The sequence below is a fragment of the Janthinobacterium sp. GW460-12-1-14-LB5 genome (genome assembly GCF_059423585.1).
This window is the reverse complement of record NZ_JBWKYD010000017.1, coordinates 57672-114373: the sequence shown is the minus strand read 5'-3', so window position 1 is coordinate 114373 and position 56702 is coordinate 57672. Positions and strand designations below refer to the sequence as shown.

The following is a 56702-nucleotide window of genomic DNA, read 5'->3' as shown; positions in this document are numbered from 1 at the left end:
GGATTTGATGGTCGATGGCGGCGAGCACTCGCTGAACTACAACGTGCGCGTGCTGGGCCGCGAAGGCGTGCTGAACCTGAACGCGATCGCCAGCATGCAGCAGATCGAAGCGATCAAGAAGGAAATGCAGCAAGTGACGGCGTTCACGGAATTTACCGATGGTAACCGCTACACGGATTTCGACAGCAAGACGGACAAGGTGGCTGAATATGGCTTGGCGGCACTGGTGGCCGGCGGCGTGGCCAGCAAGCTGGGCCTGTTCGGCAAGCTGCTGGCGCTGCTGCTGGCCTTCAAGAAAGTGCTGATCCTGGCCGTGGTCGGCGCTGGCGCGGCCATCGTGAAGTTCTTCAGCGGCAAGCGCAAGGACAAGCCGCAGCCGCAGACAGCACCGCAGCCGGAAACGGCTGAACAGCCCGGCCATGCACCCGATGGCAAGGTGAATCTGGACAAGTAAGCCTGTGTGCGTACCCGCAGGCGGCGCCTCGGGTACACTGGCTCATCGTTCACTATTAGGAGTCCGCCATGTCCGTGTCCATGTATCAGGCAACCATCCCCGTCTTCATCCGCGGCTTGCGGGTCGTATCGGCCCTGCTGGAAAAAGCGCAAGCGCATGTGGAGGAAGATGGCATCGTGCCCGAGATTTTACTGGGCGCGCAGCTGGCGCCCGACATGCTGGACTTGACGGCGCAGGTGCAGCGCGCCAGCGATACGTCGAAGATGTCAGTCGAGCGCCTGAGCGGCGTGCCGGCGCCGAAGTTCGAGGATAACGAAGCGTCGTTCGAGCAGTTACAGGAACGCATCGCCAACACCATCGCCTATATCGACAGCGTCAACGCGGGTCAGATGGCCGGTAGCGCGCAGAAGGAAGTCGTGCTGAACTGGACTGACGAAGGCAAGAAATTTTCGGGCGACGATTACCTGCTCAGCTTTGCCTTGCCGAATTTCTATTTCCACGTCTCCATGGTCCACGCCATCTTGCGCAACAATGGCGTGGCCGTGGGCAAGCTCGACTATCTTGGCCCGTACGACTGAGACTGATTATTGCTGCGGTTGCTGCTGAACCTGGTTCTGCACCGCATTGCCCAGCATGCCGCCGCCGATCACGCCGGCCACCGTCGCCAGCGCCTTGCCGCGGCCGCCACCGACCTGATTGCCGATCAGACCGCCGATGACGGCGCCCGTGCCGATGCCCACGTAGTTCGGTTGTGACGGTGCCGGCGCAGGCGCTGGCGGCTGCTGGCGCACCGGTTCGCGGTAGGCCGTCTCGCGGTAGCCATCGTCACGGTAGGCAGGACGGGCCTGCGCCGTATTATTTACGACACGCTTGTGCACGACGGGTGCAGGCGCCGGAGCGGGAGCGGGAGCAGCTTGCGCGACGACAGGCGCTGCCACTGGCGCTGCCAGGGCTGCCGCGCCGGCCGGCGTCATGGCGGCCACATCGGCAGGCACGGCCGGCACATTCGCCCGCGAATTGGGCAGGATGCCGGCGATGGACGCCGCGCCGACCAGGCACAGAACCGTCACGGAAATGGCGGCGCCGGCCATCAAGGGGTGGATGCGGCTGGCGGTAGTCGTCGTGTTCATGCGTTCTCCTGGGGGTGGTATTGCGGGTGTTGTTGATGTGTCCAGATTAGCGGCCCTGCCTGCCCAAGGCTAGCCCTTGCGCTGTATCAAACGTAAGCAGGTGTAAGCCGCACTTTCCAAAGCACAGTAGAATCGGTGCTTCCCCTATTCCGGAGTTCGCCATGAGCCAGTTATTTACGCCGTATGCACTGGGGCCGCTGCCGGTGGCTAACCGCATCGCCATCGCGCCCATGTGCCAGTATTCGGCCGACAACGGCAACGCTACCGACTGGCACATGATCCACCTGGGCCATTTGGCTCTGTCCGGCGCGGGATTGCTGATGACGGAAGCGACGGCCGTCTCGCCCGAGGGGCGCATCTCGGCCGACGACCTGGGCCTGTGGTCGGATGCGAATCAAGCTGCGCTGGCCAAGGTGGTGCAGGCGATCCGCCGCCATGCGCCGATTCCGCTGGTGGTGCAACTGGGCCATGCGGGACGCAAGGCGTCGAGCCGCGCGCCCTGGCAGGGCGGCGCCTGCGTGCATCTGGCCGAGGGCGGCTGGCAAACGGTGGCTCCGTCCGCCATCGCCCACGCGCCTGGCGAAACCGTGCCGCTCGCCCTCGACGAGATGGGTTTGCTGCAAATCAAGGGCGCGTTTGTCGCCGCCGCCCAGCGCGTGCATGCGCTCGGTATCGAAGGCATCGAATTGCACGCGGCGCATGGCTATCTGCTGCACCAGTTCCTGTCGCCCCTGTCCAACCAGCGCAGCGATGCGTATGGCGGCAGCCTGGACAACCGCATGCGCTTTCCGCTGGAAGTCTATGCAGCCGTGCGCGCCGCGGTGCCCGCCAGCATGGCCGTGGGCGTGCGTATTTCCGCCACCGACTGGGTCGAGGGCGGCTGGGACATCGAACAAAGCGTGCGTTTCGCGCAGGAACTCAAGCAGCTGGGCGCCGACTTCATCCATGTCTCCAGCGGTGGCATTTCGCCTCAGCAGCAGATTCCCGTCGGTCCCGGTTACCAGGTGGAGTTTGCCGAACGCATCAAGCGCGACAGCGGCTTGCCCACCATCAGCGTGGGCCTGATCACGGAAGCGCAGCAGGCCGAAGACATCATCGTCAACGGCCAGTCCGACATGGTGGCGCTGGCGCGCGCCATCCTGTTCGACCCTCGCTGGCCCTGGCATGCGGCGGCCCAGCTGGGCGCGCACGTGTCGGCGCCACCGCAGTACTGGCGCTCGCAGCCGCGCGAATACAAGAACCTGTTCGGCGACACGACCCTGGGCCAGCGCTAACAGGTCTGCTCTGCTACACTGACGCTTCTTTCCCATTTCTCCAGGACGCTTCGACATGCGCCATTGATACTGCCGTGCTGTGCACGGCCTCGCCCATCCCGCCACAGCGCCTTGCGCCGCGCGGGTTCGCCAGCCTTGCTCAAGGAGTATCCATGCCCGCATTACTGCAACTCGACCGTCTTTCCTTTGCGCTGCCCGATGGCCGCGCCCTGTTTTCCAATTTGCAATTTTCCTTTGCTCCGCAACGTATCGGCCTCGTCGGCGATAACGGCGTGGGCAAGAGTGTGCTCGCGCGCCTGCTGGCAGGCCGGGCGCAGCCGTCTTCTGGCGCCGTGCGCTGCGACGGCAGCGTGCATTACGTGGCGCAGGAGCTCGATCCGCAGCGCTATCCCACCGTGGCGGCGCTTGCCGGCATGGACGACTTGCTGGCCGCGCTGGCGCGCATCGCTGAAGGCAGCGTCGACGAGGCCGACTACGCCCTGGTGGGCGAACGCTGGGATGCCCACGCCCGCCTGCGCCAGGCGCTCGATGCGCTCGATTTGCGTCATGTCGATGCCGGCACGCCAACGGCCAGCCTGAGCGGCGGCGAACGCCAGCGCATCGCCCTGCAGGGCGCCTGGCTGTCGCAGGCGGACTGGCTGGTGCTCGATGAACCGAGCAACCACCTTGATGCGCATCAACGCGCCCGCCTGGTGGCGCAGATGGCGCGCTGGCCTGGCGGCTTGTTGCTGATCAGCCATGACCGCGGCTTGCTGCAGCACGTCGATGCAATCGTCGAGCTGTCGCCGCAGGGCTTGTGCAGCTATGGCGGCAATTACGCGCTGTATGCGCAGCAGCGCGCGCTGGAGCAGGCCGGTTTTGCTGCCGCCCTGCAGGCGGAAAAGGCCGGTGCCCGACGCGAGCAGCGCGAAGCGCAGCAGCAGGCCGAGCGCCAGCAGCGCCGTGTCGGACGCGGCGAGAGGGAAGGGCGCGAAGGCAACCAGAGCAAGCTGCTGCTGGACGCGAAAAAGGAGAAAAGCCAGGATAGCCAGGGCAAGCTGCGCGTGCGCGCGCAAGAGGCGCAGCAGGCGCGCCAGCAGCGCGTGATGGATGCCAGCGCCCGCTGTGCGCCCGAGACGGAGCGGCTGCTGCTGGCGCCCGACAGCGCCGTGCCGAACGGCAAGCTGATCCTGGAGCTGCGCGAGCTGGTCATGCCGCATGGCCAGGCGCTGCCTGTGAACCTGGTCTTGAGCGGGCCGCGCCGCCTGGCCGTGACGGGCGACAATGGCAGCGGCAAGTCGACCCTGCTGCGCGTGATCGCCGGGCAGCTGGCGCCCGCCAGCGGCGAGTTGCGCTGCCATGCGCGGGTGGCCTGGCTGGACCAGCATGCGGGACTGCAAGACGGCGAGCGCAGCGCCGTGCAGCGCTTGCAGACACGCAACAGCATCGTGCCGGAAGGCGAGCTGCGCACGCGGCTGGCGCTGCTGGGCATCGCCGGCGCGCGCGCCACCATGCCCAGCCGTTTGCTCAGCGGCGGCGAGCGCATGAAGGTGGCGCTGGCGGCCGAACTGTATGCGCAGGCGCCGCCGCAACTGCTGCTGCTCGACGAACCGGACAATCATCTGGACCTGGCCAGCCTGCAGGCGCTGGAGCAGATGCTGCTGCAATACCAGGGGGCGTTACTTGTGGTTTCGCACGACCAGTCATTTTTGCAGGCGATAAATCTTGACCCCGAGGGCTTGACATTGCACAAGTGACAATTTAATGAAAAAAGTCACGCTCGATGCCTGTAGAGCATGCTTCATGAACTGATGCTGAATTTTGTTTGATTGTCGGTATAATCCACTGAATAACCGGGCCTATTTGTGAACTAAAACTGCTGGTTCACCAATATGATGACGTTTAATCTGGCACTGTTGTCGGTCACTACCGCGCTGCCAGGGCGTCCTCCTGCGTGCCCTGCCGTGCATGAATTTCGGTTTCGCTTATATTGTTTTCTTGGAGAAATAGCATGTCGTTTTACGAAAAACTCAAAGCCCTCAACATTGAACTGCCAGTCGTTGCCGCGCCAGCTGCCGCCTACGTGATGCATGCCCGCACGGGCAACACCGTCTTCCTGTCCGGCCACCTGGCCAAGAAGGATGGCAAGGTCTGGGTTGGCCAGCTGGGCAAGGACGTCACCACGGAAGAAGGCAAGATCGCCGCGCGCGGCATCGCCATCGAACTGATCGCCACTTTGCAAGACGCCTGCGGCGGCGACTTGAGCAAAGTCAAGCGCATCGTCAAGGTCATGAGCCTGGTCAATTCCACTTCCGACTTCACGGAACAGCATCTGGTGACCAATGGCGCCTCGGAACTGTTCGTCGAAGTCTTCGGCGACAGCGGCAAGCACGCCCGCTCCGCCTTTGGCGTGGCGCAAATCCCGCTGGGCGCTTGCGTCGAAATCGAGCTGATCGCTGAACTGGCCTGACGCAGTAGCCTGACCACATGAGCATGCCGGCGATAACCGCCGGCTCGCCTTTTCCTCCTTTCCAGCAAGAGCGGAACCGCCATTGGGGTGGAGGGATCGGTGTATTCAAGAAAAAAACGGAGACACGTAATGAAAACGAGTGAACAAGGCTTGCACCGCGGCCTGGGCGAGCGGCAGATTCGCCTGATGGCGCTGGGTGCGGCAATTGGCGTGGGCCTGTTTCTGGGTTCCGGCAACGCCATCAAGATGGCCGGTCCCGGCATCATGCTGTCGTACATCATCGGTGGCGCGGTCATCTTCATGATCATGCGCGCACTGGGCGAAATGGCCGTGCACAACCCGGTTGCCGGCTCCTTCAGCCGCTATGCCCAGGACTACCTGGGCCCCCTGCAAGGCTATCTGACGGGCTGGAACTACTGGTTCCTGTGGCTGGTCACGTGCGTGGCAGAAATTACCGCCGTCGCCATCTACATGGGCATCTGGTTCCCCGACGTGCCGCGCTGGATCTGGGCCCTGGCAGCCTTGGGTTCCATGGGCGCCATCAACCTGCTGGCCGTGAAAGCGTATGGCGAGTTCGAGTTCTGGTTTGCCCTGATCAAGGTGGTCACCATCATCCTGATGATCGTCGGCGGCACGGGCATGATCATCTTCGGTTTGGGTAACGGCGGCGTGGCCGTCGGCATCTCGAATCTGTGGACGCATGGCGGTTTCTTCCCGAACGGCGCGCAGGGCGTGCTGATGTCGCTGCAGATGGTGATGTTTGCCTACCTGGGCGTGGAAATGATCGGCTTGACGGCCGGCGAAGCGGCGAACCCGAAGAAATCGATCCCGGACGCCATCAATTCCGTGTTCTGGCGCATCCTGATTTTCTATGTCGGCGCGCTGTTCGTCATCCTGTCGATCTACCCATGGAATGAAATCGGCACCACCGGCAGCCCGTTCGTCATGACGTTCGAACGCCTGGGCATCAAGACGGCCGCCGGCATCATCAACTTCGTCGTGCTGACGGCAGCCTTGTCGTCGTGCAATGGCGGCATCTTCAGCACGGGCCGCATGCTGTACAACCTGGCGCTGCAAGGCCAGGCGCCGAAGGCGTTTGCGGAAACGACGGCCAGCGGCGTGCCGCGCCGCGCCATCCTGGTGTCCGTGTTTGCCCTGCTGCTGGGCGTGCTGCTGAATTACCTGGTGCCGGAAAAAGTGTTTATCTGGGTCACCTCGATCTCCACCTTCGGCGCCGTCTGGACCTGGGGCGTGATCCTGGTCACGCACATCCAGTTCCGCAAGACCTTGACGCCGCTGGAAATCAAGAACCTGGCCTTCCGCATGCCGTTCGCGCCGTATGGTTCCTGGATTTCGCTGGCCTTCTTGGCGCTGGTGATCGGCCTGATGGCGTATTTCCCCGATACGCGCATCGCCCTGATGGTGGGACCAGCCTGGCTGATCCTGCTGACGGTGCTGTACTACGTGCTGGGTCTGGCGCCGAAAGACCGCCGCGACGACGTGCCGCAAGGCTACGAGGCAGGCTGGCCGCCGGCCGATGCGCCACACGTCAAGAAGTAAGCCAGCGTAGTTGAGCTGAGTCAAAAGCGCGCCCCTGCCCCTGCAGCGGCGCGCTTCTTCTTTCATGGAAGCAATTTCTTCTGCGCCAGCACTGTTGCGGGTTTGCTGGCGCACGACTGGCGTTGTTTCCTTGCATCAAAGTTCTGTTTAGCTGAGCCGGTGAAAGCCCTATAATCGCTTAGTTTTGAAAAATGGACGCGATCTTTCCGGTTTTTTGCCAGGTAGGGCCGGAGCGCTATTTGTTTTTACCCGTCGTACGAAAATACGTATGCCTCATAAAGGAATGCTAGTGAGCCAAACCCTGGTCCAGAAACTTTGCCGCACCAAGCCGATCGATACCACGGTCGAATATGGTGAAGGCCTCAGCAGCAGCGGCTTGAGCCGCTCCATCGGCCTGTTTTCCCTCACCATGATCGGCGTCGGCGCCACCATCGGCACGGGCATTTTCTTTACCATGGTCGAGGCCGTCCCCAAGGCGGGCCCCTCGGTCGTCCTGTCTTTCCTGATCGCCGCCATCACGGCCGGCCTGACGGCCTTGTGTTATGCGGAATTGTCGTTCCGCATCCCCGCCTCCGGCTCCTCGTATTCGTTTGCCTACGCCACCGTGGGAGAGTTTCTTGCCTTCATCATGGCCGCCTGTCTGCTGCTCGAATACGGGTTGGCGGGCAGTGCCGTGGCCATCGGCTGGTCGTCCTACCTGAATAATTTCCTGGAAAATGCCTTCGGCTGGCATATCCCCGAGATGCTGCGCACGCCGATGATCGTTTCCGGCCCGCATGGCATGGAGTTTCATGCCGGCCACATCAACTTGCCGCCCATCTTTTTGATCTGCATGTGCGGCTTCCTGCTGCTGCGCGGCGCCAAGGAATCGGCGCTGATGAACGCCATCATGGTCATCATCAAGCTGGCGATCCTCGTGTTTTTCATCGTCATCGCGTTTTCCGGTTTTAACGCAGACAATTTCTTCCCCTTCTTTAATACCGACAATAGCAAGGGCTTTGCCGGCATGACGGGCGTCACGGCGGCGGCCGGCACAGTCTTCTTCTCCTTCATCGGCCTCGATACGGTGGCGACGGCAGGCGATGAAGTGAAAAATCCCACGCGCAATGTGCCGCGCGGCATCCTCGGCGCCTTGCTCATCGTCACCGTGTTTTACCTGCTGGTGGCCGTGGCCGCCCTCGGCGCGCAACAGGCGAAGCTGTTCGAAGGCCAGGAAGCGGGCCTGGCGGTGATCCTGCAAAACGTCACGGGCAAGACCTGGCCCGCATTGGTGCTGTCGGCCGGCGCCGTCATTTCCGTCTTCAGCGTGACCCTGGTGACGATCTACGGCCAGACGCGCATCCTGTTTGCCGTCAGCCGCGACGGCCTGATCCCGAAATCGTTCCAGAAGATCCACCCGCGCACCCTGGTGCCGGTCAGCAATACCATCATCGTCTGCCTGGTGGTGGCCGTGGTGGCCGGTTCCGTCGATGCGACCTATTTGTGGGATATGGTCAGCATCGGCACCCTGACGGCCTTCATGGTGGTCTCGATCGCCGTGCCCGTGCTGCGCCACAAGCAGGGCGCCAACCGCATCGAAGGCTTCAGCGTGCCGTTCGGGCCGTACGTGATTCCTGGCCTGAGCGTACTGGCTTGCCTGTACATCATGCGCGATTTGCCGCATACGACGTTTGTCGTGTTCAGCGTGTGGATGGCGGTCACGGTGGCCATCTATTTCCTGTACAGCATGCGGCATTCGCACCTGGGCAAAAAGACCCGCTAATGCAGCCTGTTCCATCCAAAACCGCCGCGCTTGCCGGCGGTTTTTTTTATTTCTAACCGGAATTTACATGATGAAAATAACTGATCTGGCCGCTTGCGGCTTGCTGGCAAGCAGTCTTCTGGGCATCGCGGCGCAGGCCGCTCCTGCAGCCGAGCCGGCATTGCGCGATTACCGCGCCGTCGCCCTGTCGGCCAATGGGCAGCGCATCGCCGCCATCGAGTCGAGCAGGGCGGAACAGCCACAGCCGCAGCGTCCGCATGCGGCCATCGTCGTGCGCGACGCCGCCAACGGCACCATCGTGCAGCAATTCGACCCGTGCGCCGTGTGTTCCTACGACAAGCCCAGCTGGTCGCCCGATGGCCGGCAACTGGCCTTTGTCGGCTACGACGCCAAGGCGGGCACGGCGCATCTGTACCTGGCCACAATGACACAGGCGCAGGCGCGCGTGTTGACCAGTATCAAAGGCGTGGCCAGCACGGCACGCTGGTCGCCTGACGGCCAGCAGCTGGCGCTGCTGGCCACGGTGGGCGCGCGCAAGCTGGCGGGTGCCGTCGAAGCGGGTGCGCGCCAGGTGGGCGAAGTGGGCAGCGAAGACGATGCCCAGCGCATCGCCGTCGTGCCGGTCAGCGGCGGCGAGCTGCGCTTGCTGTCACCCGCCGACACCTATGTGTATGAATATAATTGGACGCCCGATGGCCGCGGTTTTGTCGCCACCAGCGCGCAAGGCAATGGCGACAGCAACTGGTGGGTTGCCAAGCTCAGCCATATTGACGGCGACACGGGCGCCCTGCGCGTGATCGCGGCGCCGGCCATGCAGCTGAACTTGCCGTCGGTCTCGCCGGACGGCAAGACGGTAGCCTTCATCGGCGGCCTGATGAGCGATTTCGGCTCCATCGGCGGCGATATTTATACCGTCCCGCTGGGCGGCGGCACGCCGCGCAATCTCACGCCCGATTACCGCGGCACCTTCAATGGCGTCGTCTGGCGCGGCGCCGGCTTGCTGGCAACGGCCCTGATCGACTCGCAGCTGGCGCTGGTGCCCGTCGATGCGCAAAGCGGCCCGGCCCGGCCGGTGCTGCTCGGTGAGCTCAGCAGCGGCGGCAGCGATGGCCGTCTGTCGTTCAGCGCCGATGGCTTGCAAGCGGCGGCGGCACAGGAAGACTTTACGCACGCCAGTTATCTGGTGGCGGGATCGGTGGGCCAGCTGAAAAAGATTACGCGCGACAATGACGGCTTTGCGCCGCAACTGACGGTGCAGAATGTGGGCTGGAGCAATGAGCAATACAAGGTGCAGGGCTGGCTGCTGGGGCCGTTGAAGGCGGACGCAGGCAAGCGCTACCCGATGATCGTCAACGTGCATGGCGGGCCCGGCGCGGCCGCCTCGCCCCGTTACGTCGCGGCGAGCACGCTGATCCACGAATTGACGCAAAAGGGCTATTTTGTCTTCCTGCCCAATCCGCGCGGCAGTTTTGGCCAGGGCCAGGCATTTACGCGCGCCAATATGGCGGACTTTGGCGGCGGCGACTGGCGCGACATCCTGGCCGGTATTGATGCCGCGCAAAAAGTGGCGCCCATCGATGGCCAGCGCCTGGGCTTGATCGGCCATTCGTATGGCGGCTTCATGACCATGTGGGGCGTCACGCACAGCGACCGCTTCAAGGCGGCCGTGGCCGGCGCGGGCGTGTCGAACTGGATCAGTTATTACGGCCAGAACGGCATCAATCAGTGGATGATCCCGTTCTTTGGCGCCTCCGCGTATGACACGCCGGACGTCTACCGCCGTGCCTCGCCCATCGAATCGATCAAGGCGGCCAGGACGCCGACCCTGATTTATGTGGGCGAGCGCGACGTGGAAACGCCGGCCGCCCAGTCGCTGGAATTCTGGCATGGCTTGCGCGCCATGGGCGTGCCGTCCAGCCTGTTCATCTATGACGGCGAAGGCCATTCCTTCCGCAAGCCCGAGCACCAGCGCGACTTGCAGAAACGTACCATCGGCTGGTTTGAACAATATTTGAAGTAAGTTGCGCAGGCTTAGCGTGGTGCCACAATATGCACGATCGCCGCACTATGTACCACGATCTTGTCCGCATCCGCCTGCAACAATCGGATGCGCCTTTTGACCAGCGGCCAGCCAGACCAGGCCACGTCGCTGACGGGCGGTGCGGCAGCGGTAGCCTGCGGTGCGCTGATGGCGGCCTTGTCGTCGAGTTGCTCCAGCGCGCGCGACAGGGTCAGGCACACTTGCGTGTGGCTGTGGCCGAGCAAGGCGTTGACGGGCGCGACGGGCAGCTGGCTGGCATGGCGCCCCAGGATCGAGCGCAGCGCCGCCACGTGGGCCACCAGCAAGTAATTTTGCACGATGAACAGGTTGATGTCTTCCACGGCCCGCTGCTTGCTGGCCGGTTCGTCGAGCATGCGCACCAGCGCCGAGCTGAGCGCGGCCAGGCTGTCCATCAGGCGCTTGCGCTCGATGCGGTAGGCGAAATCGTCGAAACATTTTCCCTGCAGTAACTCGAAGCTGGCTTGCATATACGACAGGTTGACGTTGAGCACCTGGCGCACGAGGCGCGGCAGGCTCTGGTATTCCCAATTGGCCAGCACGAAGCTGAACACGGTGGCCACCGCCGCGCCGATCAGGGTATCGATCAAACGCTCGCTGACGAGGTTCGGGTTGCTGGGCGCCACCAGATGCATTTGCAACAGAATCATCAGGCTCACGGCGATGGCCGTGTAGCGGTAGCGCAGATAGATGAAGGTAGGCGTGGCGACGATGGAAAGGAACAAGATGGCCATCAGCACGATATTGCTGTGCACGAAGCGGATCACGATAGCCGTGACCACGCAGCCGATGATGGTGCCAATGATGCGGTCGGCGCGGCGCTGGCGCGTCATGCTGAACGTGGGGCGCAGGATGATGACGATGGTCAAGACGATCCAGTAGCTGTGGGCCGCATACGGCAGCCAGTGGCCGATCAGCAACCCCACCGAGATGGCCATCGACACGCGCAGGGCGAAGCGGAACACGGGCGAATCCAGGCGCAGATTCGCCAGCAGAGTCTTCAGTTCGTATTTCTGCTGCGACAAGAACGGCGCCATGTCCGCGCCGCTCCAGAATGGCACGTCGGCATAGACTTTTTGCGTCGCCAGGTGCAGCTCGGCGATCATTTTCAGAATGGCGCGGATCTTGTTGCGCTGCGCGCGCAGGGTGGCCAGCGCTTCCTGCGCATTGTCTCCTTGTGCGTGCAGGCGGGCGATTTCCGCCTCGATGGCGGCCCATTCCTTGTCATAGCTGATCTGCGCATACGAGGCGCGCTTGCGCGTGACGGCATACGCCACGGATTCGATGTCGCGCGCCGCCTTGTAGGCCAGGTCATGCAGGGATTTGAGCACGTCCGAGTCGGCCAGGTGCTGGCGCAGCAGCGCGTAATCCGTGTGCGTGGACAGGATCAGTTCATATAAATCCAGCATGCACACATGCACCTGCACCACGATGGCATCCTTGCTGTTCTTGTGGCTGCGCAAAATCAGGTCGCGCGACGCTTGCTGGCGGTCGGCCAGGATGCTTTGATGGCGCACCAGCTTGTTGAACTGCTCCGTCAAATTGAACCGCGTGTCGTAGAAATCGGCCTTGATGTCGATGTAGGCGGCCAGTTCGAACAGGGCTTCGGCCAGCACTTGCTGTTTGATGCGGTGGCGCAAGACCCAGGCGATGGCCATGGCATAGGCCAGATAGATCAAACCACCCAGCATGAACAGGCCTGCATGGTGGAACGATTGCTGCCACGTCATCTGGTGTTCCATCGACATGGTCATGATGAACAGGGCGGCCAGCTGCAAGGGCATGGATTTCTTGCCGTACACCACCATCATGCTGGCGAGAAAACTGACGAGGACGAGCACCGTCATCAGCAGCCATTGCACGGGCCCGCACAGGCTGATCAACAAGGTGACGGCGCTGCACAGCAGGACGGAAGCCAGCATCTCGTTGAACTTGTGGCGCAGGGGGCTGGGCATGTCCATCAGGGTCGTGCACAGGGCGCCGATGCACACCGTCATGGCGGTGGCGCTGTCGCTGATTTCCTGGACCAGCAAGGCCAGGCCGACCAGGCCGATGGCCACGCGCAAGCCCAGGTAAAAATAATGGCTGTAAATAAAGGTGCGCAGGTTCAGTGCGTAGTGCATGGGATTACCTTGTGGGTAGGGCACAGAAAGAGGCGCCGCACCGGGGTCTCCGATGCGGCGCCAGGATGTTGCAGTCGCTACAGCCTTGATTTACATCAGGGCAATGACAGGATATCTCCGCCACTCGGGCTCGGCAAAGCGCTGGCAGTGCTCAAAAATGAAGTCGAGCACGGCTTCCTGGTTGCTCAGCAGGGCCGGGTTGGCTGCTTTCCAATCGGCAAATTTGGCCGCCAGCGCCGGCTCGTCGCGCAGCAGTTCCGACGCCATGTCTTCGAAGACGTAATTGGAAAACGCTTCTTTCTTCTCCAGCACGCTGTTGAAGAAGCCCCAGCGGAAGAAGCTGTCGTGCGCCTGCGGTTCCAGCGTTTCCACGGCGTAGCGCGCGTTATCCTGGTCCAGGCTGATCACATAATCGCCCGCCTGCACGGTGAACTGGCCCGTGCGCGCTTCCACTTCCACCGTATCGTGGAACATGTGGCCTTCGTAGGCCGTGGCCCGCGTGCCGACGTTGGCAATGTGGTAGTAACGCGCCGTTAGCGTCTGTTCGGCGGTGATGCGGTGCATTTCGACGCCGTTCCAGCGCAGGCGCTCGATCACTTCGCGCCAGGCTTGCGGCACGACATAGGCTTTCGGTGCGGCCACGGTGACGTCCGCATCGAAGCGGTTGTAGTAAGCGATGTCGCGTTCCCACGGCTGCGAGCGGTCGTAGGACAGGCGCTGGTAGTCGCCCAGCACGCTAGCCGTGTATTTGGCCGCGTAGCCCTTGAAGGGGAAGGTCGACGGTTGTTCCTCGTTCATGCTCCAGTGGATCGGCCACTCGGCTTGCGTGCGTCCCGCTGCCTTGGCTTGCGCGCGCAGTTGCTTGATCTGTTCGCCGTGTTTGACCGTGAACGCCATCGTGATGTCGAGCAGGGCGCGCATGGACGCGTAGCGGTCGGCAAACGGTTTCAGCATGTGCGTTTCCGGCATGAAACCGATGACGTGATGCAAGGCCGCAAAACCGGTCGAGAAACGGGGCACTTCGAGGAATTCGGCGATGCCGTGGTCCGGGCTGTCCTTGACGGGGTTCACGTACGGGCACGTGGGCCAGCCGGCCTGTTCCATGTGTGCAAAGATGTGCGGCAGCATGGTGTCTTGCAGGAAGGGACCGAGGCCATTGCCCAGCTTATCCGTCTGCGTGTGAATCAGGGTCATCGTGTACGGGTAGTCGGCGCCGTTCGACGTGTGCGTGTCGACCATCACGTCCGGATCCCAGCTGGCCAGCAGGCGGTTGAACACTTGCGCGTTCAGGCTGTCGCACTTGATGAAATCGCGGTTCAAGTCCAGGTGGCGGCTGTTGCCGCGGAAACCGAATTGCTCCGGGCCATCCTGGTTCACGCGCGAGGTATTTGCGCGGTTCAGGCTGCCATCGACGTTGTAGATCGGAATGAACAGCAGCACGGTGCTGCCCAGCGCCTCCAGGCGCTCCGGCTGCGTGCAGAGGTCGCGCACGATGGCCATGCAGGCGTCGATGCCTTCCGGTTCGCCCGGGTGGATGCCGTTATTGTTGAAGAACACGGTGCGTCCCGCGCGCTTGATTTGCTCGCGGTCAAACACGCCGTCCGCGCTGACGACGCCAGCGTGGATGGGCACGCCCGAATCGGACAGGCCGATCTGTTCGAAGTGCAGCACCTGCGGATAGCGTGCGGCGAGATCTTGATAGAAGGTGATGCATTCCAGCCAGGTCGTGGTCTGGTTGTGGTTACCGAGTTCGTAGGTCGTGCGCAAGTCTGGTGGCATAGCGGTCTGAGTCTGGGAGGGGGAAGGCGCGCTGGGTAAGTACGCCCGCTAGGGGCCAATTGTAGCACCGGCGCTCTTGCCTTGATGCGCAACAGGAGGCGATCGCCGGACTTGTGTTATGAATACGTTTCAGGTGCAAGGATGGAGGCGGCATGGGCAAGACGGCGATGGCAGCGATGGCGGCGCTGGTGTGGGGGATAGGCCTGGCGGCACAGGCGGCGCCGTTGCGCTTGCCGGCGGGCAAGGAGCCCGTGGCGCAGGGCGGCTCCGTGACGGCCGCCGCACAGGGGGCGCTGATACGCTACCGGGGCTGGCTGCTGGCCGTTGATGGAGCGGCGTCCGAGCAGATGCCTGACGTCTTGCTGACGTCGGCGGAGGCGGGCCAGGCGCCGCAGTTGCGGGTCGGCACGCTGCAGCGTGCCTTGCCAGTATGGGCGGCCTTCGAGTTGATCAAGGGCAGCACGCGCCTGCGCATCACGGCACTGCCGGGGCCGGATGAGATGCCCGCGCTGCTGCTGGACTTTGGCGAGGCCGATTACCGCATCGTGATTCCCGCCGCCCACATCGAACGGCAAGCCTATCCGTTGCTGGCGCAGCGCTTTCCCGGCGCCGACCTGGCCTTGCTGCTGCAGGATGGCCGGAGGGTGATGTTGCCGCTGGGAAGTGGCCGCGCGCCAGTGTTTGGCGAGGAGCAAGCCGTGCCTTACCGCTTTGCCAAGGTAAAACGCTAGGCAAAAAAAAGCCACTCCCGCAGGAGTGGCTCAGGCTAAAGCGCCCGTTGCCGGGTTATTGCTTTTTGTTATTCAGCGCCCATTTCTTTCAGCAGGTTATCTGCGTGGTCGATGTGTTTCATGTTCCACAGCATGTAGCGCAGGTCGACCTGGATCGAACGGGTGTTGGCCTTGTTGTAGTCCCAGTCGGAAATGATCGAGTCCAAGGTGCCGTCGAAGGCCAGGCCGATGAATTCGCCTTTCGAATTCAGGGCTGCCGAACCGGAGTTGCCGCCGGTGATGTCCAGGGTCGCCAGGTAGTCGACCGGCACGGTTTTCAGCTTCGGATCGACAAATTTGCCGAAGTCCTTGGCTTTGATCGCGGCCAGTTGTTTCGCTGGTGCATTGAACTCACCTTCGCCCGTGGCTTTGGCAACGACGCCATTGACGGTGGTGAAAGCGGTCCAGGTGGTGCCGTCGGCGCCATGGTCACGGCCGGCAACTTTGCCGAACGTTACGCGCAGGGTGCTGTTGGCGTCAGGATAGACGGCTTGGCCCTTGCTCTTCATGAAGGCGATCTTGGCTTTCATGTAGTTGGCGTAGGCTTGCTGGATCTTGCCTGCCAGTTCTTCGTCTTCCGCTTCGTTTTTCAGCGAATCCGGATACATGGCGACGGCTGCCTGGATGAAGCTGTCCTTGCTGGCCTGGAATTCGGCAGGCGTGCGTTTCAGCCAGGCTGCGCGTTCTTCCTTGTCGGCCAGCTTGCTGCCCGCATACAGTTTGTCCAGGGTGGCGGACAGCTCGGCTGGCGACATGCCATCCTTGATGCCGATGGCGGCGTCGAAGCTGGCGCGGCGCTGTGCTGCCGGTTGCGCGGCGTACTTGGTCAGGCTGTTCAGTACCAGCGCCTTGTCGACTTTTTCATCGTAGGTGCGCTCGACTGACGTGACGCTCGAGGTCAGGCGCGGCAAATCGCGCGTCTGGTAGCCGGACTTGCGTTCCGTATCGGCCTTGGTGCCTTCGTTGGACAGGCGGTACAGGCTGCGTGCCGTGTTCAGCAGGCGCGGCTGTGCGTAGCTGAGGAAGAAATCGCGCTTGGTGTCGGCATCGCGCTCGGCGATCAGCTTTTCCACTTGCTCGATGTCGGCGGCAAATTCCGCCTTGCGGGCAGGATTGGCGTTGACCCAGGTTTTCAGGGCTTCGTGTTCCGTCGTCTTGCGCGCCAGGAAGTCGCTGCCGGCGTAGGAATCGAGCATGCCTTGGCGGTTCTTGTAGTAATTGTTCACGCCGGCCACCTGACCTGCGTATTTCAGGGCCACATCCTTGTTGTCCTTGGTTTCGCGCGCGATGATGGCCAGGGTTTCGCCCGACGCTTTCACGAAGGCCGGGTAGTTCCAGTCAAACGTGAACGCCACTTCCGATGGCAGGCGGTGACGATTGGTGCGGCCAGGATAGCCCAGCGCCATGACGAAATCGCCTTCTTTCAAGCCATCCTTGGCCAGTTTCAGCACGTGTTTTGGCTGGTAAGGCACGTTGTCCTTGCTGAAGTCGGCAGCTTTGCCGTCCTTGCTGACATAGGCGCGGTAGAAACCGTAGTCGCCCGTGTGGCGCGGCCACATCCAGTTGTCCGTGTCGCCGCCGAATTTGCCCACGCCGGCCGGAGGCGCGTGCACCAGGCGCACGTCGCGGATTTCCAGTTGCTTGATCAGGTAGAACTCCAGGCCGCCGTAGTAGCTCGACACGGTGCAGCGGAAGCCCGCTTCTTTTTCGCATTCGGCGACCAGTTTCTTCTGGTTTTTCTCGATCGCATCGATGCGCGCCTTGCCTTGCAGCTTGGCCACGTCGGAGCTGATGATCTTGTCGCTGACATTGGTCACGGCCGAGGTGACGAAGATGCGGCTGCCTGGGGCGGCCGGCAGTTCTTCAGCGAACGTCTTGGCCAGGAAACCGTTGGCCAGCAAATCGCGCTCTTTGGTCGAATTGACCGCCACGCTGTTGTAGACGCAATGGTGGTTGGTGGCAACCAGGCCTTGCGGCGAAACGAACGAGGCCGAGCAACCGCCCAGGCTGACGATGGCGCCCATGGGGAACTCGGTCAGCTTGGTCAGGGTAGCCGGATCGAGTTTCAGTCCGGCGGCTTTCAGTTCCTTGGCTACTTGTGGCAGCTGTTGGGGCATCCACATGCCTTCATCGGCGTGTGCGAAGTTGCTCAGGATGGCGAGCGCGATTAGAGATTTTTTCATTCGAGTTCTGTTCTTTTACATTGTAGGGAAGTCGGAATCAGCGGAGTACCCGCTGATTGTGCAGCGGGCGACATAGAGTATCCGTATCGAACCGGCACTAGTCAATCACATTTTCCGGGGAGCATGTTTGTAGTCGATTGCTTAAATGGCACTATTCTCGGCGCTGCAGGGGCAGAAACTGGCTGCCAGGACGCATTTTTCCGTGCTGCGGCTGTGGTATTGTCCATACATGTCCTGGCGGCAATAAAAAAAGGCCGGACGCTTGCGCGGCCCGGCCTCCTCGTGATGGACCGTGTGTTGCTGGTCTAGCGTATTTTGCCGCGGCGCAAAAGATTGACGATGCCGAGCAGGATCACGGCGCCCAGGAACGAAACGAGCAGCGAAGACAGGCTGAAATTGTCGCTATTGATGGTGCCCGTGCCGAACAGCGGCGCCAGCAGCCAGCCGCCCAGGAAGGCGCCGACGATGCCGACGACGATATTGAGGAAGATGCCCTGTTGCGCATCGGTTTTCATGACCATGCTGGCCAGCCAGCCGATGACGCCGCCAATAACGATCCAGATTATGAAATTCATGTAGTCCTCCGCACGTTGGGTGAGTGGTTGTGCCAGAGCGGTGCGGCTTGCACGTCATGGCAAATTGATACTGATGCCGCACGATAGAAAAGTCCAGCGGATTCGCATGGCGCATGCAAAAGCCCGCCTGGCTGCGGGCAGCGAGGCGGGCTTGTCATGCGGCAAGGTCGTGTTTAGTCGGCCTTGATCGCTTCCACCTGGATGGCCAGCTTGACTTCCGGCGAGAACGCCGGCATGCCGTAGTTCAGGCCAAAGTCGCTGCGCTTGAATTCCGCGCTGGCATCGGCGCCGCACACTTCACGCTTGTAGCGCGGGTGCATGATGCACTTGAACTTGCTCACGTTCAATTTGACGGGCTTGGTCACGCCCAGCAGGGTCAGTTCGCCATCGACTTCCACCAATTGATCGCCGTTGAACTTGAACGACTTGCTCTTGTAGGTGATTGCCGGGAATTTCTCGACGTTGAACATGTCCGCTTTTTTCGCGTGCGTGTTCATGGCGTCCAGGCCGAAATCGATCGAATCGGCATCGATCACCAGGTCCAGGCTGCCCGTCTTGGCGGCACGGTCCAGGGTGACGGTACCCTTGGTCTTGTTGAACTTGCCGCGCCACACGGACATGCCCATGTGATCGGCTTCGAAGCTGGGGAAGGTGTGCGTCGGGTCGAGGTTGTAGGTGTCGGTAGCGGCCATGGCCGAACCCGCGCCGGCGGCTGCCAGCACGGCGATCATCAAATGCTTGAATGTCATGAATATCCTAAGGTTGAACAAGGGGTGTGGCGATTACTGAGCAGAAACATGAAACTTAATCGTGACCTCGTCGGCAACCATGCTCGTGTCTTTCCACTCGCCTTCGCCGATGTTGTAGGTCAGGCGCTTGATCGGCAGGGCGCCGTCAAACGCGTATTTGCCGCCATCGGCCTTCACCGTCAGGGGGAAGGTCACGTCCGTGGTCTTGCCTTTGATGCTCAGCTTGCCGCTGACCGTCAGCTTGCCCGCGCCGGCGGCCTTGATGCTGCTCGAGACAAAGGTAGCTTTCGGGAACTGGGCCGAGTTGAACCATTCTTTCTTGGCCACTTCCTTGTTGTATTCCGGATCGCCGATATCGATGCTGGCCGTTTCGATTTCCACCGACGCCTTCGAAGCGTCCGGCGTGGCCGGGTTGTAATCGATGGCGATATTGAATTTCTTGAATTTCGCTTCCACGGGCACGTTCATCTGCTTGAACACGGCCGACACGCTGGTCTTGGCGGGATCGACTTTCAGCAGGGTGGCGGCGGTGGCGGCCACGGACAGGCCCAGCAGGGAAGCGAGGACGATGCGTTGGGTGGTTTTCATCTTATTTTTCCTGGAGTTTCAGTGAGCAAGGGTGAAGTCGGTGTTACGGCAGCATGCGTTTCAGTACGCCATCTTTGTCGATAAATTGATGCTTCAGCGCCGCCAGCACATGGGCGGCCACGGCGGCGGCCATCGTCATGTTCAGAACATAATGAATTTCTTTTAAGAGCGGCTTAAGTTCCGGGTTCGGCGCCATGATCACGGGCAACTGGAATAATCCAAGGTAGACCACGGGCACGCCGGCGGCCAGGGTGTACAGGTAGCCGGAGATGGGCACGGCGAAGATCAGGATGTACAGCAGCACATGCATGGCGTCGGCCGCCTTTTTTTGCCAGGCAACCATGCTGGCCGGGTGCGGTGGCGGCACGTTGGCCTTGCGCCACAGCAGGCGGATGGCGGCGATGGCCAGCACGGTCACGCCCAGCCATTTGTGCCAGGAGAAATATTTGAGCTTGGTGGGCGTCAGGCCGGGAATGTCCGTCATGACCAGGCCCATGACGAAGGCGCTGATGATCAGCAGGGCGGTCAGCCAGTGCAGGATGATGGCGGTGGTGGTGTAGCGTTGCATCGGCGGCTTTCTTGAATGTAGTACGCATTAGGACTAATTCGGCCTAATATACCAAAGAAAAGCAAATTGCGCTGCGTGCTGCAGATTCTACAAGAAAGAGTGCCGGAAAAACTGCGGGGGGGCCAGCATTTGTGTGCTGGCCGCCCCGCGGGAGTGGATCTGCTTGATCCAGGTACAGATTGTGGCTTAGATGGCTTTGGCCAGCTGCGCCGCGATACCGATGTAGTTGCCCGGCGTCATGGTCAAGAGCACGTCCTTGGCATCCTGCGGGATGGCCAGGCCGTTGACGAAGGTTTGCAGCGCCTCTTTCGAGATGCCCTTGCCGCGCGTCAATTCTTTCAGCTGCTCGTACGGGTTTTCGATGCCGTAGCGGCGCATCACCGTTTGTACGGGCTCGGCCAGTACTTCCCAGGTGGCGTCCAGGTCTTGCGCCAGGCGCGCATGGTTCACTTCCAGCTTGTTCAGGCCGCGCAGGCAGCTGTCATAGGCCAGCAGGGTGTAGCCGAGGCCCACGCCGATGTTGCGCAGCACGGTCGAATCCGTCAAGTCGCGCTGCATGCGCGAGACGGGCAGTTTTTCCGACAGATGTTTCAGGACGGCATTGGCCAGGCCCAGGTTGCCTTCCGAGTTTTCGAAGTCGATCGGGTTGACCTTGTGCGGCATGGTCGACGAGCCGATTTCGCCCGCTTTCAGTTTTTGCTTGAAGTAGCCCAGCGAGACATACGTCCAGATGTCGCGGTTCAGGTCCAGCAGGATCGTGTTGGCGCGCGCGAAGGCGTCGAACAGCTCGGCCATGTAGTCGTGCGGTTCGATCTGGATGGTGTACGGGTTGAAGACCAGGCCCAGGCGCTGTTCGATGACGTCCTTGGAGAATGCGGGCCAGTCGAAGCCGGGGTAGGCCGACAGGTGGGCGTTGTAGTTGCCGACGGCACCATTCATCTTGCCGAGGATTTCCACTTGTTCGATGCGCTTCACGGCGCGCTGCAAGCGGGCCACGACGTTGGCGAATTCCTTGCCCAGGGTGGTCGGGCTGGCCGTTTGGCCGTGCGTGCGCGACAGCATCGGCACGTCCGCATTGTCGTGCGCGATCTGCGTCAGCCTGGTCACCAAGCCTTGCAGGGCCGGCAGCATCACGCCGTCGCGGGCCGCTTTCAGCATCATGCCGTGCGAAGTGTTGTTGATATCTTCCGAGGTGCAGGCGAAATGGATGAATTCCGACGCCGCCACCAGTTCCGGCACGTCCGCCACTTGTTCCTTCAGCCAATACTCGACGGCCTTGACGTCATGGTTGGTGACCGCTTCGATGGCCTTGATGCGGGCCGCGTCGGCTTCCGAGAAGTCCGCTGCCATCTTGTCGAGCAGGGCGGTCGCTTCTGCCGAGAACGGCTTGATTTCGGCGAAACCGGCTTGCGACAGCGCTTGCAGCCAGGAGATTTCCACTTTCACGCGGTGGTGCATGAAACCGGCTTCGGACAGGATCGGGCGCAGCAGATCGGTCTTGCTGGCGTAGCGGCCATCGAGCGGAGACAGGGCCGACAGCGTGGAATACGGAGTAGTAGAAGTCATGAGAGCGGACGCAAGTTAAAGAAACGGTTGGCGTGTGGCGCGCGGGGAGGGCAGGGCTATTGCAATACAGCAACACTGACGGCGCCACAGTAAAGGGCGATTTTACCACCGCTGGGGGCTTGCCAGCCGTCCGTCGGGCTCCGGCGCACCGCAATCCGGCCGAATCCGGCCCCGATGCGGCATGCCTGCCACACTGCGGGGAGCGCCGGGCGCGCGCTGCCAAACACCGCTGCCGCCGATGCTATACTGCTTGCTGCTCCTTTACCTTAAAGTACCTATGAAACTGATCGGTTCCCTCGCCAGCCCGTATGTCCGCAAAGCCCGTATCGTGCTGGCGGAAAAAAAGCTCGACTATGTCTTCGAGCTGGAAAACGTGTGGGTGCCGGAAACCCGCATCGCCCAGGCCAATCCGCTGGGCAAGGTGCCTTGCCTGGTGATGGAGGATGGCAGCACCTTGATCGACTCGAAAGTCATCGTCGAATACCTCGACACGCTCACGCCCGTGTGCAAGCTGCTGCCAGCCGGCGGCAATGGCCGCGAGCGGGCCGATATCAAGAACTGGGAAGCGCTGGCCGACGGCATCCTCGACGCGGGCGTGCTGGTGCGCCTGGAGCGCACGCAGCGTCCGCCCGAGCAGCAAAGCGCGGCCTGGATCGCGCGCCAGCTCGACAAAATCACGCTTGGCCTGGCGGCGCTGGAGGCACGCCTGGGCGAGAGCGCGTATTGCGCCGGCAAGAATTACACGCTGGCCGACGTGGCCGTGGGCTGTACCCTGGGCTGGCTCAGCTTCCGCTTCCCGGAAATCGACTGGCGCGCCGATCACCCGGCGCTGGCGCGCCTGTTCGACAAGCTGTCCGAGCGGCAATCGTTCAAGGACACCGTGCCGCAATAAAGGCCCGGACGAAAAAAAACCGGCTGTTGCCGGTTTTTTTGCGCCTGACTAAGGAAATTACTCCTCAATCGCCATCTGGCTTTGCAGGTAGTTCTGGATACCGACCTTGGCGATCAGATCGATCTGCGTTTCCAGCCAGTCGATATGCTCTTCCGTGTCTTCCAGGATCATCAGGAACAGGTCGCGCGAGACGTAGTCGCCCGCTTTTTCGCTGATGGCGATGCCTTCCTTGACGGTGGCGTGCGCGGCGCGTTCCAGCTTCAAGTCGCATTCCAGCATTTCCGGCGTGTTTTCGCCGATCAGCAGCTTGTGCAGCGCTTGCAGGTTCGGCAGGCCGTCGAGCATCAGGATGCGGTCGATCAGCTTGTCGGCGTGTTTCATTTCGCCGATCGATTCTTCGTATTCCTTCTTGCCCAGCTTTTCCAGGCCCCAGTGCTTGTACATGCGCGCATGCAGGAAGTACTGGTTGATGGCCGACAGTTCGTTGGTGAGCTGTGCGTTGAGCATGCGGATGACTTCTTTATCGCCCTTCATGGGAATTCCTTTGTTCTGTGTCGCGTTCGATGATGAAACCGCAGGCTGCTGGCGTTCACTGCCGGGTGGCGCAGGGCTGCCTGGTGGCGCGCAGGTGGCCGGTTTCGCTATGCCCGCATGATAGCGCAAAATAGGGGCGGTTTCCGGTGCTAAACGGCATTTTTCCGTCTTTTTAACGTAAATATCGTGCGAATAAAACCCATTCTCAACTGGATTGCTCTATTTTTCCGTTTTTTATTTGTTAAGGAAAATGAAGGCCATTCTCATTCGCGTTCATGCGGTCTTTCATGCAGGTTCAGCGGACTTGGGGTGTCGCGTGGAAACGGCGCAAAATGTTTGCGCCATTCTTGCTTTTGCGTATTCTTTGCCGCTGATGGCGATGCGATAATCACCGGGAAATTCACTACAAAGGATAGCAAGATGATGCTGCATATACCCGGCGTGCTGACGCCGGAACAGGTGACGCAGTTCCGCCAGCGCCTGGCGCAGACGGACTGGGTCGACGGGCGCGCCAGCGTCGGCGCGCAAGGGGCGCAAGTCAAGCGCAACCGCCAGCTGGCCGAAGGTTCGCCGCTGGCGCTGGAGCTCGGCGAAATCGTCAGCCGCGCGCTGATGGCCAACCCGCTGTTCTTTGCCGCCGTGCTGCCGCTGCGCATCCTGCCGCCCTTCTTCAACAGCTATGCGGGCGGCGAGCACTATGGCCTGCACATCGACGGCGCCATCCGCACGCCGAAGAACGGCATGCAGTCGATGCGCGCCGACGTCTCCTCGACCGTGTTCCTCAGCGAGCCGGACGAATACGAGGGCGGCGAACTGCTGGTGGTCGATGCGTATGGCACGCATGAAGTGAAACTGCCGGCCGGCGACGTGATCGTGTATCCGTCGAGCAGCGTGCATCAGGTGCTGCCCGTCACCAGCGGCGAGCGCATCTGCTCCTTCCTGTGGACGCAAAGCATGGTGCGCGAGGACTGGAAGCGCAGCATGCTGTTTGAGCTTGATCAAAACATCCAGAGCGTGCGCGGCGAGCACGGCGATTCGCCGGCCACCGTGGGCTTGACGGGGCATTATCACAATCTGCTGCGGATGTGGGCGGAGATGTAACGCGAAACGCGCATGGCGGCGTTGCTTAGGCTCGCCGTACATTCGTACTGTCTTCGCCGTCGCGCCTTGCCCTGTGCGCTTCGCGGTGCAGTTGCGCAAATGCGCGGGCAAAAAAAAGTCTGCCTGGCCCGGGGATGTAGGCTGGCAGACTGAAACAAGCAGTTGCTTGACTGGTACAGAAAACAGGGCGCAAAAAAGCAAGCAGGGCACTGTGTGCGGTGCTTGCGGGCTGGCAGCGGCGCCGTGGCCGCCGGAAGGCTAGCTCAGTTGGAAGGTCAGGGGGACGAGCACGTAGACCGGGACGGGCTTGCCGTTTTCGATCATCGGCTTGAACAGCGCGCGCTGCGCGGCCTGGCGGCCCGCTTCGTCGAGGTTGCCGTAGCCGGTGGATTTGTGGATCAGGATTTGCTCCGGCAAGCCCTTTTCATTGATCAGGATGCGCAGCACCACGGTGCCGCTTTCGCCCAGGCGGCGCGACAGGTTCGGGTAGATCAGCTGCGGCGCCTTGATGTATTCGACGCTGCTGACGGTGCGCGGCGCGGACGGGGCCGGTGGCGTCGGCGACGGTGCCGCTGGCGCCGTCGGCGCGGCGGTGGCCACGGGGGCCGCTTCGGCGCGCGTCGGCTGCGGCGGCGTGATCGTCGGTTCGCTCGGCGCCACGGCGATCAGCGGCAGCGGCGGGATGACGGCGCGCGGCACGGGGGCGCTCAATTCCACGGTTTTCGGTACGGACGGCGCCGGCGGTTTCGGTGGCGCGGGCGGGGCGATGATGCTGATGGTGGTGATGGTCGGCATGGCCGCCGTGACCACGCGGCTCAGCAGGCCGCTCTGGATGGCGTAAAAGCCGGCGATGTGCAGGACGACGATGGCCATCAGCGGCGCGAATTTGTTGCGCTTCTTGTCGAAGTCGGCAAATTGCGGCACGGCCTGCACCGTTACGGGCGGGGGCATCATCGTCATGGCGTTATCGCTTTCTTTAGTTTGTCAGTACAGCTCGCATCAATACGGTTTCTTGCAGCACTGCCGTGGCGTTCAGGTGATCGTTCAGCACTTCCCGCGCGCATGTGTGGCATTTGCCGCAGCAGGTGGCCACGCCCAGGTCGCGGCGCAGTTCGGCCATGCTGGACAGGCCAAGATCGACGGCTTGACGGATTTCACGATCAGATATGTTGTTGCAGACACATACAATCATTGATACACCTTCTGGCTGGAGGATGAACAGACACTAGTGCTGGAAAGCATTGTTGCTAGTGTTTTAATGAGAATCATTATCATTACGTTTCATTGTCGCGCAAAGCGGGGGACAATGCAAGCGATTTTGATCAAGTGTGTGGCAGTTGGCGGCCTGGCGCCGCAGCTTGACAGGCCGTGTTTCCGCATGACGCAGCCCTTGATGGGGGCGGCTCTCCGGGCTAAATAAAAACTATTCGCATTCATGTTTATAATGCTGGTATTGTCTCGGACGGCCGCCGTCTGGACACATTGAAAGGCCGCTTGTCGGTAATGCGCAACAGTTGCGTTTTACCTCACAAACCTGGGACCAGTGCAAGGCGCCGCGCGCCGTAGCCTGTATCAGGTGTTCTTAATTTGAACGGAATTTGCTCATGACCCTAGTTCCACCCCTGATGACGCTCGATGCGCTGGCAGTCGGCCAGAGCGGCACGGTGTTGCATATCACGCCCCACGCGGCCGGACAGACGGAGGACGGCGTCGACCTGGCCCGCCGCCTGATGGAGCTGGGCTTCGTTCCCGGCGAACGACTGCGCATGCTCAAGCGCGGCATGCCCGGCGGCGATCCGCTGGCCATCAAGGTCGGCAATGCCACGTTCGCACTGCGCCGCTTCGAAGCGGCGCTGATCACGATTCAACCGCTGCTTCAACCGGAATAACCATGGGTGCTGTCGAAACTATTGTCGATGCGGGTGTGCACAAGCCGCCGCATCAGCCACAAATTGCCTTGCTGGGCAATCCGAACTGCGGCAAGACCGCCCTGTTCAACCGGTTGACGGGCGCGCGCCAGAAAGTGGCGAACTACGCCGGCGTGACCATCGAGCGCAAGGAAGGCCATTTCACTTCGCCCGCCGGCAAACCCGTGCGCGTGCTCGACCTGCCGGGCGCCTACAGCCTGTCGGCCACCACGCCCGATGAAGCCATCACGCGCGACGTGGTGGGCGGGCTGCGCCGCGGCGACCCGCGTCCGGACGCCATCATCTGCGTCGTCGACGCCACCAATTTGCGCCTGAATCTGCGCCTGGTGCTGGAAGTCCAGCGCCTGGGCCTGCCCATGCTGCTGGCGCTGAACATGACGGACGTGGCGCGCAAGCGCGGCATGCTGATCGACACGGGCAAGCTGTCGCAGGAACTGGGCATGCCCGTGGTGGAAACCGTGGCGGTGCAGCACGACGGCGAAAAAGCCTTGCTGAACGCCATCGACGCCATGCTGCCGCTGCCGGTCGTGGAAGCGAAACCGCTGGCGGCCATCGATGCCGTCAGCGTCGAAGAAACGCAGCGCGAAGTGCGCCGCATCCTGGCCACCGTCAGCAACGACACGGGCGACAGCGGCAACCTGACGGAAAAGATCGATGACGTGGTGCTGCACCCCGTCTTCGGCCCCATCATCCTGGCCGTGCTGATGTTCCTGATCTTCCAGGCCGTGTTTGCCTGGGCCGCCACGCCGATGGAAATGATCACCGATGGCGTGGGCCACCTGGGCGCCGTGCTGACGGCGAACATGCCCGACGGCCACCTGAAAAGCCTGCTGGTCGAAGGCATCATCGGCGGCGTCGGCAGCGTGCTGGTATTCCTGCCGCAAATTCTGATCCTGTTCTTCTTCATCCTGAGCCTGGAAGACTGCGGCTACCTGCCGCGCGCGGCCTTTTTGCTGGACCGCCTGATGGGCGGCGTGGGCCTGTCCGGCCGCGCCTTCATCCCGCTGCTGTCGAGCTTTGCCTGCGCCATTCCCGGCGTGATGGCGGCGCGCACCATCCAGAACCCGCGCGACCGCCTCGTTACCATCATGATCGCGCCGCTGATGACGTGTTCGGCGCGCCTGCCCGTGTACGCGCTGATCATCGCCGCCTTCATTCCCGAGCGCCAGGTATGGGGCTACCTGAGCCTGCAAGGCCTGGTGCTGTTCGTGCTGTACTTCGCCGGCATCATCTCGGCCATGGCCGTGGCCTGGGTCATGAAGCGCAGCATGGGCGTGCGCGGCAACCAGCCGCTGCTGCTGGAATTGCCCGCCTACCACTGGCCGCATTTGCGCAACCTGGCCGTCAGCCTGTGGGAGCGCGCGAAGATCTTCCTCACGCGCGTCGGCACCATCATCCTGAGCCTGATGATCATCCTGTGGTTCCTCAGCACCTTCCCCGGCGCGCCGGACAACGCGATTCACCCGCCCATCTACTACAGCCTGGCCGGCATCCTGGGCCGCGGCCTGGAAGTGATCTTCGCGCCCATCGGTTTCAACTGGCAGATCTGCATCGCGCTGGTGCCGGGCATGGCGGCGCGTGAAGTGGCCGTCGGCGCCCTGGGCACCGTGTATGCGCTGTCGCAAACGGGCGACGCGCTGGCGTCCACCCTGGAACCGCTGATCGCCCATTCGTGGTCGATGGCCACTGCGTTGTCGCTGCTGGCCTGGTATGTGTTCGCGCCGCAGTGCCTGTCGACCCTCTCCGTGGTGAAACGCGAGACGGGCGGCTGGCGCTATCCGCTGCTGATGGCCGGCTATATGTTCGCGCTCGCGTATGCCGCCTCGTTCATCACGTACCGCCTCGCCCTGATGCTGGGCGCTTAGGAGAAAACCATGTGGCAAACCCTTATCGTCGCCCTGATCGTCGCTGCCGCGCTGCTGCATTTTTCGACCAAGTACCTGCCGGCGGGCGTGCGCCGCGCCATCGTGCGCGGCCTGGTGCGCTGCGGCCTCGACGAGGCGAAGATGTCGGTGCTGTTCAAGGTGGCGCCCGGTTGTGGCAGCGGCTGCGGTTCCTGCGGCTCTTGCGACAGCCCGCCGCCGCCGTCCGCCACGCCGCCGGCCGACGGCAGCAGCAAGCGCGTGATCCTGATGCAGGTACAGCGCCAGGATTGATGTACGTCTGGTCACGGGCGCGCCCGTGGGCTACACTGGGCTTTCCGCATGGCAAGGAGTGGCAATGGCGATACTGTTGATCTTCATGTTTCTGTTTGCCGTCGCCACCTGGCTGCTGGCCAGCCGGCGCGGCCGCCACGGGGGACTCTGGTTCGGCATCGGCCTGTTTTTCGGGCCGTTTGCCTTGCTGGCGGTGGCGGCCCTGCCGCCCGTGCCAGCAGTTCAGCGGCCCTGAACGTAAAAAAACCCGCTGCTGCGGGTTTTTTTTCGCCGGTACTGCGCTTACGCTTTGCCGGCCAGCTTGTCGACGACCGGCACCAGCGCGGCCGGGCGGCAGCCGAAGGCGGCCAGGCGGCCTTGCGCCTTGGGCGCCAGATCCAGGTCGTAGGGCAAACGGCCCGCCACCAGCCACAGTTTATCGTGCGGCAGGGCCTCGACCAGGCGGCGCTGGCCGTCGACGAACATGGCGTTATACGTTTGCAGCACGATCTGTTGCGCGCCTTGCGCAAAATCAATGGCAGCCGCCACTTCCTCGTCCAGCGCTTCGGCCGACAGGGCGTATTCGCACACGTCCAGGCCCGCTTCGAGCAGCGCCGGCAGCATCGAGCTGCGCGCTTCCTTGTTGCGGCCCAGCGCCACTTCGTCGATTTCGCTGCGCGAGCGCACTTCCACCGTCAGCAGGGTCACGGGCAGGCTGGCGTCGAGCGGGCGGTAGTCGCCCTGCACGCGCAGCGCCGCCTTTTGCAGCAGCTGCGACAGGGCCATGGCGGCCGGCTGCATCAGCGCCGGCGGGGCGACGGGACGTTCGCGCCAGTCGCGCACGGCGCGGTTGCGCTTGAGTTCCGCCACGCGGGCAAGCGCCGCGTCGATGCGGGAGAGCGCGATGTCGCCGCGCTCCACGGCGGCGAGGACGGCGTCGATGGCCGCCGTCTGCTGCGCTTCGCGGTGCGAGATGAGGACGATGTCGGCGCCCGCCTGCAAGGTGGCGATGGCACCCTGGGCGATGCCGATGCCGTCGGCGATGGCCGCCATTTCCAGGCAATCCGTGATGACCACGCCCTTGTATTGCATTTCACCGCGCAGCAGGTCCGTCAGCACGCCTTTCGATAGCGTCGCCGGCACGCTGGTGTCGGCCTCGAAGGCGGGAAAGACCACGTGCGCCGTCATGATGGCGTCCACGCCGCCGGCAATCGCCGCGCGGAAGGGCGCCAGTTCCACGGCGCGCAGGCGTTCCTTGTCGTGCGGGACCAGGGCCATGGCGTAATGCGTGTCGATGGCCGTGTCGCCGTGGCCGGGGAAGTGCTTGGCGGTGACGGCCATGCCGCTGGCGCGCTGGCCGCGCATGGCCGCCATGCCGTAGTCGATGACGGTGGCGGCATCTTCGCCATACGCGCGCACGCCGATGACGGGGTTGTTGCGGTTGTTGTTCACATCCAGCACGGGCGCGAGCAGCATATTGATGCCGATCTGGCGCATTTCATCGCCGCTGATCTGGTTCATGCGTTCGCAGTCTTCGATGGAGCCGGCCGCCTGGAAGGCCATCGCCGCGGGAATCGGCGTGACGCCCTGCTCGATGCGCATCACCATGCCGCCTTCCTGGTCGATCGAGATCAAGAGCGGGATGTCGGACACTTCAGCGTTGATCTCCTGCAGCTCGCGGCACAGGGCCGACACTTGCGCGGGCGTATGCACGTTGCGGCGGAACAGGATCACGCCGCCCACCTTCTTGTTGCGTATCAAGGTCTTGATATGCTCGTCCGCCTGCAGGGCGTCGAAGCCCACCATGAACAACTGTCCTATTTTCTCGCGCAAACCCTGCTCCATGCTGCAACTCCTCCGGTATTGATTGTGACGACGGCATACGTATTCTGGCACCGTGGTGGCGCATCGAGGCGGTCACCGGAAAAGCTGCCCTGGTTTTGTACTTGTTTTGGTATTGTATTGGATTTGGGTTTTTGCGCAAGTGGTTATTAAGTGGTATTGCTCCGCTTGCGCAAACACCGCATCAATCGAGGCGCTGGAACGAGGCCGATTGCGCCTTGGGCCAGTACAGGCCGAACACGGGCGGCAGCTGCGGCAACTGGCTCGGGTCGAGCAGCTGGCCCGCTTCCAGGAAGGGCAGCAGGGCCGAGGCCAGTTTGACCTGGTTCGGCGAGATGCGCCGCACCAGGTGGTGCGGGCGCAGCTCCTGCGGGTGCGCCAGGCCGGCGGCGGCGATCAGTTCGGCCAGCGCCTTCATGGTGTTCTGGTGGAAGTGCGCCACGCGGGCGATCTTGTCGGATACCACCAGCGCGCGCTGGCGCTGCGGGTCTTGCGTGGCCACGCCCGTGGGGCAGCGGTCCGTGTGGCAGCTTTGCGACTGGATGCAGCCCAGCGCGAACATGAAGCCGCGCGCCGAATTGCACCAGTCGGCGCCCAGCGCCAGCAGGCGGGCGATGTCGAAGGCCGTGATGATCTTGCCCGAGCAGCCGATCTTGATCCTGTCTCGCAGGTTGGCGCCCACCAGGGTGTTATGCACGAGCACCAGCGCTTCCTGCAGCGGCGTGCCCACGTGGTCCGTAAATTCCAGGGGCGCCGCGCCCGTGCCGCCTTCGCTGCCGTCGACGACGATGAAGTCGGGCGTGATGCCCGTTTCGAGCATGGCTTTCACGATGGCGAAGAATTCCCACGGGTGGCCGATGGCCAGCTTGAAGCCCGTCGGCTTGCCGCCGGAGAGCGTGCGCAGGCGGTCGATGAAGCGCAGCATTTCCAGTGGCGTGGAAAAGGCGCTGTGCGCCGCCGGCGAGACGCAATCCTCGCCCACCATCACGCCGCGCGTGGTGGCGATCTCGATCGTCACTTTCGGGCCGGGCAGCACGCCGCCGTGGCCCGGCTTGGCGCCCTGCGACATTTTCAGCTCGATCATTTTCACTTGCTCCGAGCTGGCGTTGGCGATGAAGCGCTCTTCCGAAAACGTGCCGTCCTGGTTGCGGCAGCCGAAGTAGCCGGAGCCGATTTCCCATACCAGGTCGCCGCCGTTTTCGCGGTGGTAGGGGCTGATGCTGCCTTCGCCCGTATCGTGCATGAAGCCGCCGCTGCGCGCGCCGCCGTTCAGGGCCAGGATGGCGTTGGCGGACAGGGCGCCAAAGCTCATCGCCGAGATATTGAAGACGCTGGCCGAATACGGTTTATGGCGCGGGCAGTCCGGGTGGTTGCCGATCTCGATGCGGAAGTCGTGTCCCGTGACCTTGGCGGGGGCGATGGAATGGTTGATCCATTCGTAGCCGGCCTGGTACACGTCGAGCTGGGTGCCGAACGGGCGCTTGTCCGTCTGCTCCTTGGCGCGCTGGTAGACGATGCTGCGCTGGCTGCGCGAAAACGGCGTCGCCTCGCTGTCGCTTTCCAGGAAATACTGGCGGATTTCGGGGCGGATGCTTTCAAAAAAGAAGCGGAAGTGCGCGAGGATGGGATAGTTGCGGCGCAGGGCGCGCTTCGTTTGCAGCAGGTCGCTGATGCCGACCAGGGTCAGGGCACCGGCCAGCACGGGCAGCCAGTAGTGATCGTAGTAAAACAGGGACAGGACAAAGATGGCTGCCGTCGCAATGAAGGTCAGGTAGCGAAATGGTACTAGGTGCATGGGCACTCCGGGGAAGTCAGACTGATAACTGATGAGTCTACCTTCGATTCACGGAACGTGCTGGTGGGAAAGAACGCGGCGCCCGGAGGCGCCGCGTGAGGCGCTTAGCGCTGTGCGGCGCGGATGCGCTCGATCCGCTCGGCGCTGGCCGGATGGCTCGACAGATACGGCGTGCCCTCGTCCAGCTTGCCCAAGGCGACAAACACCTGCGCCAGATGTTCCAGCGCGATGCCGTTCTGGCGCAGCATGGCGATCGCGTAGTCGTCCGCATCGCGTTCGACATCGCGCGAATACTTCAAGTCCAGCAGCAGCGGCGGCAGGGTCGCCACCACCGTCGACACGTCGCCGAACAGCAGCGCCGCGCCGGCGCCCACGGCCGAGGTCTGGATGATGCGGCGCGTCAGGTGGCGCTGCTGCAAATGGCCCAGCTCATGCGCCAGCACGCCCATGATGGCCAGGTCGTCCGGCAGCAGTTCGATCATTTCGTCGGTCAGCACGATGTCGCCCGAAGGCAGGGCAAACGCATTCGGGCCGATCTTGCTCTTGCGGAAAACGATGCGGTGCGCGGGCGCGCTGTCGCCGGGCGTGGCCAGGCGCGCGAACTGATTGCGCAAGGCTTGCTGGCGCGTCTCAGCGAGCTTGCTCGCTTCAAACACGTGGCTGTCGAGGAAATCGAGCACGCCCTGGCCCAGCTGGCGCTCGACCGATTGTGGAATCGCATGGGCGATGCCTTGCGCCGCCAGCGGCAGCAGGTATTGATAGCTGAGCCAGAGGGCCAGCACCGTGGCCACCGTCGCCAGCAGGGCGCCGCGCCAGCTTTGCTGCAGCCGCACCACCCAGCCGTCGCGGTGGCCCGTGGCGTGCAGCATCTCGTTGAAGGCCGCCTGGTCGGCGATTTCCAGGTAGGCGCCGTCTGGAAAGCTGACCTTGCGCACGGCGTGGCGGCTGCGTTCGGACACGTGCAGCTCGCCCAGCGGGCAGCTGCGCTCGATGTCGCCCGCCAGCACGGCCACGCCATCGCGCACGCTGAGCGTGACGTGGTACAGGCGCGAACTCTGGCCGTCGAAATAGCGGGCGGCCAGCGCGGCGTGGTCTTCTTGCGTGTCGGCGTTCATTGCTTACAGCGACAGGTCGAAGTCCAGCAGGTCGACCATGCCTTCGCCCGTGGCCGATACTTGCTGGCCCGTGGCGGCGACGAACTCGTCCAGGCTGCCATGCACCAGCATCGAGGTCGCCTCCAGGCGGTACTTCAGCCAGCGCACCTGGGCGAATGGCGTAAACAGGCCCAGGGTGAAGACCACGCCCAGCAGGTTAGTCAGCATGACGAAGGTGGTGCGGCCCCACGTCAGCTGCGACTGGAACTGGTGCTGCTGCAAGCGCGTATTGTTCCAGATCAGGTTCTGGATCATGGTCAGGAACAGCGGCAGCACGGTAAACGCCCACAGGTACAGGGCGCCGATGGCAAACAGCACGCTTTCGAGCTTGGCCCTGTCACTCATATCGGCGGAAAACGAGGCGAACATGCTGCCGAAGACGACGAAAACCAGCACCAGCAGCCCGCCCAGCAGCAGCGCGAAGAACAGCAGATAGGTCTTGTAGAAGCTGCCGACCGTGGCGTCAAAGCTGAAATGGGTGGCGCCGAAACGGCTTTGCGTGTGCTGGAAGCGCTTCAGGCGCTGGTGCAGGAAAGGCGTCATCAGGCCGCCCGTGAAGGTATTCAGGATGGGCAGCCACAGGAAGTACTTGTAGGCCTCCCTGGCGCTGCCGCTGAAGCCGAAGCGGATACCACGGTAGCTGGTGTTGTACAGCTTGAATTGCAGGCTTTTCCATATCAGCCAGGGCAGGATGGCGGCCAGCAGCACGAACATCAGCAAGCCGACGATGGGCGAGACCTGGAAGGCGATGTTGTAGCCGGCGATCAGCACCACGGCGGCGATGCGGCCCTTCAGGATGGCCACGGCATTGCCATGGTATTCGAAGCTGCTGCCGGCCAGGTGGGTGCTGGAATAGAAATAGCGGTTGCGGCGCACCTTGGCCCAGGCCGAGTAAATGCCCAGGGTGACGATGCTCAGCAGCAGGTTAACGATCCAGATACGGAAGTATTCGCTGCCGGTGGCGCTGAAGGTGATGGCTTCTTGTCTGGGAGTAGTGTTGTTTGCGTCGAAATCCACAGGGGGTTTCCTTACTTATTGGAAACAAAACAAGATAAGGGATTATTGAAAAGTTATCAATTGAAAATACTGTTTTTCGCAATTTTTTCGTCGATTCGCTTGCGCTGCCCCGATCCGGCCGTCCCGGCTATACTGGAACTCAACCATCGCTACCGGGAAAACCATGATCGTCGTCCACCATCTGAACAATTCGCGCTCGCAGCGCGTGCTCTGGCTGCTCGAGGAACTGGGCCTGGAATATGAGGTCAAGCGCTACCAGCGCGACCCGAAAACCATGCTGGCGCCCGCTTCCTTGAAAGCCGTCCATCCGCTGGGCAAGTCGCCCGTGATCACGGATGGCGCCAATACCATCGCCGAGTCGGGCGCCATCATCGATTACCTGGTCGAGCGCTACGGCAATGGCCGTTTGATACCGGCGGCCGGCACACCGGACAAGCTGCGCTGGACCTACTGGCTGCATTTCGCGGAAGGCTCGGCCATGCCGCCGCTGCTGATGAAGCTGGTGTTTGACAAGGTCGAATCGTCGCCGATGCCGTTTTTCGTCAAACCGGTCGCGCGCGGCATCGCCAGCAAGGTCAAGAGCAGCTTCATCCTGCCCAATATCAACAGCCAGCTGGCCTATATGGAAGCGGAACTGGAGAAAAGCAAATGGTTTGCCGGCAATGAATTCACGGCGGCCGATATCCAGATGAGCTTTCCGCTGGAAGCGGCCGCCATGCGCGGCGGACTCGACGAGCGCCTGCCGAAGCTGACGGCGTTCCTGCAGCGCATCCACGCGCGGCCCGCCTACCAGCGCGCGCTCGAGCGTGGCGGCCCCTACGATTTCGCCAAATGAGAACGCCTAACCAAACCTACTGCGCGTCGCGACTTGCGGCCTGCGATGCTCACCGTACTTGAGTACGGTTGCGCTTCTTAGCCACAATTCACTTCCGCTCGCTACGGTTTTGTTAGGCGTTGGTACGCCGCGTAAAACCTGCCAAGCGGAATTCGCGGGGAATAGTGCTCGCTCCATACGGTAAAATGCCCGATTCAACCAGTATTTACTTACCGCATGGCCAGACTCCTCGCTATCGACGGCTTGAATATCGTACGCCGCGTCTACGAAGCCAGTCCTGAACCCGATTCCGACCTGAAGGCGGAGATCGCGCTGCGCCATGCGCTGTCGTCGTTCCGCACCCTCATCAACGACCACGAGCCGACGCACATCCTGCCCGCCTTCGACTTTGGCGGCCCCACCTGGCGCCACGCCCTGTATGCCGGCTACCGCGAGGGGCGCCAGCCCATGCCGCAGGTGCTGCGCGACGCCTTGCCCGGCTTTTACGCCACGCTGGCCAGCTTCGGCATGCACGTGGTCAGCATCCCCGAGGTCGAGGCCGACGACGTGATCGGCACGGCCGTCATGCGCTGGCTGCACGAGGGGCGCGGCGCGGCCGTCATCGCCACCACCGACAAGGATTTGCATGGCCTGATCGCGCACGGCGCGCTCGTGTGGGACCATTTCAAGGGCATCTGGCACGACCGCGCCTGGGTCGAGAAAAAGTTCGGCGTGCCGCCGGAACTGCTGCCCGACCTGCTGGCGCTGATGGGCGACGTCACCGACAGCATCCCCGGCGTGTCGAAGATCGGCCTGAAGACGGGCGCGAAACTGTTGCGCGCTTACGGCAATATCGACGCCGTGATGGCCGGCGCGGGCATTTTGCCCGGCACGCTGGGCGAAAGCCTGCGAAAAGAGCGGGAAATACTGTATCTTTCAAGAAAGTTAGTAGAACTCAAGACCGACGTGACCCTGGGTGTGACCTGGAACAAGCTCGTCTGGGAAAAATAGAGCTCTTCTGGCCAGAACACGGAATAAATCAAGCAAGGGAAGTAATCATGATGTTAAAGACAGTCCTGATCGATAGCAGCGCCGTGGCGCGCGGCCTGCTGAACACGGTCCTGACCGATGGCGGCTACGACGTCTGCGGGCAGACGCATACCAGCGCGCTGGGTCTGGCGCTGCTGGTCAAGCACCATCCGCATTTCGTCTGCATCGCGCGCGAACAGGTGGAAGACGGGACGAATGTGGTGCAAATCATCCGCGCCCAGTACCCGAAGACGCTCATTTTCATGGTCTCGGGCGGCATCGACGCCGCCTCGCTGCAGGCGGCCCATGCCATGGGCGTGTCGGGCTTCATCGTGAAACCCTTCATGGCCGACACGGTCCTGAAAACCGTGCGCAACACGGTGATCGCCATGGTGCGCAAGCAGCAGGCCCTGGCCGCCGCTGCGCAAGGCAATACCTAGACGCCAGCCAGGCCCGTCGCGCTGGCGATGATGCCGCCACCGAGGCACACATCGCCGTCGTACAGCACGGCCGACTGGCCCGGCGTGACGGCCCATTGCGCCTGATCAAAGGCCAGGCTGAACAGTTCATTTCCATTCGGCAACAACTGGCAAGCCACGTCGGCCTGGCGGTAGCGTGTCTTGGCGCTCAAGGCGCCCGCCTGCGGCGCCGTGCCGGCCACCCAGCTGGCCTGGTCGGCCGTCAACGATGGCGACAGCAGCCACGGGTGGTCATGGCCCTGCACCACCCACAGGGTATTGTTGGCGATATCCTTGCGCGCCACGTACCAGGCGTCGCTGCTGCCGTCCGCATTCTGGTACGACTTCACGCCGCCGATACCGATGCCCTTGCGCTGGCCCAGCGTGTAAAAACTCAGTCCCACGTGTTCGCCCACGGTCTTGCCGTCGGCCGTCTTCATCGGGCCCGGCTTGTACGACAGGTAGCGGTTCAAGAATTCGCGGAACGGGCGTTCGCCAATGAAGCAGATACCCGTGGAATCCTTCTTCTGCGCGTTCGGCAGGGCCAGTTTTTCGGCGATCTGGCGCACTTGCGTCTTCGGGATTTCACCGAGCGGAAACAAGGTCTTGGACAACTGCGCCTGGTTCAGGCGGTGCAGGAAGTAGCTTTGGTCCTTGCTGGCGTCGACGGCCTTGAGCAGTTCATAGCGGCCCGCATCGGTCGGCGCCTGGCGCACGCGCGCATAGTGGCCGGTGGCGATCAGGTCGGCGCCCAGGGTCATGGCGTGGTCAAGGAAGGCCTTGAACTTGATTTCGGCGTTGCACAGCACGTCCGGGTTCGGCGTGCGGCCGGCCTGGTATTCGCGCAAGAAATCGGCGAACACGCGGTCCTTGTATTCGGAAGCGAAATTGACGGCTTCGATATCGACGCCGATGACGTCGGCCACGCTGGCCGCGTCGATCCAGTCCTGGCGCGTGGAGCAGTATTCCGAATCGTCGTCATCTTCCCAGTTTTTCATGAACAGGCCGATGACTTCATAGCCTTGTTCCTTCAGCATCCATGCCGCGACCGAGGAATCGACCCCACCCGACATGCCGATAACGACTTTCTTCTTGCTCATCTTGCCTTCCAGTTACTTTTTAGATAATGTTGCTATGCGCTATTGAAAACGGACGCATGCGTGTGCAGCAGGGCCAGCGGCGCGCGCCGGCCGGCCAGGTATTCGTCCACGCACTGCAGCACCAGGGGGCTGCGGTGGCGTTCCTGGCATGCCGCCAGCTCGTCGCGCGTCATCCACAGGGTGCGGATGATGCCTTCGTCCAGCGGGCGGTCATGCTCGGCGCCGGCCGTGCCGCAAAAGGTGAAGCGCAGATAGGTCACGTCCTCGCCCGTGCGCAGTGACTGGTAGCGCGACATGTACATGCCGACCAGTGCCGTGGGGATGAAATCGTAGGCCGCTTCTTCCAGCGTTTCGCGGATCACCGCCTGTTCCAGCGACTCGAACGGGTCGAGGTGACCGGCCGGTTGATTGATCTTGATGCCTTCGCTGGTCTCTTCTTCAATCAGTAAAAACAGGCCGTCGCGCTCGACGATGGCGGCAACGGTGACAGAGGGTTTCCAGATTCTCGGCATGATTCCATCCTTGAAAGAGCCGACATTTTATCTTGTTCTGCGCGCGCGGTTTGAACCCGGCCTTCTGTTGCGCGGACATATTGATAAATGACAACGTTTTAGCAAATAGCGGTGGGAGGTACTTACGTCTTTCCCGGGGAGCACACTAGCATGGGGGCTTAGGCGGCAAGATGGCAGGAAACGCCCGCTAATATAGGCTTTCCCTGTGGTCAAAACAAGCGCGCACGCAGGCTCGACTGTGGTGAGATTGACACACCTTTCCCACAATATGGTCGCTGCGCCGCATGGTGAAACGAATCGTGGGATGTTGATGAAATTAGTGTCGTACGACTAAAAGTTGCTGGTTCACAAACGTTTAACGCGCTGCTTTCCGTGTTAGATTCTAGTCAGTTTATCAATTAGCGGAGGCATCATGAGGATAGGCATACCGGCCGAAACACGGCCTGGTGAAACGCGGGTGGCAGCAACGCCCGAGACAGTCAAGAAGCTGGCAGCCAAGCATCAAGTCGTCGTGCAGTCGGGAGCGGGCCTGCAAGCGTCGATTCCCGATGAAGCCTATGCCGCCGCCGGCGCGCAGATCGGCACCGCCCAGGAAGCATACGGTTGCGCCATCGTGCTCAAGGTGCGCGCACCGGACGCCGCTGAGCGGGCCCTGATGGCCAGCGGCACGGTGCTGATCGGCATGTTGAACCCGTTTGACGCGGACAATATCGCCGCCATGGCCACGGCCGGGCTGTCCGCCTTCGCGCTGGAAGCCGTGCCGCGCATCACGCGCGCGCAATCGATGGACGTGCTGTCATCGCAGGCGAACATCGCCGGCTACAAGGCCGTGCTGGTGGCCGCAAATACCTATCAGCGCTTCATGCCCATGCTGATGACGGCGGCCGGCACCGTCAAGGCGGCCCGCGTGCTGATCATGGGCGTGGGCGTGGCCGGTTTGCAGGCGATCGCCACGGCCAAGCGCCTGGGCGCCGTCATCGAAGCGTCCGACGTGCGCCCGCCCGTCAAGGAACAAGTGGAGTCCCTGGGCGCCAAGTTCCTCGATGTGCCTTTCCTCACCGATGAAGAAAAGGAAATCGCCAAGGGTTCGGGCGGCTATGCGCGCGCCATGCCGGCCGACTGGATGCGGCGCCAGGCCGAACTGGTGCACGAACGGGCGAAACTGGCCGACATCATCATCACCACGGCCCTGATTCCCGGCCGCGCCGCGCCCGTGCTCATTTCAGAAGAAACGGTGAAAGCCATGAAACCGGGCTCCGTCATCGTCGACCTGGCCGTCGAGCAGGGCGGCAACTGCCCCCTGTCCGAGCTGGGCAAGACGGTGCTCAAGCACGGCGTGTATATCGTCGGCGAGCCGAATCTGGCGACCCTGGTGGCGGCCGACGCCTCGGCCCTGTATGCGCGCAACGTGCTGGACTTTTTAAAGCTCATCATCGACAAGGACGATCAATTGCTGATCGACCGCGAGGATGAAATCATCAAGGCCAGCCTGGTTTGCGCGGGCAATGACATCCTCAGAAAATAACGCGGCGCCGGAGAAAACAACATCATGGAAATCAGTCACACCATCATTAACCTGATCATCTTCGTGCTGGCCATTTATGTCGGCTATCACGTCGTCTGGACCGTCACGCCGGCGCTGCATACGCCGCTGATGGCCGTTACCAATGCCATTTCCGCCATCATCATCATCGGCGCCATGCTGGCGGCCGGCCTGACGCAAGGCCCGTTGGCGCAGGCGGCCGGCACCCTGGCCGTGGCCCTGGCCGCCGTCAACGTGTTTGGCGGCTTCCTCGTCACGCAGCGCATGCTCGAGATGTTCCGTAAAAAAGAACCGAAGGCCAAGCAAGGAGCAAAAGAATGAGTCACGCCATGAGCTTCGTCACCATGAACCTGGTGACGATGATGTACCTGATCGCCTCGGTGTGCTTCATCCAGGCCCTGAAAGGCCTGTCGTCGCCCTCCACGGCGCGCCGCGGCAATGCCTTTGGCATGAGCGGCATGGCCATTGCCGCCGTCACCACCGTGGCGCTGATCCTGAAGCTGAAGGAGCAGCAGACGGGCGGCATGGGCCTGACCCTGGTCATCATCGGCATCGTCACGGGCGGCGCCATCGGCGCCTACCTGGCGAAAACCGTGGAAATGACGAAGATGCCGGAACTGGTGGCGGCCATGCATTCGCTGATCGGCCTGGCGGCCGTGTGCATCGCCGTGGCGGCCGTGTCGGAACCGTGGGCCTTCAATATCGCCAAAAACGGCGAGGCGCTGCCGATCGGTAACCGCTTCGAGCTGTTCATCGGTACCTTTGTCGGCGCCATCACGTTTTCCGGCTCGGTGATCGCCTTCGGCAAGCTGTCGGGCAAATACAAGTTCCGCCTGTTCCAGGGCGCGCCCGTCAGCTTCAAGGGCCAGCACATGCTCAACCTGGTGCTGGCGCTGGTGATGATCGCGCTGGGCCTGGTGTTCTGTTTTGCCGACGGGGTGGAGCCGGCCTGGACGCCGTTCATCGTCATGGCCGTCATCGCCTTTGCCCTGGGCGTGCTGATCATCATCCCCATCGGCGGCGCCGACATGCCGGTGGTGGTGTCGATGCTCAACAGTTACTCGGGCTGGGCCGCGGCCGGCATCGGTTTTTCGCTGAATAACTCGATGCTGATCATCGCCGGTTCGCTCGTGGGGTCTTCCGGCGCGATCCTGTCGTACATCATGTGCAAGGCCATGAACCGCTCCTTCTTCAACGTCATCCTGGGCGGCTTCGGCGGCGATGCGCCGGCGGCAGGCGTGGCCGGCGCGCAGGAGCAGCGCCCCGTCAAATCGGGCTCGGCCGACGATGCCGCCTTCATCATGGGCAATGCGGAAACCGTCATCATCGTGCCCGGCTACGGCCTGGCCGTGGCGCGCGCGCAGCACTCGCTGAAAGAACTGGTGGAAAAGCTCACGCACAAGGGCGTCACCGTCAAATATGCGATCCACCCCGTGGCGGGGCGCATGCCGGGCCACATGAACGTGCTGCTGGCCGAAGCCGAGGTGCCATACGACCAGGTGTTCGAGATGGAAGACATCAACGGCGAATTCGGCCAGACGGACGTGGTGCTGGTGCTGGGCGCGAACGACGTGGTCAACCCGGCGGCGAAAGACCCGAAATCGCCGATCGCCGGCATGCCGATCCTGGAAGCCTATAAGGCCAAGAGCATCATCGTCAACAAGCGCTCGATGGCTTCCGGCTATGCGGGCCTGGACAACGACCTGTTCTACCAGCCGAACACGATGATGGTGTTTGGCGACGCCAAGAAGGTGATCGAGGATATGCTCAAGGCCGTCGAGTAAGGCAAGGCCTTGCGCAGAGGAAGATGGCCCGCCTTGCGCGGGCCGTTTTTATTGGGCGGCCGCTGCCGCGACGACTTTGTTGCGTCCCTGGTGCTTGGCCGCATACAGGGCCTTGTCCGCTTCCGACATGGCCGCGTCCAGGCTGGCGCCGGCCGTCAGGGAGGCCACGCCGATGCTGATGGTCACCTGCAGCGCGCCGCCGTCGGGCAGCACGGTGACCGCCGCCGCCACGGCCGCGCGGATGCGTTCGGCCACCTGGTGTGCCTGCTGCAAGGTCGCGTCGGGGAACAGCAGGCCGAATTCCTCGCCGCCGAGGCGCGCCGCCACGTCGGTGATGCGTCCCGTGTCGCGCAGCGCCTGCGCCACCGTGCGCAGCACGGCGTCGCCCACGGCATGGCCATAGCGGTCGTTGATCTTCTTGAAGTGGTCGAGGTCGGCCACGCCCACGGTCAGGGCGGCGCCGCTGCGCGCCGCGCGCGCCATCGCCTGCTCGGCTTGCGCTTCATAGGCGCGCCGGTTGGGCAGCGACGTCAGCGCATCGTGCAGCGCCTGCTGTTCCAGCTGCGCCAGCAGGCTGGCGTTCTTGGCCGCCAGTTCGCGCCGTTCGCGCACGTCGAGCAAGAAGGCGCCGAAATAGCGCATGCCGTCGACCACGCCCAGGTCCAGCGCCTTCATTTCGATGGGGATCATCTGTGCGTTGCGGTGGCGGATGGCGAATTCGCGGATTTTCCCCAGGACGCTGGACTGGCGCGAGCTGCGGATGTAGTTGATGACGAGGTTGTCGTGCTGCGAGGCGACGGTGTCGGGCAACAGGCCGTTCAGGGTCTGGCCCAGCAATTCTCCGCTGGCATAGCCCGACAGTGCCTGCATGGCGCCATTGATATAGCGGATGCGGCACTGCTCGTCGATGATGATGACGGCGTCGAGGGCGTCTTCCAGCAGGCGGGAAAAAAGTACTTCGGGAAGAGCGGCAGGCGGTGCTGCGGGCAATGCATCTGTCATGGAACGGTCGCCAAAAGCCAGGTGACAGCCATTGTCGCATCCGCGGGCCGTTTACTCCATGCCGGATCGCCCGCCTGTTTCTTTTTCGCCCGTGCCCTTTCCTTATTAATAATATTTCAGCGGCGGCCGTACATCATCAGTTCCGCCAACCCCTTGCGCGCGGGCGGGAACGCATCCAGCAAGCCCAGCGACAGGCCCAGCAAGCCTTGCGTGGGGGCGCTGCCCGTGAAGATGCGCGCCATGGTGTCGGTGACGCGCACGGTCAGGCCCCGGTCGGCCTGGCGCAGGCTGGCGTAGCGTTCCAGCGCTGCGGGGCTGCAGTCCTGCGCCAGCACGCGGGCCAGCACGGCGGCGTCGCGCAAGCCCAGATTCAGGCCCTGTCCCGCCACCGGGTGCAGGGTTTGCGCCGCATTGCCGATGGCGACCGTGCGCGCCGTGCCGCCCGCCTGCGCGTTCAGGCCCAGCGGATAGGCCAGGCGCGCCGTCGCATGGGTAAAGCGTCCCAGGCGGCTGCCGAAGGCGGCGCCCAGGCGGGCCAGGAAGGCTGCGTCGTCCAGCGCCAGCAATTGTTCGGCGCGCGTGGGCGGCACGCACCACACCAGCGCGTAGCCGTCGTCCTGCGGCAGTAAGGCCAGCGGGCCTTCATCGGTGAAGCGTTCAAACGCGCGGTGGGCGATGGGGCTGCTTACGCGCACATGGGCAATGATGGCGCTTTGGCCATAATCGCGGCTGACGGCGCGCTCCTGCTGCTGGCCGAACAGGCCGCCCTCGGCCTGCACCAGCAGGCTGGCGCGCAAGCTCGACGCGGCGCCAGCCTGGTCGATCTGCACGGACACGCCGTCGCCATCCTCCGCGCTGCCCGTGACCAGGGCCGGGCGCAAGCTGGCCACGCCCAGGCGCTCGCATACGTCGGCCAGCGCGCTGACAACGGCGCCGTAGCGGGCCACGTAGCCGAGCGCCTCGACGCCATGCTCGCCGCGGTCCATCAGGCTGCGCCCGAACTGGCCGCGGCGCGAGACGTGAATCTGGTGGATGGGCGTCGCCTCGACGGGCCAGGCGCCCGCTTCCTCGAGTATCTGGCGGCTGCCGTGCGACAGGGCGATGGTGCGCGGGTCGCGCCGGGCTTGCTCGATGGATTTGGCGTCGAGCAGGGCGATGCCGGCGGCGCGGCTGCCGCGCTGCACCAGCAGGGCGGCCAGCGCCATGCCGACGGGACCGGCGCCGCAGATGGCGAGATCGAAAGTGGACGGTGTATGCATGCGGCGGTGTTAATCCTGTGTCATCAGTTGTTCGATTTCAGCGACGCTCCTGGGCGCCGTGCTGAAGACTTCATGGCCTTGCGGCGTGACCAGCACATCGTCTTCGATGCGGATGCCGGTATGCCAGAACTGCTCCGGCACGCCCGCGCCGGGGCGCACGTAGATGCCCGGCTCCACCGTCAGCACCATGCCCGGTGCCAAAGCGCGCCATGGCTTGCCGGGCGCGCCCGTGTCGCGGTAGGCGCCCACGTCGTGCACGTCCATGCCCAGCCAGTGGCTGGTGCCGTGCATGTAGAAGGGCATATAGGCCTTGTCGGCGATCACGTCCTGCACGCTGCCGCTTTTTTGGCGGCCAAGCAAACCCAGGTCCAGCATGCCCTGCGCCAGCACCTGCACGGCCGCCTCGTGGATGGCGCTGTGCGGCAAGCCGGGGCGCACCACGTCCAGCGCCGCCTGCTGCGCCGCCAGCACCAGTTCATACAGCGCCTTTTGCGGGCCGCTGAAGCGGCCGTTGACGGGAAAAGTGCGCGTGATGTCGGAGGCGTAGCCGTCGAGTTCGCAGCCGGCGTCGATCAAGACCAGCTCACCGTCTTTTAATACCGCGTTGTTGGCGCTGTAATGCAGGATGCAGGCGTTGCCGCCGCCGGCCACGATGGAAGAATACGCGGGGAACTGCGCGCCGCTGCGCCGAAATTCGTACAGCAGCTCTGCTTCCAGCGCGTATTCGTGCAGGCCGGGCCGCGTGGCGCGCATGGCGCGCGCGTGCGCGGCGCTGGAAATGGCGGCCGCGCGGCGCATCAGCTGCTGTTCTTCCGGGTCTTTCAGCAGGCGCATGGCGTCGAGCATGCCATGGATGTCATGCGCCATGGCGGGCGCCGTGACGCCGCTGCGGGCCTTCTGCCGCACATTGTGCAGCCAGACCTTCACTTGTGCATCGAGGCTGCCGCCCAGCGCATAGTAGATGGCGGGGGCGTCGGCCAGCAGGCGGCTCATTTCCGCATCGAGTTCCTCGATGGGGAAGGCGCTGTCAAAACCGAAGCTGGCGCGCGCCGCTTCGGGGCCGTGGCGGAAACCGTCCCAGATTTCGCGCTCCGTATTCTTGGCGCGGCAAAACAGGATGGCGCGCGCGGGCGCCGTGGCGCTGGCGGCCACCAGGGCCACGGCGCTGTCGGGTTCCGTGAAACCGCTGAGGTAATAGAAATAGCTGTCGTGCCGGTACGGATAATCGCAATCGCTGTTGCGCGCCACTGCGGGCGCCGTGGCAAGAATGGCCACGCTGCCCGGCAGCATCTGCGCCAGCAGCGCCGCGCGCCGGGCCGCGTAGTTGGCCATCATGTTGCGCTGGCCTTGGCCGTCACGCCATTGAGCGTGTCGAGCTGCTGCGGCGTGCCCACATTCGTCCACTCGCCAGTATAGACTTCGCCGCCCACGCGCCCCTGGTCCGCGTACTGGCGCAGCAGATCGCCCAGTCTGGCATGGCTGCCGGGCGTGATGCCGTCGAACATCTCGGGACGGTACACGCCGATGTTGGCGAAAGTCCACTTGGTCTCGTCCGTATTGTTGATCGCGAACAAGGTCAGGCCGAAGTCGCCCTTGGGATGGAAGTCGGGATTGGGCACCAGGTAGGTCCAGGCGATGTCGCGCTGGTCGGCCGGATACGGCGTGCCCAGCACATCTTTGTCGGCCAGCACGTCGAGTACTTGTTTGAAATCAAAGTAGGGGCAATAGATGTCGCCGGAAATGGCGAGAAATGGTTCATTACCCAGCAAGTGGCGCGCCTGGGCGATGCCGCCCGCCGTTTCCAGCGGTGTGCTTTCTGGCGAGTACGCGATGCGCGCGCCGTACGCGCTGCCGTCGCCCAGGGTTTCCTCGATCAAATGGCCCAGGTGCGAATGGTTGATGACGATGTCCGTGATGCCGGCGCGCACCAGGTTCAGCACATGCCAGACGATCAGCGGGCGGCCGCGCACTTTCAGCAGCGGTTTGGGACAGGTATCGGTAAGCGGACGCATCCGTTCACCGCGGCCTGCGGCAAAGATCATGGCTTTCATGGGTAGTCGTTTTCAGTATCGGTAAGTCGGCTGCGCGGACAGGCCGCGCAGCAGGAAAGTGCCTAGAACGTATAGCCGACTTGCGGCGTTTTATTCTCCAGTGCATCGAGCAAGCGCACCAGCGGCTTGAGTTCCGTGTAGCGGTTGGCCGTCTTGCGCACGTAGTCGAGCACGGTTGGCAGGTCGCCCATGTACAGATCCTTGCCATCGCGGTAATTCAGGCGCGAGAACAGGCCGAGGATTTTCAGGTGGCGCTGCAGGGCCGTGAATTCGAAATCGCGGTAGAAGGCGTCGATGTCGGGGTTCACCGGCAAGCCCAGCTGCTTGGCGCGCTGCCAGTAGCGGATCACCCAGTCGAGCACCAGTTCTTCATCCCACTGGATGTACGCGTCGCGCAGCAGCGAGGCGATGTCGTAGGTAACGGGACCGAAGACGGCGTCCTGGAAGTCGAGGATGCCGGGATTGGGGATCGAACCATCGTTGATGTGCATCAAATTGCGCGAATGGTAGTCGCGGTGCATGAATACTTGCTGCTGCGACAAGATATTCGCCGTGATGGCTTCGAATACCTTGTCCAGCTGGGCTTGTTGCACATCCGTCAAGGTGGCGCCCAGGTGCTTGCCGATAAACCATTCCGGGAACAGATTCATTTCGCGCAGGATGAAGGCGCGGTCGAATTCTGGCAGCACGTCGGGTTGGCTGGCCAGCTGGATTTTCATCAAGGATTCCAGCGCTTCGGCGTACAGCACGCTGGCATTGTCGTGGTTCAGGGCGTCCAGATACGTGGTCGTGCCCAGGTCGGAGAGCAGCAGGAAGCCATTTTCCAGGTCTTGCGCGATGATCTCGGGCGCGGACACGCCGGCGCCTTTCAGCAAGCCGGCCACCTTGACAAAGGCGGGCGCGTTTTCGCGCTCGGGCGGCGCATCCATGGCGATCAGTGTACTTCCTGGCAATGTTGTATTGCCTGGCAGCACATCGAGACGATAGTAGCGGCGGAAGCTGGCATCGCTGGAGGCGGGGCGGGCGGAATCGGGCGCAACGAGGTTCAGCGGGGCCAACCAGGCTTTCAACAGGGTCAGGCGAGCGTCGGCGGAGGCCGGCGCGGCAGGGGAATTGGGGGAGAATGACATTAAGCGGCCTGTGGAATCGGGTTGATGGTGCGGAGGGTAGGAGAACCCCATTGCTGGAAGCTCTCCCCCCTAAGAACCGTGCGTGCGACTTTCACCGCACACGGCTCAAGCATAATAAAAGTCCCTATGCAGGGACCGGCTTCGCAATGTGTAAATCGTTTGCGTGCACATTTATATGGCAATTTGGGTGCAATAATACGCGATTTCCAAGGGCGTCGGAACCACCTGCCACACGGTGTTCTATGTGGTGATCATGCCATCCGGTTTCCATGTTCATCTCGTATCCACACAAAGCGCACAAGCCACGTTGGTCGAGGTAGAGCTTGGCCCACTCGCGCCGGTAAGACATGTTTTTCAACATGCGTTCCTGCCGAAGGGTTTCGCCGTACAGTTCCCATTGCGGATCGTAGGGGTGATAGCCGCCCTTGATCTTCGTGTGACGCAGAATCGCTGTACCTGGTAACGAGTACAGTTCCTTCATGGCCTTATTGCCATTCTTTGTGACAACGTCCGCTGCAAACATCCGATTTCCACTCTCGGTTGGGCGCCAGTATCGGTCGCGTATCCAACTGTCGGTTTTCTTCGGATGCCTGCGCATGGCCCAGCGACGAAGCCGCCAGTACAGCAGCGACTCCATCGTCGAAAACGCCTCTTTGGCGACGACAGGGCTGTGATATTGCGCCCAGCCCCGCAGCATGGGGTTCAGCAATCGAATGAGATTCTCCTGCTTCGCCCCGATGTTTTCGCTGATCGTCTTCCTCAGCTTTTCATAGAACGCTTTCATGTTCTTCTTACTTGGCTTGATGAGCAGTGTCCCGGAATATTTTCGGAAGTTCCACCCCAGGAAGTCGAAGCCCTCATCGATGTGCACGATCTTGGTTTTGGCACTGGACAGTCGCAATCCTCTGACTGCAAGAAATGCTTCGATCCAAGGTTTGATTTCCGTCTCCAGCAATTCCTTCGATCCACTGGTAACGACAAAATCGTCCGCATATCGCACGACACCGACTTTGAGCTTGCCTGCCTTTGACTTGCCGAATTTCGCACCGAGGTGCGCAATCAGTTCAGTCTCCAGCCCGTTCAACGTCCAATTCGCAAGGGCAGGGCTGATGATGCCGCCCTGTGGCGTTCCAGCTGTGGTTGCCATTAATTGCTTCCGGTCAACTACCCCGGATTTCAGCCATTTAGACAGGATCAACTTATCCATGAAGACATTGTCGACCAGCCATTGATGGTTGATATTGTCGAAAAAACCTTCGATATCCGCATCTAACACCCAGGTTGCCGATACTTTCCGGCAGGTCTGGAGAAAAATTTGCGACATCGCATCGGCCGTTGAGCGATTTTTGCGAAACCCGTATGAGTTGGGATCACTCAGCGTTTCCAAGACCGGATCCAAGGCCAACAGGTGAAGTGCCTGCATCGCCCGGTCCCGCATGGTAGGGATGCCCAGTGGGCGCATCTTTCCATTTGACTTGGGAATAAAGACCCTCCGTAATGGCAGGGGCCGATAGCCTTGTTTCTTCAACTGCGCAATGGCAGCGAACTTCTGCGTTGCTGAGTCCCACAACTGCTGGTCCACGCCTGCGGTTCGTTTGCCTTGATTCTCTGTCACTCGTTTGACTGCCAGCGCTTTCGCGCTGAACGAGTGGGTTAGCCACCTTTGCAGCGCTTTCGCCCTGCGCCAGTCGCCTTCCTGCGTAGCCTTCGTTAATCGATGCTGCAAGGCTCTCACGTTGCGTTGTACGAGCCGCCAGTTGATGGCGACCCATTCAGTTGGCACGTGCGAGGACGCAGAACCTGCAAGACTGCTGGCGGTTACTTTCATGCTGAACCTCGTGTAGTTGTTCCGACGAGACACAGCGCATCCCCGAAGGGTGAGCTGCATCCCTTCGGGGTGGTTGAAAATGATGCCTGCCTGGAGCCAGTACAGTCGTATAACGACTATTACACCAGATGGAAGTGGGCACCCTTTCAGGCCGGGACAAATCTTGAATCCCTATCCGGACCATTACAGCCCGGCATTCGCTTTCTCCATCCTCCTCTACCCGCTCCCCCAAGGGCGTGCCTTGCGGTTTGCTTGCCGCTATCTCGGTTCTTTGATCGAGCGGCAGGGAATCGGGCTTACCACGTTCCCAACGATATCGACGCGACAACTACATCGCGACTGGCTGTTTAGGGCCCATCTTTCTCCCGGTGGCTGAATGACGACGTATCCCCAGAATCCACGGAGATAACCAGCCACGTACCGTTTGGTTTAGGCCTGCCAGCAGCTTTGGCCTATTAATATTTACGAGGGTTCAAACGATGGTTCACATAACATTGCCCTTGCAGCACTCACCTAGCCCCTAGACCGCATCGCTGCTCGCAGTCTCCAGCCAGGCGTTCGCACGCCGGGCTGCCGGAAAAGAATGGGGGTACGTTGTCCCTGAGGCTTTGCACCCCGCCGTTACCGGCGACGCACACTCAAGTAGGTGACAGATGGTCGTACATCTGGTCATGGCAGCAGTTGCAACACTGAAGCATGACAAGATATCGAAGAGTTTCACTCGGGTATGACTCAGCTGAGAGAAAACCGAGTCTTGCAGAAAGCTGTTGAAATATAGAAAATTGTAAGCAAATGTAAAATATCCACAAGCTTTGCAAATAAACTACAGTTTCAATGTTTTATGTAAACAAAACAGGCAAAGGAATAGCGACTCGCCGGTGATTCGGCGGGCGTATAAGACTGACAAAGCACCTTCTCGTAGCGTGTCTTGTCTTGCTAAAAATGGGTACTCCGGGGAGCCCCTCACTGTTTTATCACTGGTAAACCAGGGATTTGCCTGCGCAATTCCTGCGCTGCTAGCCGTTACTGCTACGTTGCGACCGGGGCCAGCTACCCGAGCTTTAAGGCGTGTCGCACAGATTCCCATATAATAAGGGATTCAAATCAAAAAATCGCCTGTCAATGGTGCTTGCCCCTTCCAATTCATGAGCTGGTTTTCGGCCTCCCCCCCTTCGCAGCGCTGGGCTTTCGCCATCAGCGCGCTCGTCGCCGCCACGACGGTGCCTGTCCACGCCCAGAAAGCGCCGCGCCCGGTTCATGTGGAAGATCCCGACGCGCCTACCGTCATGACGGCGAACAGCATGAACGGGCGGCCGGAAAGGGAGCTCAATCTCGATAAAAATGTCGTGATCGAGCGCGGAAAAACCACAAAAATGACGGCCGATACAGCTTGTTACAAACAAGTTGAAGATCAGTTCGATGCCGAAGGCCATATCAAGATGTGGCGTTTCGGCGATTACTACACGGGTGACGTCCTGAAGCTGAACATGGAGACCGGCAAGGGTTTCCTGCTCAATCCCACGTACCGCTTCGAATTGGGCGGCGGCCAGGGCAAGGCCGAGCGCATCGACTTCATCAACCCTGACGAAGCCAACGTCATCGATGGCACGTACAGTACCTGCGAAGGGCCGAATCCGGACTGGTACCTGAAATCGAGCACCTTGAACCTCGATGCGGGCCGCGACGTGGGCACCGGCAGCAAGACCATCATCTATTTCAAGGACGTGCCGATCCTGGGTACGCCGGGCATCTCGTTTTCGCTGTCGGGGGCACGCCGCTCGGGCTGGCTGGCGCCTACGCCGGGCTTTGCCTCGAAGAATGGTTTCGAGCTGCTGATGCCGTATTACCTGAACATCGCGCCGAACCGCGACCTGACCCTGTACCCGCGCTACATTCAGCGGCGCGGCATCCAGCTCGGTGCGACGGGCCGCTACATGGGCGAAACGGATGCCGGTTTGTACGGCGGTGAGACATCGTTTGAGTTCTTGCCTAACGACAAGCAAACCAAGACCAACCGCTACATGATCAAGTCCAAGCACGAGCAGGCACTGGCCAAGGGCTGGACTTACAGCTGGGATCTGCGCGAGGCGTCCGACAATAATTATCCGAACGATTTTTCGAAAACCGTCGCCACCGCCACCGAGCGCCAGTTGCTGCGCGAATTGCGCACCGATTACCGCACCGAGGACTGGAGCCTGACGGCGCGCGTGCAGAATTACCAGGTGCTGCAGGATCCCGACGCGGTCAACAATCCCAGCCTGACTGTCACGCGTCCGTATGACCGCTTGCCAGCGGTGAACTTCCACGCTGGCAAATACGATGTCTGGGGCGGCTTCGACTGGACCTTCGACGCGGAAGCGACGCGCTTCTCGCACCCGACCCTGGTGCAGGGTTCGCGCCTGGTGGCCGTGCCGCAAGTGAGTTTTCCCATCATGCGCCCTGGCTATTTCGTCACGCCCAAGCTGATGCTCAATGCCAGCGCGTATCAGCTCGATAATGACGCCAGGACCAAGGCGCTGTTCCCATCGACCTCGTTTACGCGCGCCGTGCCGACCTTCTCGGTCGACAGCGGCCTGGTGTTTGAACGCGACACGAATCTGTTTGGCGCCAAGGGTGGTACGCAGACCCTGGAGCCGCGCCTGTTCTATGTCTACACGCCGTACCGCGACCAGTCGCAGTTTCCGAATTTCGATACGGCCGACGGCACGTTCAACCTGACGCAGATCTTCACGGAAAACCGTTTTGTCGGCAGCGACCGCATCGCCGATGCCAACCAGGTCACGGCGGCTGTCGTCTCGCGCTTCCTGCAGTCGGATGGCACCGAACGCATGCGCCTGACCTTCGGCCAGCGTTTCTATTTTGCCGACCAGCGCGTGCAGCTCAATTCGACCACGCCCGTGAACCAGTCGCGCTCGGATATCCTGCTGGCCGCGACGGGCCGCGTGTCCGAGACTTGGACCGTCGACAGCCTGGTGCAGTACAATCCCAGCGATCGCCTTTTGATGAGCTACAACTACAGCTTGCAATATCAGCCCGGTGCCAAGAAAGTATTGAATTTCAGCAATCGTTTCCAGCGTGGCAGTTTGCGCAATGCGGAAGTGTCGACGCAATGGCCGTTGACGGACCGCCTGTATGGCGTGGGCCGCATCAGTTACTCCTTGCTGGACCGACGCATGCTGGAAAGCCTGGTTGGCCTGGAATACAAGGGCGATTGCTGGGTGTTCCGCATGGGAGCACAGCGTTTCGTGACGACGGCCAATACTGTTTCGACGCCGATCTTCTTCCAGCTGGAATTGACGGGCTTGTCGAATGGCCTGGGTCTGGGCGCGAATGGCCTGGAAACTTTTACAAAAACCATCCCTGGTTACCAGACATTGAGCCAGCCACTCCGTTAAGATAGGCACCGTTGCCGCCGCCGGTGTTCCCGGCGCTGGCACAAACCGGTTTTTTTATTCACCTGAACTCATGAGCGCTCTACACATTATGCGTAATGCCAGTATGCACCAACTCAAAATTGCAACGGTTTTGTTGTGCGCCATTTCCGGCGCCACGACCAGTAGTGTCTGGGCGCAACAGGCTGCGCCAGCTCCTGCGGCCCAGCCCGCTGCCGCGGCCGCCGCGCCGGTCAAGGGGTTCACGCCACCGGCCTCGAGCAGTGGCCAGACCATCGACTCCATCGCCGTGGTCGTCAATGACGATGTGATTACGCGCAATGAAGTGGCGGCCCGTATCAAGAGCGTGGAGCAGCGCATGAAGGCGCAGAACGTGCCCTTGCCCGATCCTGCCGACCTGCGTCGTCAATTGCTGGAACGCATGATTGTTGAGCGCGCACAAATGCAGCTGGCCAAGGAAATGGGCGTCCGCGTGGATGACCTGACCCTGGACCGCGCGATCGGCCGTATTGCTGAACAGCAAAAAATGACGGTGCAAGAGCTGCGCAACCAGATGGAAAAAGAAGGCACGCCGTTTGCGACCTTCCGCGAAGAAATCCGCGATGAAATCATCATGCAGCGCCTGCGCGAGCATGAAGTCGACGCCAAGATCCAGATTTCTGATTCCGAAGTGGATAACTTCCTGGAAGCGGAAAAAGCGGCCGCCAGCGAACAGGTGGAACTGAACCTGGCGCAGATTCTCGTGCGCATCCCGGAAAATTCCAGCCCTGAACAGATCGCCGCGCGCCGCGCGCGCGCCGAAGAAGTCAGCCGCCAGCTGCGCACGGGCGCTGATTTCGCCAAGATGGCCGCCACGTATTCCGACGCCAGCGATGCGCTGAGCGGCGGCGATATCGGCTGGCGCCATAGCGACCGCGTGCCGCCCCTGTTCACGGAACAGTTGCTGAAATTGAAGCCGGGCCAGATCACGCCTATCATCAAGAGCAATACGGGCTTCCATATCCTGAAGCTGGTGGACCGCCGCAGCGCGGCCGAGGCGCAAGCCGTCGCTGCCGTGCAGCAGACGCATGCCCGCCACATCCTGCTGAAAATAACGCCGACCCTGTCGGCGGCCGAAGCCAAGCGCAAGTTGCTGGAATTGAAAGAGCGTCTCGATAACAAGGCCGCCAAGTTCGAAGACCTGGCCCGCTTGTTCTCGAACGACGGTTCGGCGGCCAAGGGCGGCGACCTGGGCTGGCTGTATCCAGGCGACACCGTGCCGGAATTCGAAACGGCGATGAATGCGCTGAAACCGGGCGAAGTGAGCCAGCCGATCGAATCGAGCTTTGGCTTCCACCTGATCGAAGTGCTGGAACGCAAGAGCGACGACGTTTCGAAAGAGAAACAGCGCGCCGCCGCACGCAATGCCTTGCGCGAACGCAAGCTGGAAGAAGCGACGGAAAACTGGGCGCGCGAAGTGCGCGACCGTGCCTACGTCGAATTCCGCGCGGACGACCAGTAATGCTGCTGATTCATTGCGCATGAGTAACTTGCCCCTTGCACGCCGCCCGGCCATCGCCATCACGTGCGGCGAACCGGCCGGTGTCGGCCCGGAAATCTCCATACGCGCGGCCTGGGCCATGCGCAATGAAGTCAACTGCATCCTGCTGGGCGACGCCGCCTTCCTGGCGCTGACGGCCAGCCTGATCGATCCGGAGATCCGCCTGGCGGCGCTGTCGCTGCAAGCCGTGCGCAACAGCGGCCTGCCCCAGTTCGGCCCCGGCCGCCTGGCCGTGATCGATATTCCCACCGTCAATAATGTCATCCCTGGCGTGCTGGACAAGGAAAACGGCCGTTCCGTGCTGGCCACCCTGGACGCGGCCGTGGAAGGCATAGCCGCCGGCTGGTTTGGCGCCATGGTCACGGCGCCTTTGCAAAAAAGTACCATCAACGACGCGGGCGTGGCCTTTTCCGGCCATACGGAATACCTGGCAGAAAAAACCGGCACGCCGCAGGTGGTCATGATGCTGGCCGGCGAACCGGGTCATGGCGAACCGACCCTGCGCGTGGCGCTGGCCACCACGCATCTGCCCTTGAAGGACGTGTCCGCTGCCATCACCATGGACAGCCTGGCCGTCACGCTCGATATCATTCAGCTTGATTTGCAACAGAAATTCGGCATCGCCGCGCCGCGCATCCTCGTTACCGGCCTGAACCCGCACGCGGGCGAAGGGGGGTATCTGGGCCGCGAGGAAATCGATGTCATCGCGCCGGCGATTGCCGCGGCGCAAGCGCGCGGCATTGATGCGCGCGGACCGTATCCGGCTGACACCTTGTTCCAGCACAAATACCTGGCGGATGCCGATTGCGTGCTGGCCATGTACCACGACCAGGGCTTGCCCGTGCTGAAATACGCCACCTTCGGGCGCGGCATCAATGTCACCCTGGGCTTGCCGCTGATCCGCACCTCGGTCGATCACGGCACGGCGCTGGACCTGGCCGCGCAGGGCCTCGGCCTGGCCGATTGCCACAGCATGGAGCAGGCGCTGCAAACGGCGCTCGGCATGCTGCGCGCCAGCACCCGCGCCTGATATCCACCGGTCTTACCCCGCTACACCGCCTCTAGAATAGAAAAACAGAATATGAAACACGTTGCCCGCAAACGCTTTGGCCAGAACTTCCTGCATGACCGCTTCGTCCTCGACGACATCACGGCCGCCATCGCGCCGCAGGCGGACGATGCCATGGTCGAGATCGGCCCCGGCCTGGGCGCCATGACGGAGCAGCTGCTGCGCCATTTGAAACAGATGCATGTGGTGGAACTGGACCGCGACCTGATCGTGCGCCTGGAAAAGACCTTCAATCCGGCCAAGCTGACGATCCACTCGGGCGACGCGCTGAAGTTTGATTTCGCGCAAATCCCCGTGCCGGCCGGCCAGAAGCTGCGTATCGTGGGCAACTTGCCGTACAACATATCCAGCCCGCTGCTGTTCCACCTGGCGGACTTCGCCCCGCTGGTGAAAGACCAGCATTTCATGCTGCAAAAGGAAGTCGTCGAACGCATGGTGGCCGAACCGGGCAGCAAGGCGTATGGCCGCCTGTCCGTGATGCTGCAATGGCGCTACAACATGTCGCTGCTGTTCATCGTGCCGCCGACGGCCTTCGATCCGCCGCCGAAAGTGGAATCGGCCATCGTGCGCATGATCCCCGTGGCCGAGCGCCTGGCCTGCGACCAGGCCACGCTGGAGGCGGTGGTCATGAAGGCTTTCTCGCAGCGCCGCAAGGTAATCCGCAACTGCCTGGCCGGGATGTTTACGGAAGAGCAGATCAAGGCGGCCGGCATCGACCCGACCCTGCGTCCGGAAACCGTGGGGCTGGAGCAGTATGTGGCGCTGGCAAATCTGTTGAAGGCGCCCGCCTAAGCCCCTGGTTTAACTTAAAACCACTGGTCGACCTGCTGCAGATCCTGCCGCAGGGCCGAAAAACAGTCGTCCACATGGTGGTTGCGGCTGATTTCATTGCGCCGCATCAAGGCGATCTTGCGCTTGCACGTGGGCTGGCGCAGCGGTGCCACGTGCAAGTCCTCGTCATTGAGGAAGGTCGTGTACAGGCTGGGCATGATGCCCACGGCGATGCCGGCGCGCACCACGCCATACAGCGACTCGCTGTGTATCATCTGGTACAGGTTTGAGGGGCTCAGGCCATGCTGGCGCAGCGCGCTCGAGGCGAACTCCCAGATGCTGCCCTTGGTAAACACGACGATTTCCTGGCCCGCCAATTGCTCCCAGCGCACTTCCTTGAGCGGCGCCAGCGCATGGCGTCCCGCCGTCACCAGCACCAGCTCGTCTTCGAACAGGCCCACGCTTTCCAGCGAGACGGAACCGGGCACTTCGATGCCCACGCAAAAATCCAGCTGGCCTGAATGCAGCGCGTGCAGCAAGCCGTCGTTGGGCATGTCCGACAGGACGATTTCCACTTCATCGCCATGCTGCTCGCAGTAGCGCGCCACCACCACGGCCGTCATCGCCATGGCCGAGGGGATGGCGCCGATGCGGATGCGGTGCCGGCCGCTGCCGATGGCGCGCTGGATATCGGCAAAGGTATTGCTGGCCGTATTCAATAAATGCGTGGCGTATTCGAGCGCCAGCTTGCCTTCGCGCGTCAGTTCCAGCTGGTGGGTTGTGCGGTTAAACAACTTTTTTCCCAGTTGATTTTCCAGCAGCTTGATCGAGGCGCTGAGGGCCGGCTGGGTCACGCACAATTCCTGTGCAGCCTTGCTGAAGCTGTTTACCCGGGCTAGGGTGGCAAACGCTTGCAAATGTCGTAAGGAAATTTTCTTGCTCAGTTCATGCATGGGCGTTGCTTATTAGAAAAAGTAATGGATTTATAAAAATAAACAAATTTTCTTATCCCGCAATTTACCATATTCTGGACTGGTCTTTACTTGTCTTGAAAGCAACAATCTTCAGGGGAAGCGCCTGGAATGCGGCGCCGACACTGGCGGCGGTGCATCAGGCAAGGGACGCAGCAATAAAATAATTCCAAAAAAACTCAGGGTTTCTTCTTTTTAGGGTGGCGGCGATGAACAAATGGATGACGGGAACGATGGTAGTGGGGGGCTTGCTGGCGGCGCAGGGCGCGGCGCAGGCGCAAAGCAGCGTGCAAGTGTATGGGCTGTTGTCGGCCGGTATCGGCTATGTGTCGGACGAGGGTAACGGCAGCCGCACGCATGCGCTGAGCGGCACGAACCAGAATCCCCGCATCGGTTTCCGCGGCCAGGAAGACCTGGGCGACGGCACCAAGGCCATCTTCGTGCTGGAAAACGGTTTTAATG

51 protein-coding genes (2 of these 51 cut by a window edge) are annotated in these 56702 nt (G+C 62.1%); 26 read left to right on the top strand and 25 right to left on the bottom strand.

The features are described 5' to 3' along the window. Both AC07X6_RS18550 and AC07X6_RS18545 read left to right on the top strand, forming a co-directional pair. A protein-coding gene (locus AC07X6_RS18550; protein ID WP_494791954.1) for a DUF2167 domain-containing protein crosses the window boundary here: on the top strand, positions 1–454 show its final stretch. 521 nt of this gene lie to the left of the window's left edge; only the last 454 of its 975 coding nucleotides appear in the window; its start codon lies off the left edge, out of view; its stop codon occupies positions 452–454. Between the two features lie 68 nt (positions 455–522). Beyond that, positions 523–1032, top strand: coding sequence for a DUF1993 domain-containing protein (locus AC07X6_RS18545; RefSeq protein ID WP_494791953.1), 510 nt, complete (start codon positions 523–525; stop codon positions 1030–1032). A 6-nt stretch (positions 1033–1038) separates the two neighbouring features. Here the strand turns inward: AC07X6_RS18545 and AC07X6_RS18540 are convergent, their stop codons facing one another. Beyond that, entirely contained in the window at positions 1039–1584 is a 546-nt protein-coding gene (locus AC07X6_RS18540; RefSeq protein WP_494791952.1) for a glycine zipper 2TM domain-containing protein, read from the bottom strand. A gap of 161 nt (positions 1585–1745) precedes the next feature. Between AC07X6_RS18540 and AC07X6_RS18535 the strand changes: the two genes are divergently transcribed. The 6 genes from AC07X6_RS18535 (at position 1746) to AC07X6_RS18510 (ending at position 10649) form a co-directional block, all read left to right on the top strand. Further along, positions 1746–2858: an NADH:flavin oxidoreductase/NADH oxidase gene (locus AC07X6_RS18535; protein ID WP_494791951.1), complete on the top strand. Its 1113-nt coding sequence runs from the start codon at positions 1746–1748 to the stop codon at positions 2856–2858. 152 nt (positions 2859–3010) lie between these two features. Next, a complete protein-coding gene (locus AC07X6_RS18530; RefSeq protein ID WP_494791950.1) occupies positions 3011–4594 on the top strand; it encodes an ATP-binding cassette domain-containing protein in 1584 nt (527 codons plus the stop codon). Between the two features lie 254 nt (positions 4595–4848). Continuing rightward, positions 4849–5307 (top strand): RidA family protein, encoded by a 459-nt coding sequence (locus tag AC07X6_RS18525; protein WP_230539212.1) that lies wholly within the window; start codon positions 4849–4851, stop codon positions 5305–5307. Positions 5308–5436: 129 nt separating this feature from the next. Continuing rightward, the gene (locus AC07X6_RS18520; protein WP_494791949.1) at positions 5437–6867 is read left to right on the top strand and encodes an amino acid permease; all 1431 of its coding nucleotides are present in this window, start codon (positions 5437–5439) and stop codon (positions 6865–6867) included. A gap of 289 nt (positions 6868–7156) precedes the next feature. Beyond that, positions 7157–8629 (top strand): amino acid permease, encoded by a 1473-nt coding sequence (locus AC07X6_RS18515; RefSeq protein ID WP_230539210.1) that lies wholly within the window; start codon positions 7157–7159, stop codon positions 8627–8629. A gap of 67 nt (positions 8630–8696) precedes the next feature. Beyond that, a complete protein-coding gene (locus AC07X6_RS18510) occupies positions 8697–10649 on the top strand; it encodes a S9 family peptidase (RefSeq protein WP_494791948.1) in 1953 nt (650 codons plus the stop codon). Positions 10650–10660: 11 nt separating this feature from the next. Here AC07X6_RS18510 and AC07X6_RS18505 read toward each other — a convergent pair whose 3' ends face one another. Beyond that, entirely contained in the window at positions 10661–12811 is a 2151-nt protein-coding gene (locus tag AC07X6_RS18505) for an FUSC family protein (RefSeq protein WP_494791947.1), read from the bottom strand. Positions 12812–12901: 90 nt separating this feature from the next. Further along, positions 12902–14590: a M14 family zinc carboxypeptidase gene (locus tag AC07X6_RS18500; protein ID WP_230539207.1), complete on the bottom strand. Its 1689-nt coding sequence runs from the start codon at positions 14588–14590 to the stop codon at positions 12902–12904. Between the two features lie 152 nt (positions 14591–14742). Here AC07X6_RS18500 and AC07X6_RS18495 point away from each other — a divergent pair, with 152 nt between their 5' ends. Further along, positions 14743–15321, top strand: a complete 579-nt coding sequence (locus tag AC07X6_RS18495; protein ID WP_494791946.1) for a hypothetical protein — start codon at positions 14743–14745, stop codon at positions 15319–15321. Between the two features lie 68 nt (positions 15322–15389). On the opposite strand, the gene AC07X6_RS18490 is transcribed toward AC07X6_RS18495, so the two are convergent. The 6 genes from AC07X6_RS18490 to purB all read right to left on the bottom strand — a co-directional run bounded on the left by AC07X6_RS18490 (position 15390) and on the right by purB (position 21589). After that, entirely contained in the window at positions 15390–17543 is a 2154-nt protein-coding gene (locus AC07X6_RS18490; RefSeq protein ID WP_494791945.1) for a S46 family peptidase, read from the bottom strand. 305 nt (positions 17544–17848) lie between these two features. Beyond that, positions 17849–18118 (bottom strand): GlsB/YeaQ/YmgE family stress response membrane protein, encoded by a 270-nt coding sequence (locus tag AC07X6_RS18485; protein WP_071075198.1) that lies wholly within the window; start codon positions 18116–18118, stop codon positions 17849–17851. A 173-nt stretch (positions 18119–18291) separates the two neighbouring features. Further along, positions 18292–18867 carry a YceI family protein gene (locus tag AC07X6_RS18480; protein ID WP_096238130.1) on the bottom strand — a complete coding sequence of 192 codons (576 nt, stop codon included), beginning with the start codon at positions 18865–18867 and terminating at the stop codon, positions 18292–18294. A gap of 33 nt (positions 18868–18900) precedes the next feature. Next, a complete protein-coding gene (locus AC07X6_RS18475) occupies positions 18901–19455 on the bottom strand; it encodes a YceI family protein (RefSeq protein ID WP_230539203.1) in 555 nt (184 codons plus the stop codon). 43 nt (positions 19456–19498) lie between these two features. Next, on the bottom strand, positions 19499–20023 hold the full coding sequence (locus AC07X6_RS18470) for a cytochrome b (protein ID WP_494791944.1): 525 nt from the start codon (positions 20021–20023) through the stop codon (positions 19499–19501). Positions 20024–20209: 186 nt separating this feature from the next. Beyond that, complete coding sequence (purB, locus tag AC07X6_RS18465; protein ID WP_494791943.1) at positions 20210–21589, bottom strand: adenylosuccinate lyase; 1380 nt, start codon at positions 21587–21589, stop codon at positions 20210–20212. A gap of 277 nt (positions 21590–21866) precedes the next feature. On the opposite strand from purB, the gene AC07X6_RS18460 reads away from it, so the two are divergent. Beyond that, positions 21867–22481, top strand: a complete 615-nt coding sequence (locus AC07X6_RS18460) for a glutathione S-transferase N-terminal domain-containing protein (protein WP_152254807.1) — start codon at positions 21867–21869, stop codon at positions 22479–22481. A 57-nt stretch (positions 22482–22538) separates the two neighbouring features. Here the strand turns inward: AC07X6_RS18460 and bfr are convergent, their stop codons facing one another. Further along, the gene (gene bfr / locus AC07X6_RS18455; RefSeq protein ID WP_034745609.1) at positions 22539–23015 is read right to left on the bottom strand and encodes a bacterioferritin; all 477 of its coding nucleotides are present in this window, start codon (positions 23013–23015) and stop codon (positions 22539–22541) included. A gap of 420 nt (positions 23016–23435) precedes the next feature. Here bfr and AC07X6_RS18450 point away from each other — a divergent pair, with 420 nt between their 5' ends. After that, positions 23436–24116: a Fe2+-dependent dioxygenase gene (locus tag AC07X6_RS18450; RefSeq protein WP_494791942.1), complete on the top strand. Its 681-nt coding sequence runs from the start codon at positions 23436–23438 to the stop codon at positions 24114–24116. A gap of 258 nt (positions 24117–24374) precedes the next feature. Here the strand turns inward: AC07X6_RS18450 and AC07X6_RS18445 are convergent, their stop codons facing one another. Beyond that, entirely contained in the window at positions 24375–25076 is a 702-nt protein-coding gene (locus tag AC07X6_RS18445) for an energy transducer TonB (protein WP_230539202.1), read from the bottom strand. A 16-nt stretch (positions 25077–25092) separates the two neighbouring features. Then, a complete protein-coding gene (locus tag AC07X6_RS18440; protein WP_086144695.1) occupies positions 25093–25308 on the bottom strand; it encodes a (2Fe-2S)-binding protein in 216 nt (71 codons plus the stop codon). A 412-nt stretch (positions 25309–25720) separates the two neighbouring features. Here AC07X6_RS18440 and AC07X6_RS18435 point away from each other — a divergent pair, with 412 nt between their 5' ends. The 4 genes from AC07X6_RS18435 to AC07X6_RS18420 all read left to right on the top strand — a co-directional run bounded on the left by AC07X6_RS18435 (position 25721) and on the right by AC07X6_RS18420 (position 28435). After that, positions 25721–26005 (top strand): FeoA family protein, encoded by a 285-nt coding sequence (locus tag AC07X6_RS18435; RefSeq protein WP_101483044.1) that lies wholly within the window; start codon positions 25721–25723, stop codon positions 26003–26005. Between the two features lie 2 nt (positions 26006–26007). Beyond that, a complete protein-coding gene (gene feoB / locus AC07X6_RS18430) occupies positions 26008–27909 on the top strand; it encodes a ferrous iron transporter B (protein WP_494791941.1) in 1902 nt (633 codons plus the stop codon). A 9-nt stretch (positions 27910–27918) separates the two neighbouring features. After that, positions 27919–28200 (top strand): hypothetical protein, encoded by a 282-nt coding sequence (locus AC07X6_RS18425; protein WP_230539199.1) that lies wholly within the window; start codon positions 27919–27921, stop codon positions 28198–28200. A 64-nt stretch (positions 28201–28264) separates the two neighbouring features. Continuing rightward, a complete protein-coding gene (locus AC07X6_RS18420; RefSeq protein ID WP_474293307.1) occupies positions 28265–28435 on the top strand; it encodes a hypothetical protein in 171 nt (56 codons plus the stop codon). 47 nt (positions 28436–28482) lie between these two features. On the opposite strand, the gene nagZ is transcribed toward AC07X6_RS18420, so the two are convergent. The 4 genes from nagZ to AC07X6_RS18400 form a co-directional block, all read right to left on the bottom strand. After that, the gene (gene nagZ / locus AC07X6_RS18415) at positions 28483–30024 is read right to left on the bottom strand and encodes a beta-N-acetylhexosaminidase (protein WP_494791940.1); all 1542 of its coding nucleotides are present in this window, start codon (positions 30022–30024) and stop codon (positions 28483–28485) included. A gap of 181 nt (positions 30025–30205) precedes the next feature. After that, entirely contained in the window at positions 30206–31816 is a 1611-nt protein-coding gene (locus tag AC07X6_RS18410) for an FMN-binding glutamate synthase family protein (protein ID WP_494791939.1), read from the bottom strand. 104 nt (positions 31817–31920) lie between these two features. Next, complete coding sequence (locus AC07X6_RS18405) at positions 31921–32931, bottom strand: M48 family metallopeptidase (protein WP_494791938.1); 1011 nt, start codon at positions 32929–32931, stop codon at positions 31921–31923. A gap of 3 nt (positions 32932–32934) precedes the next feature. Beyond that, positions 32935–33987 carry a YjgN family protein gene (locus AC07X6_RS18400; RefSeq protein WP_494791937.1) on the bottom strand — a complete coding sequence of 351 codons (1053 nt, stop codon included), beginning with the start codon at positions 33985–33987 and terminating at the stop codon, positions 32935–32937. 163 nt (positions 33988–34150) lie between these two features. Between AC07X6_RS18400 and AC07X6_RS18395 the strand changes: the two genes are divergently transcribed. The 3 genes from AC07X6_RS18395 (at position 34151) to AC07X6_RS18385 (ending at position 36270) form a co-directional block, all read left to right on the top strand. Next, positions 34151–34822, top strand: a complete 672-nt coding sequence (locus tag AC07X6_RS18395; protein ID WP_494791936.1) for a glutathione S-transferase — start codon at positions 34151–34153, stop codon at positions 34820–34822. A gap of 216 nt (positions 34823–35038) precedes the next feature. Then, complete coding sequence (locus tag AC07X6_RS18390; protein ID WP_230539192.1) at positions 35039–35812, top strand: 5'-3' exonuclease; 774 nt, start codon at positions 35039–35041, stop codon at positions 35810–35812. Positions 35813–35862: 50 nt separating this feature from the next. After that, the gene (locus AC07X6_RS18385; RefSeq protein ID WP_494791982.1) at positions 35863–36270 is read left to right on the top strand and encodes a response regulator; all 408 of its coding nucleotides are present in this window, start codon (positions 35863–35865) and stop codon (positions 36268–36270) included. Here AC07X6_RS18385 and mnmA read toward each other — a convergent pair. Continuing rightward, positions 36267–37388, bottom strand: a complete 1122-nt coding sequence (gene mnmA / locus AC07X6_RS18380; RefSeq protein WP_230539191.1) for a tRNA 2-thiouridine(34) synthase MnmA — start codon at positions 37386–37388, stop codon at positions 36267–36269. The two genes, AC07X6_RS18385 and mnmA, sit on opposite strands and share 4 nt — an antisense overlap. A gap of 32 nt (positions 37389–37420) precedes the next feature. Further along, entirely contained in the window at positions 37421–37900 is a 480-nt protein-coding gene (locus AC07X6_RS18375; RefSeq protein WP_034745637.1) for an NUDIX hydrolase, read from the bottom strand. Positions 37901–38312: 412 nt separating this feature from the next. Here AC07X6_RS18375 and AC07X6_RS18370 point away from each other — a divergent pair, with 412 nt between their 5' ends. The 3 genes from AC07X6_RS18370 to AC07X6_RS18360 are packed head-to-tail and all read left to right on the top strand — an operon-like array spanning position 38313 to position 41227. Continuing rightward, complete coding sequence (locus tag AC07X6_RS18370; protein ID WP_474293292.1) at positions 38313–39425, top strand: Re/Si-specific NAD(P)(+) transhydrogenase subunit alpha; 1113 nt, start codon at positions 38313–38315, stop codon at positions 39423–39425. 24 nt (positions 39426–39449) lie between these two features. Beyond that, on the top strand, positions 39450–39764 hold the full coding sequence (locus AC07X6_RS18365) for an NAD(P) transhydrogenase subunit alpha part 2 (protein ID WP_494791935.1): 315 nt from the start codon (positions 39450–39452) through the stop codon (positions 39762–39764). 8 nt (positions 39765–39772) lie between these two features. After that, a complete protein-coding gene (locus AC07X6_RS18360) occupies positions 39773–41227 on the top strand; it encodes an NAD(P)(+) transhydrogenase (Re/Si-specific) subunit beta (RefSeq protein ID WP_474295548.1) in 1455 nt (484 codons plus the stop codon). A gap of 48 nt (positions 41228–41275) precedes the next feature. Here AC07X6_RS18360 and AC07X6_RS18355 read toward each other — a convergent pair whose 3' ends face one another. The 6 genes from AC07X6_RS18355 to ltrA form a co-directional block, all read right to left on the bottom strand. Further along, entirely contained in the window at positions 41276–42229 is a 954-nt protein-coding gene (locus tag AC07X6_RS18355) for a GGDEF domain-containing protein (protein WP_494791934.1), read from the bottom strand. 116 nt (positions 42230–42345) lie between these two features. After that, complete coding sequence (locus tag AC07X6_RS18350; RefSeq protein WP_494791933.1) at positions 42346–43488, bottom strand: UbiH/UbiF/VisC/COQ6 family ubiquinone biosynthesis hydroxylase; 1143 nt, start codon at positions 43486–43488, stop codon at positions 42346–42348. 9 nt (positions 43489–43497) lie between these two features. Beyond that, complete coding sequence (gene pepP, locus AC07X6_RS18345; RefSeq protein ID WP_494791981.1) at positions 43498–44820, bottom strand: Xaa-Pro aminopeptidase; 1323 nt, start codon at positions 44818–44820, stop codon at positions 43498–43500. Continuing rightward, positions 44820–45539 (bottom strand): N-acetylmuramate alpha-1-phosphate uridylyltransferase MurU, encoded by a 720-nt coding sequence (gene murU, locus AC07X6_RS18340; RefSeq protein ID WP_494791932.1) that lies wholly within the window; start codon positions 45537–45539, stop codon positions 44820–44822. Before murU ends, pepP begins: the two co-directional genes overlap by 1 nt. Positions 45540–45601: 62 nt before the next feature. Then, positions 45602–46669 carry an aminoglycoside phosphotransferase family protein gene (locus tag AC07X6_RS18335; RefSeq protein WP_494791931.1) on the bottom strand — a complete coding sequence of 356 codons (1068 nt, stop codon included), beginning with the start codon at positions 46667–46669 and terminating at the stop codon, positions 45602–45604. Between the two features lie 124 nt (positions 46670–46793). Beyond that, positions 46794–48497, bottom strand: coding sequence for a group II intron reverse transcriptase/maturase (gene ltrA, locus AC07X6_RS18330; protein WP_494791930.1), 1704 nt, complete (start codon positions 48495–48497; stop codon positions 46794–46796). A 1145-nt stretch (positions 48498–49642) separates the two neighbouring features. Here ltrA and AC07X6_RS18325 point away from each other — a divergent pair. The 4 genes from AC07X6_RS18325 to rsmA all read left to right on the top strand — a co-directional run bounded on the left by AC07X6_RS18325 (position 49643) and on the right by rsmA (position 55290). Beyond that, complete coding sequence (locus AC07X6_RS18325) at positions 49643–51892, top strand: LPS-assembly protein LptD (RefSeq protein WP_494791929.1); 2250 nt, start codon at positions 49643–49645, stop codon at positions 51890–51892. Positions 51893–51995: 103 nt separating this feature from the next. Further along, entirely contained in the window at positions 51996–53390 is a 1395-nt protein-coding gene (locus tag AC07X6_RS18320; protein WP_230539184.1) for a peptidylprolyl isomerase, read from the top strand. A 19-nt stretch (positions 53391–53409) separates the two neighbouring features. Continuing rightward, positions 53410–54459 (top strand): 4-hydroxythreonine-4-phosphate dehydrogenase PdxA, encoded by a 1050-nt coding sequence (gene pdxA, locus AC07X6_RS18315; RefSeq protein ID WP_494791928.1) that lies wholly within the window; start codon positions 53410–53412, stop codon positions 54457–54459. A 51-nt stretch (positions 54460–54510) separates the two neighbouring features. Further along, positions 54511–55290, top strand: coding sequence for a 16S rRNA (adenine(1518)-N(6)/adenine(1519)-N(6))-dimethyltransferase RsmA (gene rsmA / locus AC07X6_RS18310; protein WP_494791927.1), 780 nt, complete (start codon positions 54511–54513; stop codon positions 55288–55290). A gap of 14 nt (positions 55291–55304) precedes the next feature. Here the strand turns inward: rsmA and AC07X6_RS18305 are convergent, their stop codons facing one another. Next, positions 55305–56222, bottom strand: coding sequence for a LysR family transcriptional regulator (locus AC07X6_RS18305; RefSeq protein ID WP_230539182.1), 918 nt, complete (start codon positions 56220–56222; stop codon positions 55305–55307). 227 nt (positions 56223–56449) lie between these two features. Here AC07X6_RS18305 and AC07X6_RS18300 point away from each other — a divergent pair, with 227 nt between their 5' ends. Then, positions 56450–56702, top strand: the 5' portion of a protein-coding gene (locus tag AC07X6_RS18300) for a porin (protein WP_230539181.1). 863 nt of this gene lie beyond the right edge of the window; the window shows 253 of its 1116 coding nt (coding positions 1–253); its start codon is at positions 56450–56452; its stop codon lies beyond the right edge, outside the window.

Coding starts and splice junctions, on each gene's coding strand:
- AC07X6_RS18420 (WP_474293307.1), top strand. CDS start 28,265: ATGGCGATACTGTTGATCTTCATGTTTCTGTTTGCCGTCGCCACCTGG.
- AC07X6_RS18440 (WP_086144695.1), bottom strand. CDS start 25,308: ATGATTGTATGTGTCTGCAACAACATATCTGATCGTGAAATCCGTCAA.
- AC07X6_RS18530 (WP_494791950.1), top strand. CDS start 3,011: ATGCCCGCATTACTGCAACTCGACCGTCTTTCCTTTGCGCTGCCCGAT.
- nagZ (WP_494791940.1), bottom strand. CDS start 30,024: ATGGAGCAGGGTTTGCGCGAGAAAATAGGACAGTTGTTCATGGTGGGC.
- AC07X6_RS18425 (WP_230539199.1), top strand. CDS start 27,919: ATGTGGCAAACCCTTATCGTCGCCCTGATCGTCGCTGCCGCGCTGCTG.
- murU (WP_494791932.1), bottom strand. CDS start 45,539: ATGAAAGCCATGATCTTTGCCGCAGGCCGCGGTGAACGGATGCGTCCG.
- rsmA (WP_494791927.1), top strand. CDS start 54,511: ATGAAACACGTTGCCCGCAAACGCTTTGGCCAGAACTTCCTGCATGAC.
- bfr (WP_034745609.1), bottom strand. CDS start 23,015: ATGAAGGGCGATAAAGAAGTCATCCGCATGCTCAACGCACAGCTCACC.
- ltrA (WP_494791930.1), bottom strand. CDS start 48,497: ATGAAAGTAACCGCCAGCAGTCTTGCAGGTTCTGCGTCCTCGCACGTG.
- AC07X6_RS18545 (WP_494791953.1), top strand. CDS start 523: ATGTCCGTGTCCATGTATCAGGCAACCATCCCCGTCTTCATCCGCGGC.
- AC07X6_RS18370 (WP_474293292.1), top strand. CDS start 38,313: ATGAGGATAGGCATACCGGCCGAAACACGGCCTGGTGAAACGCGGGTG.
- AC07X6_RS18510 (WP_494791948.1), top strand. CDS start 8,697: ATGATGAAAATAACTGATCTGGCCGCTTGCGGCTTGCTGGCAAGCAGT.
- AC07X6_RS18485 (WP_071075198.1), bottom strand. CDS start 18,118: ATGAATTTCATAATCTGGATCGTTATTGGCGGCGTCATCGGCTGGCTG.
- AC07X6_RS18365 (WP_494791935.1), top strand. CDS start 39,450: ATGGAAATCAGTCACACCATCATTAACCTGATCATCTTCGTGCTGGCC.
- AC07X6_RS18320 (WP_230539184.1), top strand. CDS start 51,996: ATGCACCAACTCAAAATTGCAACGGTTTTGTTGTGCGCCATTTCCGGC.
- AC07X6_RS18435 (WP_101483044.1), top strand. CDS start 25,721: ATGACCCTAGTTCCACCCCTGATGACGCTCGATGCGCTGGCAGTCGGC.
- AC07X6_RS18390 (WP_230539192.1), top strand. CDS start 35,039: ATGGCCAGACTCCTCGCTATCGACGGCTTGAATATCGTACGCCGCGTC.
- pepP (WP_494791981.1), bottom strand. CDS start 44,820: ATGGCCAACTACGCGGCCCGGCGCGCGGCGCTGCTGGCGCAGATGCTG.
- purB (WP_494791943.1), bottom strand. CDS start 21,589: ATGACTTCTACTACTCCGTATTCCACGCTGTCGGCCCTGTCTCCGCTC.
- AC07X6_RS18395 (WP_494791936.1), top strand. CDS start 34,151: ATGATCGTCGTCCACCATCTGAACAATTCGCGCTCGCAGCGCGTGCTC.
- AC07X6_RS18335 (WP_494791931.1), bottom strand. CDS start 46,669: ATGTCATTCTCCCCCAATTCCCCTGCCGCGCCGGCCTCCGCCGACGCT.
- AC07X6_RS18490 (WP_494791945.1), bottom strand. CDS start 17,543: ATGAAAAAATCTCTAATCGCGCTCGCCATCCTGAGCAACTTCGCACAC.
- AC07X6_RS18355 (WP_494791934.1), bottom strand. CDS start 42,229: ATGACAGATGCATTGCCCGCAGCACCGCCTGCCGCTCTTCCCGAAGTA.
- AC07X6_RS18470 (WP_494791944.1), bottom strand. CDS start 20,023: ATGCAACGCTACACCACCACCGCCATCATCCTGCACTGGCTGACCGCC.
- AC07X6_RS18360 (WP_474295548.1), top strand. CDS start 39,773: ATGAGCTTCGTCACCATGAACCTGGTGACGATGATGTACCTGATCGCC.
- mnmA (WP_230539191.1), bottom strand. CDS start 37,388: ATGAGCAAGAAGAAAGTCGTTATCGGCATGTCGGGTGGGGTCGATTCC.
- AC07X6_RS18405 (WP_494791938.1), bottom strand. CDS start 32,931: ATGAACGCCGACACGCAAGAAGACCACGCCGCGCTGGCCGCCCGCTAT.
- AC07X6_RS18505 (WP_494791947.1), bottom strand. CDS start 12,811: ATGCACTACGCACTGAACCTGCGCACCTTTATTTACAGCCATTATTTT.
- AC07X6_RS18410 (WP_494791939.1), bottom strand. CDS start 31,816: ATGCACCTAGTACCATTTCGCTACCTGACCTTCATTGCGACGGCAGCC.
- AC07X6_RS18495 (WP_494791946.1), top strand. CDS start 14,743: ATGGGCAAGACGGCGATGGCAGCGATGGCGGCGCTGGTGTGGGGGATA.
- AC07X6_RS18350 (WP_494791933.1), bottom strand. CDS start 43,488: ATGCATACACCGTCCACTTTCGATCTCGCCATCTGCGGCGCCGGTCCC.
- AC07X6_RS18325 (WP_494791929.1), top strand. CDS start 49,643: ATGAGCTGGTTTTCGGCCTCCCCCCCTTCGCAGCGCTGGGCTTTCGCC.
- AC07X6_RS18475 (WP_230539203.1), bottom strand. CDS start 19,455: ATGAAAACCACCCAACGCATCGTCCTCGCTTCCCTGCTGGGCCTGTCC.
- AC07X6_RS18385 (WP_494791982.1), top strand. CDS start 35,863: ATGTTAAAGACAGTCCTGATCGATAGCAGCGCCGTGGCGCGCGGCCTG.
- AC07X6_RS18375 (WP_034745637.1), bottom strand. CDS start 37,900: ATGCCGAGAATCTGGAAACCCTCTGTCACCGTTGCCGCCATCGTCGAG.
- pdxA (WP_494791928.1), top strand. CDS start 53,410: ATGAGTAACTTGCCCCTTGCACGCCGCCCGGCCATCGCCATCACGTGC.
- AC07X6_RS18445 (WP_230539202.1), bottom strand. CDS start 25,076: ATGACGATGATGCCCCCGCCCGTAACGGTGCAGGCCGTGCCGCAATTT.
- AC07X6_RS18305 (WP_230539182.1), bottom strand. CDS start 56,222: ATGCATGAACTGAGCAAGAAAATTTCCTTACGACATTTGCAAGCGTTT.
- AC07X6_RS18460 (WP_152254807.1), top strand. CDS start 21,867: ATGAAACTGATCGGTTCCCTCGCCAGCCCGTATGTCCGCAAAGCCCGT.
- AC07X6_RS18520 (WP_494791949.1), top strand. CDS start 5,437: ATGAAAACGAGTGAACAAGGCTTGCACCGCGGCCTGGGCGAGCGGCAG.
- AC07X6_RS18535 (WP_494791951.1), top strand. CDS start 1,746: ATGAGCCAGTTATTTACGCCGTATGCACTGGGGCCGCTGCCGGTGGCT.
- AC07X6_RS18500 (WP_230539207.1), bottom strand. CDS start 14,590: ATGCCACCAGACTTGCGCACGACCTACGAACTCGGTAACCACAACCAG.
- AC07X6_RS18540 (WP_494791952.1), bottom strand. CDS start 1,584: ATGAACACGACGACTACCGCCAGCCGCATCCACCCCTTGATGGCCGGC.
- feoB (WP_494791941.1), top strand. CDS start 26,008: ATGGGTGCTGTCGAAACTATTGTCGATGCGGGTGTGCACAAGCCGCCG.
- AC07X6_RS18525 (WP_230539212.1), top strand. CDS start 4,849: ATGTCGTTTTACGAAAAACTCAAAGCCCTCAACATTGAACTGCCAGTC.
- AC07X6_RS18480 (WP_096238130.1), bottom strand. CDS start 18,867: ATGACATTCAAGCATTTGATGATCGCCGTGCTGGCAGCCGCCGGCGCG.
- AC07X6_RS18450 (WP_494791942.1), top strand. CDS start 23,436: ATGATGCTGCATATACCCGGCGTGCTGACGCCGGAACAGGTGACGCAG.